The 55,665-nt window shown below is 60.4% G+C and carries 53 protein-coding genes and 2 pseudogenes (1 of these 55 only partly in view); 33 read left to right on the forward strand and 22 right to left on the reverse strand.

Annotation, left to right across the window (positions count from 1 at the left end):
• Positions 1-310: 310 nt before the first annotated feature.
• From ACGLHT_RS11480 to ACGLHT_RS11490, 3 genes are all read right to left on the reverse strand, one after another.
• A complete protein-coding gene (locus tag ACGLHT_RS11480) occupies positions 311-1,006 on the reverse strand; it encodes a glutathione S-transferase N-terminal domain-containing protein (protein WP_015271041.1) in 696 nt (231 codons plus the stop codon).
• A gap of 87 nt (positions 1,007-1,093) precedes the next feature.
• On the reverse strand, positions 1,094-1,591 hold the full coding sequence (locus tag ACGLHT_RS11485) for a PaaI family thioesterase (protein WP_137164430.1): 498 nt from the start codon (positions 1,589-1,591) through the stop codon (positions 1,094-1,096).
• 61 nt (positions 1,592-1,652) lie between these two features.
• On the reverse strand, positions 1,653-3,035 hold the full coding sequence (locus ACGLHT_RS11490) for an amino acid permease (protein ID WP_025339914.1): 1,383 nt from the start codon (positions 3,033-3,035) through the stop codon (positions 1,653-1,655).
• Between the two features lie 255 nt (positions 3,036-3,290).
• Between ACGLHT_RS11490 and gcvA the strand changes: the two genes are divergently transcribed.
• Positions 3,291-4,187, forward strand: a complete 897-nt coding sequence (gene gcvA, locus ACGLHT_RS11495; protein WP_015271044.1) for a transcriptional regulator GcvA — start codon at positions 3,291-3,293, stop codon at positions 4,185-4,187.
• Positions 4,188-4,422: 235 nt separating this feature from the next.
• Positions 4,423-5,676 carry an aspartate aminotransferase family protein gene (locus tag ACGLHT_RS11500; RefSeq protein WP_137164431.1) on the forward strand — a complete coding sequence of 418 codons (1,254 nt, stop codon included), beginning with the start codon at positions 4,423-4,425 and terminating at the stop codon, positions 5,674-5,676.
• A 13-nt stretch (positions 5,677-5,689) separates the two neighbouring features.
• Here the strand turns inward: ACGLHT_RS11500 and ACGLHT_RS11505 are convergent, their stop codons facing one another.
• Entirely contained in the window at positions 5,690-5,992 is a 303-nt protein-coding gene (locus tag ACGLHT_RS11505) for a hypothetical protein (protein WP_013973376.1), read from the reverse strand.
• 245 nt (positions 5,993-6,237) lie between these two features.
• Here ACGLHT_RS11505 and ACGLHT_RS11510 point away from each other — a divergent pair, with 245 nt between their 5' ends.
• Together ACGLHT_RS11510 and fusA are read left to right on the forward strand one after the other, a co-directional pair.
• On the forward strand, positions 6,238-6,663 hold the full coding sequence (locus tag ACGLHT_RS11510) for a hypothetical protein (protein ID WP_039613107.1): 426 nt from the start codon (positions 6,238-6,240) through the stop codon (positions 6,661-6,663).
• Positions 6,664-6,736: 73 nt separating this feature from the next.
• A complete protein-coding gene (fusA, locus tag ACGLHT_RS11515; protein WP_137164432.1) occupies positions 6,737-8,848 on the forward strand; it encodes an elongation factor G in 2,112 nt (703 codons plus the stop codon).
• 111 nt (positions 8,849-8,959) lie between these two features.
• On the opposite strand, the gene ACGLHT_RS11520 is transcribed toward fusA, so the two are convergent.
• Positions 8,960-10,402: a SulP family inorganic anion transporter gene (locus ACGLHT_RS11520; RefSeq protein ID WP_274120730.1), complete on the reverse strand. Its 1,443-nt coding sequence runs from the start codon at positions 10,400-10,402 to the stop codon at positions 8,960-8,962.
• Between the two features lie 84 nt (positions 10,403-10,486).
• The gene (locus tag ACGLHT_RS11525; protein WP_274120729.1) at positions 10,487-12,193 is read right to left on the reverse strand and encodes a S8/S53 family peptidase; all 1,707 of its coding nucleotides are present in this window, start codon (positions 12,191-12,193) and stop codon (positions 10,487-10,489) included.
• Between the two features lie 155 nt (positions 12,194-12,348).
• Between ACGLHT_RS11525 and ACGLHT_RS11530 the strand changes: the two genes are divergently transcribed.
• Positions 12,349-13,113, forward strand: a complete 765-nt coding sequence (locus ACGLHT_RS11530; RefSeq protein WP_274120728.1) for a secretin N-terminal domain-containing protein — start codon at positions 12,349-12,351, stop codon at positions 13,111-13,113.
• A gap of 489 nt (positions 13,114-13,602) precedes the next feature.
• Positions 13,603-14,928 (forward strand): isocitrate lyase, encoded by a 1,326-nt coding sequence (gene aceA / locus ACGLHT_RS11535; RefSeq protein ID WP_013973380.1) that lies wholly within the window; start codon positions 13,603-13,605, stop codon positions 14,926-14,928.
• 246 nt (positions 14,929-15,174) lie between these two features.
• On the opposite strand, the gene ACGLHT_RS11540 is transcribed toward aceA, so the two are convergent.
• Positions 15,175-15,438 (reverse strand): DUF3077 domain-containing protein, encoded by a 264-nt coding sequence (locus tag ACGLHT_RS11540; protein ID WP_274120727.1) that lies wholly within the window; start codon positions 15,436-15,438, stop codon positions 15,175-15,177.
• Between the two features lie 155 nt (positions 15,439-15,593).
• Positions 15,594-15,836, reverse strand: coding sequence for a hypothetical protein (locus ACGLHT_RS11545; RefSeq protein WP_274120726.1), 243 nt, complete (start codon positions 15,834-15,836; stop codon positions 15,594-15,596).
• A gap of 485 nt (positions 15,837-16,321) precedes the next feature.
• On the opposite strand from ACGLHT_RS11545, the gene ACGLHT_RS11550 reads away from it, so the two are divergent.
• The 14 genes from ACGLHT_RS11550 (at position 16,322) to nuoN (ending at position 32,332) form a co-directional block, all read left to right on the forward strand.
• Positions 16,322-16,984: a lysoplasmalogenase gene (locus tag ACGLHT_RS11550; RefSeq protein WP_274120725.1), complete on the forward strand. Its 663-nt coding sequence runs from the start codon at positions 16,322-16,324 to the stop codon at positions 16,982-16,984.
• A gap of 383 nt (positions 16,985-17,367) precedes the next feature.
• Entirely contained in the window at positions 17,368-17,781 is a 414-nt protein-coding gene (locus ACGLHT_RS11555; RefSeq protein ID WP_003251427.1) for an NADH-quinone oxidoreductase subunit A, read from the forward strand.
• Positions 17,782-17,790: 9 nt separating this feature from the next.
• Positions 17,791-18,468, forward strand: coding sequence for an NADH-quinone oxidoreductase subunit B family protein (locus ACGLHT_RS11560; protein ID WP_274120724.1), 678 nt, complete (start codon positions 17,791-17,793; stop codon positions 18,466-18,468).
• A 78-nt stretch (positions 18,469-18,546) separates the two neighbouring features.
• Positions 18,547-20,328, forward strand: coding sequence for an NADH-quinone oxidoreductase subunit C/D (nuoC, locus tag ACGLHT_RS11565; protein ID WP_013973384.1), 1,782 nt, complete (start codon positions 18,547-18,549; stop codon positions 20,326-20,328).
• 2 nt (positions 20,329-20,330) lie between these two features.
• Positions 20,331-20,828: an NADH-quinone oxidoreductase subunit NuoE gene (nuoE, locus tag ACGLHT_RS11570; RefSeq protein ID WP_003251433.1), complete on the forward strand. Its 498-nt coding sequence runs from the start codon at positions 20,331-20,333 to the stop codon at positions 20,826-20,828.
• A complete protein-coding gene (nuoF, locus tag ACGLHT_RS11575) occupies positions 20,825-22,189 on the forward strand; it encodes an NADH-quinone oxidoreductase subunit NuoF (protein ID WP_085602199.1) in 1,365 nt (454 codons plus the stop codon). Before nuoE ends, nuoF begins: the two co-directional genes overlap by 4 nt.
• A 132-nt stretch (positions 22,190-22,321) precedes the next feature.
• A complete protein-coding gene (gene nuoG / locus ACGLHT_RS11580) occupies positions 22,322-25,036 on the forward strand; it encodes an NADH-quinone oxidoreductase subunit NuoG (protein WP_075045810.1) in 2,715 nt (904 codons plus the stop codon).
• Complete coding sequence (nuoH, locus tag ACGLHT_RS11585; protein WP_003251440.1) at positions 25,033-26,040, forward strand: NADH-quinone oxidoreductase subunit NuoH; 1,008 nt, start codon at positions 25,033-25,035, stop codon at positions 26,038-26,040. Before nuoG ends, nuoH begins: the two co-directional genes overlap by 4 nt.
• An 11-nt stretch (positions 26,041-26,051) precedes the next feature.
• Positions 26,052-26,600 carry an NADH-quinone oxidoreductase subunit NuoI gene (gene nuoI / locus ACGLHT_RS11590; RefSeq protein ID WP_003251442.1) on the forward strand — a complete coding sequence of 183 codons (549 nt, stop codon included), beginning with the start codon at positions 26,052-26,054 and terminating at the stop codon, positions 26,598-26,600.
• A gap of 10 nt (positions 26,601-26,610) precedes the next feature.
• Positions 26,611-27,111 carry an NADH-quinone oxidoreductase subunit J gene (gene nuoJ, locus ACGLHT_RS11595; protein ID WP_003261007.1) on the forward strand — a complete coding sequence of 167 codons (501 nt, stop codon included), beginning with the start codon at positions 26,611-26,613 and terminating at the stop codon, positions 27,109-27,111.
• Positions 27,112-27,114: 3 nt separating this feature from the next.
• Positions 27,115-27,423, forward strand: a complete 309-nt coding sequence (gene nuoK / locus ACGLHT_RS11600; protein WP_003251446.1) for an NADH-quinone oxidoreductase subunit NuoK — start codon at positions 27,115-27,117, stop codon at positions 27,421-27,423.
• A complete protein-coding gene (gene nuoL / locus ACGLHT_RS11605; RefSeq protein WP_025339925.1) occupies positions 27,420-29,273 on the forward strand; it encodes an NADH-quinone oxidoreductase subunit L in 1,854 nt (617 codons plus the stop codon). Before nuoK ends, nuoL begins: the two co-directional genes overlap by 4 nt.
• A 49-nt stretch (positions 29,274-29,322) precedes the next feature.
• Positions 29,323-30,855 (forward strand): NADH-quinone oxidoreductase subunit M, encoded by a 1,533-nt coding sequence (gene nuoM / locus ACGLHT_RS11610; RefSeq protein ID WP_015271056.1) that lies wholly within the window; start codon positions 29,323-29,325, stop codon positions 30,853-30,855.
• Between the two features lie 7 nt (positions 30,856-30,862).
• Positions 30,863-32,332 carry an NADH-quinone oxidoreductase subunit NuoN gene (gene nuoN, locus ACGLHT_RS11615; RefSeq protein ID WP_025339926.1) on the forward strand — a complete coding sequence of 490 codons (1,470 nt, stop codon included), beginning with the start codon at positions 30,863-30,865 and terminating at the stop codon, positions 32,330-32,332.
• Between the two features lie 79 nt (positions 32,333-32,411).
• Here nuoN and ACGLHT_RS11620 read toward each other — a convergent pair whose 3' ends face one another.
• Entirely contained in the window at positions 32,412-32,675 is a 264-nt protein-coding gene (locus tag ACGLHT_RS11620) for an ogr/Delta-like zinc finger family protein (RefSeq protein ID WP_025339927.1), read from the reverse strand.
• A 200-nt stretch (positions 32,676-32,875) separates the two neighbouring features.
• Between ACGLHT_RS11620 and ACGLHT_RS11625 the strand changes: the two genes are divergently transcribed.
• Complete coding sequence (locus ACGLHT_RS11625; protein ID WP_137164437.1) at positions 32,876-33,268, forward strand: helix-turn-helix domain-containing protein; 393 nt, start codon at positions 32,876-32,878, stop codon at positions 33,266-33,268.
• On the opposite strand, the gene ACGLHT_RS11630 is transcribed toward ACGLHT_RS11625, so the two are convergent.
• The 3 genes from ACGLHT_RS11630 to ACGLHT_RS11640 are packed head-to-tail and all read right to left on the reverse strand — an operon-like array spanning position 33,265 to position 34,227.
• Positions 33,265-33,627, reverse strand: a complete 363-nt coding sequence (locus tag ACGLHT_RS11630; RefSeq protein WP_025339929.1) for a hypothetical protein — start codon at positions 33,625-33,627, stop codon at positions 33,265-33,267. The two genes, ACGLHT_RS11625 and ACGLHT_RS11630, sit on opposite strands and share 4 nt — an antisense overlap.
• Complete coding sequence (locus tag ACGLHT_RS11635; RefSeq protein ID WP_137164438.1) at positions 33,620-33,967, reverse strand: head completion/stabilization protein; 348 nt, start codon at positions 33,965-33,967, stop codon at positions 33,620-33,622. The genes ACGLHT_RS11630 and ACGLHT_RS11635 overlap by 8 nt, the downstream gene beginning before the upstream one ends.
• Before the next feature lie 11 nt (positions 33,968-33,978).
• Positions 33,979-34,227, reverse strand: coding sequence for a helix-turn-helix domain-containing protein (locus tag ACGLHT_RS11640; protein WP_003261017.1), 249 nt, complete (start codon positions 34,225-34,227; stop codon positions 33,979-33,981).
• 220 nt (positions 34,228-34,447) lie between these two features.
• Here ACGLHT_RS11640 and ACGLHT_RS11645 point away from each other — a divergent pair, with 220 nt between their 5' ends.
• Entirely contained in the window at positions 34,448-36,514 is a 2,067-nt protein-coding gene (locus tag ACGLHT_RS11645; RefSeq protein ID WP_274078683.1) for a TonB-dependent receptor domain-containing protein, read from the forward strand.
• 172 nt (positions 36,515-36,686) lie between these two features.
• On the opposite strand, the gene chrR is transcribed toward ACGLHT_RS11645, so the two are convergent.
• Positions 36,687-37,247, reverse strand: a complete 561-nt coding sequence (chrR, locus tag ACGLHT_RS11650; RefSeq protein WP_137164440.1) for a class I chromate reductase ChrR — start codon at positions 37,245-37,247, stop codon at positions 36,687-36,689.
• A 157-nt stretch (positions 37,248-37,404) separates the two neighbouring features.
• On the opposite strand from chrR, the gene ACGLHT_RS11655 reads away from it, so the two are divergent.
• Positions 37,405-37,623 (forward strand): hypothetical protein, encoded by a 219-nt coding sequence (locus ACGLHT_RS11655; RefSeq protein WP_003261019.1) that lies wholly within the window; start codon positions 37,405-37,407, stop codon positions 37,621-37,623.
• Here ACGLHT_RS11655 and ACGLHT_RS11660 read toward each other — a convergent pair.
• Together ACGLHT_RS11660 and dnaQ are read right to left on the reverse strand one after the other, a co-directional pair.
• Positions 37,607-39,856 (reverse strand): Orn/Lys/Arg decarboxylase N-terminal domain-containing protein, encoded by a 2,250-nt coding sequence (locus ACGLHT_RS11660; protein ID WP_274120731.1) that lies wholly within the window; start codon positions 39,854-39,856, stop codon positions 37,607-37,609. The genes ACGLHT_RS11655 and ACGLHT_RS11660 overlap by 17 nt on opposite strands.
• A gap of 266 nt (positions 39,857-40,122) precedes the next feature.
• The gene (dnaQ, locus tag ACGLHT_RS11665; RefSeq protein ID WP_274078682.1) at positions 40,123-40,875 is read right to left on the reverse strand and encodes a DNA polymerase III subunit epsilon; all 753 of its coding nucleotides are present in this window, start codon (positions 40,873-40,875) and stop codon (positions 40,123-40,125) included.
• 133 nt (positions 40,876-41,008) lie between these two features.
• On the opposite strand from dnaQ, the gene ACGLHT_RS11670 reads away from it, so the two are divergent.
• The 4 genes from ACGLHT_RS11670 to ACGLHT_RS11685 are packed head-to-tail and all read left to right on the forward strand — an operon-like array spanning position 41,009 to position 46,403.
• Positions 41,009-42,220 carry a site-specific integrase gene (locus tag ACGLHT_RS11670; RefSeq protein WP_087534959.1) on the forward strand — a complete coding sequence of 404 codons (1,212 nt, stop codon included), beginning with the start codon at positions 41,009-41,011 and terminating at the stop codon, positions 42,218-42,220.
• Positions 42,220-43,920 (forward strand): site-specific integrase, encoded by a 1,701-nt coding sequence (locus ACGLHT_RS11675; protein WP_087534958.1) that lies wholly within the window; start codon positions 42,220-42,222, stop codon positions 43,918-43,920. The genes ACGLHT_RS11670 and ACGLHT_RS11675 overlap by 1 nt, the downstream gene beginning before the upstream one ends.
• The gene (locus tag ACGLHT_RS11680; RefSeq protein ID WP_087534957.1) at positions 43,914-45,980 is read left to right on the forward strand and encodes an integrase; all 2,067 of its coding nucleotides are present in this window, start codon (positions 43,914-43,916) and stop codon (positions 45,978-45,980) included. Before ACGLHT_RS11675 ends, ACGLHT_RS11680 begins: the two co-directional genes overlap by 7 nt.
• 9 nt (positions 45,981-45,989) lie before the next feature.
• Entirely contained in the window at positions 45,990-46,403 is a 414-nt protein-coding gene (locus tag ACGLHT_RS11685) for a hypothetical protein (RefSeq protein WP_087534956.1), read from the forward strand.
• 60 nt (positions 46,404-46,463) lie between these two features.
• Here ACGLHT_RS11685 and ACGLHT_RS11690 read toward each other — a convergent pair whose 3' ends face one another.
• From ACGLHT_RS11690 to ACGLHT_RS11700, 3 genes are all read right to left on the reverse strand, one after another.
• Positions 46,464-46,694: a hypothetical protein gene (locus tag ACGLHT_RS11690; protein ID WP_087534955.1), complete on the reverse strand. Its 231-nt coding sequence runs from the start codon at positions 46,692-46,694 to the stop codon at positions 46,464-46,466.
• Positions 46,695-47,260: 566 nt separating this feature from the next.
• Positions 47,261-47,500, reverse strand: coding sequence for a hypothetical protein (locus ACGLHT_RS11695; RefSeq protein WP_087534953.1), 240 nt, complete (start codon positions 47,498-47,500; stop codon positions 47,261-47,263).
• A 243-nt stretch (positions 47,501-47,743) separates the two neighbouring features.
• The gene (locus ACGLHT_RS11700) at positions 47,744-48,298 is read right to left on the reverse strand and encodes a hypothetical protein (protein WP_087534952.1); all 555 of its coding nucleotides are present in this window, start codon (positions 48,296-48,298) and stop codon (positions 47,744-47,746) included.
• A gap of 158 nt (positions 48,299-48,456) precedes the next feature.
• Between ACGLHT_RS11700 and ACGLHT_RS11705 the strand changes: the two genes are divergently transcribed.
• From ACGLHT_RS11705 to tnpB, 3 genes and pseudogenes are all read left to right on the forward strand, one after another.
• Positions 48,457-48,927 (forward strand): helix-turn-helix domain-containing protein, encoded by a 471-nt coding sequence (locus tag ACGLHT_RS11705; protein WP_140400443.1) that lies wholly within the window; start codon positions 48,457-48,459, stop codon positions 48,925-48,927.
• 409 nt (positions 48,928-49,336) lie between these two features.
• Entirely contained in the window at positions 49,337-49,726 is a 390-nt protein-coding gene (tnpA, locus tag ACGLHT_RS11710; RefSeq protein WP_140400442.1) for an IS66-like element accessory protein TnpA, read from the forward strand.
• Positions 49,678-49,947: pseudogene (gene tnpB, locus ACGLHT_RS11715) on the forward strand (IS66 family insertion sequence element accessory protein TnpB); the annotation flags it as partial. The gene tnpA and the pseudogene tnpB, both read left to right, overlap by 49 nt.
• Positions 49,948-50,685: 738 nt before the next feature.
• Here tnpB and ACGLHT_RS11720 read toward each other — a convergent pair.
• Entirely contained in the window at positions 50,686-52,200 is a 1,515-nt protein-coding gene (locus ACGLHT_RS11720) for a zinc finger domain-containing protein (RefSeq protein WP_087534950.1), read from the reverse strand.
• A 230-nt stretch (positions 52,201-52,430) separates the two neighbouring features.
• Here ACGLHT_RS11720 and ACGLHT_RS11725 point away from each other — a divergent pair.
• The 3 genes and pseudogenes from ACGLHT_RS11725 to ACGLHT_RS11735 all read left to right on the forward strand — a co-directional run bounded on the left by ACGLHT_RS11725 (position 52,431) and on the right by ACGLHT_RS11735 (position 54,671).
• Positions 52,431-53,166, forward strand: a pseudogene (locus ACGLHT_RS11725) (NAD-dependent deacetylase).
• Between the two features lie 301 nt (positions 53,167-53,467).
• Complete coding sequence (locus ACGLHT_RS11730; protein WP_274079471.1) at positions 53,468-54,472, forward strand: hypothetical protein; 1,005 nt, start codon at positions 53,468-53,470, stop codon at positions 54,470-54,472.
• Positions 54,473-54,503: 31 nt separating this feature from the next.
• A complete protein-coding gene (locus ACGLHT_RS11735; RefSeq protein WP_274079472.1) occupies positions 54,504-54,671 on the forward strand; it encodes a hypothetical protein in 168 nt (55 codons plus the stop codon).
• A gap of 223 nt (positions 54,672-54,894) precedes the next feature.
• On the opposite strand, the gene ACGLHT_RS11740 is transcribed toward ACGLHT_RS11735, so the two are convergent.
• The 3 genes from ACGLHT_RS11740 to ACGLHT_RS11750 form a co-directional block, all read right to left on the reverse strand.
• Positions 54,895-55,104 carry a hypothetical protein gene (locus ACGLHT_RS11740; protein ID WP_274079473.1) on the reverse strand — a complete coding sequence of 70 codons (210 nt, stop codon included), beginning with the start codon at positions 55,102-55,104 and terminating at the stop codon, positions 54,895-54,897.
• A gap of 229 nt (positions 55,105-55,333) precedes the next feature.
• Positions 55,334-55,609, reverse strand: a complete 276-nt coding sequence (locus tag ACGLHT_RS11745) for a hypothetical protein (RefSeq protein ID WP_274079474.1) — start codon at positions 55,607-55,609, stop codon at positions 55,334-55,336.
• 13 nt (positions 55,610-55,622) lie between these two features.
• Positions 55,623-55,665, reverse strand: partial view of a DUF1413 domain-containing protein gene (locus ACGLHT_RS11750; RefSeq protein ID WP_274079475.1) — the final stretch only. 329 nt of this gene lie beyond the right edge of the window; only the last 43 of its 372 coding nucleotides appear in the window; its start codon lies off the right edge, out of view; it ends in the stop codon at positions 55,623-55,625.

The raw sequence follows: 55,665 nt of genomic DNA on the forward strand, positions 1-55,665 counted from the left end.
CTACAGGCCCGATGCAGTGGCCTCAATGTAAACGGCACGCTGCGAGCTCACCACGATGTTGGCCAGAAGCAAAAAGCTTCCTCGAACAGGCCTGATACATAGATGCAACCGGGTTCCTATGTTCAAAAGCAGCTAGACAGTGTGGGCGAGTCCATACATAGGAGCGGCCTTGTGTCGCGAAAGGGCTGCAAGGCAGCCCCGTCGATTTATGCATCAGTGCTGAAATCCCGGGGCCGCCTTGCGGCCCTTTCGCGATACAAGGCCGCTCCTACAATGGCCGGTGCATGCACATAAGGCCAGTGTTGCCTGATCAACCTGGGATTTTCAGGCCCCGTTGCACGGCCGGCCGCTCGAGGAACGCCGCCAGCACCCGCTGCACTTCCTTGAACTGATCGAAGCCAACCAGGTCTCGGGCGTTGTAACGCTCAACCAGGTTACGCACCCACGGGAAGATCGCGATATCGGCAATGCTGTACTCGTCGACCATCCATTCCCGGCCTTTCAGATGGCGGTCCAGAACACCGAGCAGGCGCTTGGACTCGTTGACATAACGATCCCGCGGGCGCTTGTCCTCGTATTCCTTGCCAGCAAAGAAATGAAAGAACCCGACCTGGCCAAACATCGGCCCGATGCCACCCATCTGGAACATCAGCCACTGCAAGGTCTGGTAACGCTGGGCCGGGTCCTGGCTGAGCAACTGGCCGCTCTTCTCCGCCAGGTACTGCAGGATCGCCCCCGACTCGAACAGCGGCAGCGGCCGGCCGCCAGGGCCATTGGGGTCGAGGATGGCGGGGATCTTGTTGTTGGCGCTGAGCGAGATGAACTCGGGGCTCAGCTGGTCATCGTTGTCGAAGCTGACCTTGTGCGGCTCATAGGCCAGGCCGATCTCTTCGAGCATGATCGACACCTTGACGCCGTTGGGCGTCGGCAGCGAATACAGCTGCAGGCGCTCGGGGTGTCTGGCGGGCCACTTGCGGGTAATGGGGAAAGCACTGAGATCGGTCATGATCAACCTTGCCTGGGGAATGAACCTCTCACTCTAGAGACATCCCCGGCCGCTGACCATCACCGACCACTCATCAGCACCGGCGGCTCAGGCCTGGCCGTGGGCCTTGAGCTTGAGCTTTTCGGTATCGACGCGAACGAACACCGAGTCGGCAGTCACTGTCAGCACATCGTCGGCCCAGACTTCGCAGAGCACCCGGGTCTTGCGCCCTACTTCACCTTCCACACGCGCCTTGAGCAACAATTCGACGCCCATGGGCGTGGGCTTGAGGTAGTTCAGGCCAAGGCTGCCAGTGACACAGTCGATGCGCGGCAGGCTGCCCGCTTCGCGACCTTCGTTGCGGTAGTGGTAAGCCATTGCCGTCCAGTTGGAGTGGCAGTCGACCAGCATCGCCAGCAGCCCGCCGTAGACCAGGCCGGGCCAGCCGATGAAGGTGCTGTCGGGCGCGTGCCGGCACACCAGGTGGATGCCGTCGTCGTCCCAGTGGCTTTGCAGGTGCAGGCCGCTGGGGTGGGAGCAACCGCAGCCGTAGCAAGTGCCGTCGGGTGCGGCGAGGGCCTGGAGGGAAAGGGGGTGGTCGTTCATACGCTTCCTGTGCTTATTGATATGGGGGGGCGCGTAACGCCCCCACATTAAAGCAGAAACATCAGGCCGTCTGGGCAACCACCCTGGCGCGCCGCTGGGTCAGCGAAACCAGCAGGATGAACGCGGTCACCCCGGCGGTCATCAGCGTCTCGTAGCGGTAGGCATCGCTGAACAGCATGTAGCCCAGCACCATGACGATGGTGCCGATCACCAGCCAGGTCAGCCATGGGAACAGCCACATCTTCAGCTCCAGCGGCCGCCCTTCACGCTCGGCACGGGCCCGCATGCGCAGCTGCGACACGGCAATCACCAGGTACACCAGCAAGGCGATGGCGCCGGTGGTGGACAGCAGGAAGCCGAATACCTTGCCCGGGAACACATAGTTGACGAAGCACCCGGCAAAGCCGGCCAGGGTCGAGAAGATGACCGCCACGGTCGGTACGCCAGAGCCGGAGATACGCTTGGTAACGCTCAGCGCCTGGCCACGTGCACCCAGCGAATAGAGCATGCGCGACGCGGTGTACAGGCCCGAGTTCATGCAGCTGGTCACGGCCACCAGCACCACGATATCCACCAGCAGCTTGGCGCCCGGCACGTTCAGCACTTCCAGCACGCGCTGGAACGAACCCACTGCTTTCAGGCCCGGGTCGTTCCACGCCACCAGCGATACCACCAGGAAAATCGACGCCAGGTAGAAGATGGCGATGCGGTACACCACCAGGTTGGTAGCGCGGCGGATCTTGTCTTTCGGGTTGGCGGTTTCGTCAGCGGCAATGGTGACGATTTCGGCACCGAAGAACGAGAAGATGGTGATCAGCACGCCACCGAGCACGGTGCCGAAACCGTTGGGCATGAAGCCGCCGTTGTCCCACAACCGGCTGACCCCGGACACCTCGGCCAGCGGCCAGACGCCGAACACCGCCAGGCTGCAGACCACGATGAAGGCGATGATCGCCACCACCTTGACCAGCGCGAACCAGTACTCGAAGGCACCGAAGTTCTTCACGCTGATCAGGTTGGTACCCGACAGCACCAGCATGATCAGGAAGGCGAACAGCCACGACGGCACGCCAGGGAAGTAGGCATGCAGGATGTCGGCGCCGGCAATGGCCTCGACCGGAATGATCAGTACCCAGAACCACCAGTACAACCAGCCGATGGTAAAGCCCGCCCAAGGGCCGATGGCTTCGGAGGCATAGGTGGAAAACGAGCCGCTGTTGGGGTTGGCGATGGCCATTTCGCCCAGCATGCGCATCACCAGCAGGACCAGCAGGCCGGTCATGGCGTAGGAGATGAGGATGGCCGGGCCGGCGGTGGCGATGGCGTTGGAGGAACCGATGAACAGGCCGGCACCGATGATGCCGGCGATGGAGATCATGGATACCTGACGGGACGTCAGACCGTGCTGCAGGGAGCGCTGTTTGTTGTTGTGTAGCGAAGCCATGAAGAACCCTCGAATGGGTCGGCCGCAGCGGGGCGGCTGAAGACTGGAGCAGAATTCTTATAAATTTCTGATGTTCGTTGTTGTTGTTTTGCAGATGCCGGAAGCGGGTACTGACCTCCTCTTCGCACGACCGGTTGTAATCGTTGATCCAGGTCAGTATTAATCTATAGGCCGGGGTCAACAAACGACCTTTTCGAAACACATGATTCCGTTATGGAATGAACTCCTTCCTTTTTTGCTCGGTATTTGCCCGTCATGTCCAAACGCCTGATGCCTTCGACCACCGCCCTTCAGTGCTTCGAAGCGGCCGCCCGCCACCTCAGCTTCACCCGCGCGGCCCAGGAACTGCACCTGACCCAGAGCGCCGTCAGCAAGCAGGTGGCGCAGCTCGAGGACATGCTGTCGCACTCGCTGTTCCAGCGTATTCGCCGGCGCCTGCACCTGACCCCGGCAGGCGCGCTGTACCTCACCGAAGTGAACAAGATCCTCACCCAGATCGACATTTCCAGCCGCTACATCCTCAGCTACGGCGACGAGACCGAAGTGCTGCGCATCGCCACCCAGCCCACCTTCGGCGCGCGCTGGCTGGTACCCCGGCTGAAGGGTTTTGGCGACCGCTACCCGCGCATTCACCTGGATATCCGCAATGAGCTGGAGCCGTTCGACCTGGTGCAAGCCAAGGCCGACATTGCGTTTTTCTTCGGCCAGGGCACCTGGCCCGGGGCAACCTGCATCGAACTGTTCAGCGAGGAAGTGGTGCCGGTGTGCAGCCCGCAGCTGCTGGCCAACCACCGGTTCGACAGCGCCCAGGCGCTGACCGAACACCGCCTGTTGCAGTGCGTGTCGCGCCCGGAGGCCTGGCACGAATGGTTCCTGGGGCTGGGTCTGCATAGCCAGAACAGCTACCACGGGCCCCGCTTCGACACGTTCTACCTGTGCATCCGCGCAGCCATTGCCGGCTGCGGCATCGCCCTGATTCCGCGCTACCTGGTGGCCGAAGAGCTGAGCGAGGGCAAGCTGGTGGTGGCCTGGGACCACCCGGTGGCGAGCAATGGCCGGCACTTCATCGCCCATGCCGAGCATGCGGCCGAAGTGCCCAAGGTCAGGGCCTTCGTGCAGTGGATTCGGGAGCGGGTGGCCGAGGGGGATTGATTCCTCCTGCACTGGCCCTATCGCCGGCAAGCCAGCTCCCACAAGTACTCCACAGCCATCAAGACCTGTGCCTTACCTGTGGGAGCTGGCTTGCCGGCGATAGGGCCGGAATGGCAGATACAAAAACCACCTAGTTCAAGAATCCAGGGAATGACCGCAATCGAATAATTCGTTTGCGGAATAACCTGCCAACACGCTTGGATAATAAGAAACTCGAACAAAGGTCCGCGTGCCCATGAACCAGGAAAGTATCAGCCAATCCATTGCCATCGTTCACCCGATCACACTTTCCCATGGCCGTAATGCCGAAGTCTGGGACACCGACGGCAAACGTTACATCGACTTCGTCGGCGGTATCGGTGTACTCAACCTGGGCCACTGCAACCCGGCCGTGGTCGAGGCGATCCAGGCCCAGGCCGCTCGCCTGACCCACTACGCCTTCAACGCAGCCCCCCATGGCCCATACCTGGCGCTGATGGAGCAACTGAGCCAGTTCGTACCGGTCAGCTACCCTTTGGCCGGTATGCTCACCAACAGCGGCGCGGAAGCTGCAGAAAACGCCCTGAAAGTGGCCCGTGGTGCCACCGGCAAACGCGCCATCATCGCCTTCGACGGCGGCTTCCACGGTCGCACCCTGGCCACCCTGAACCTCAACGGCAAGGTCGCCCCGTACAAGCAGCGGGTCGGTGAACTGCCGGGGCCGGTGTACCACCTGCCCTACCCCAGCGCCGACACCGGGGTTACCTGCGAACAGGCCCTCAAGGCCATGGACCGCCTGTTCAGCGTCGAGCTGGCAGTGGAGGACGTGGCGGCGTTCATTTTCGAGCCGGTGCAGGGCGAAGGCGGCTTCCTCGCCCTTGACCCAGCCTTCGCCCAGGCCCTGCGCCGCTTCTGCGACGAGCGCGGTATCCTGATCATCATCGACGAGATCCAGTCGGGCTTCGGCCGCACCGGCCAGCGCTTCGCCTTCCCGCGTCTGGGCATCGAGCCCGACCTGCTGCTGTTGGCAAAGAGCATTGCCGGCGGCATGCCGCTGGGTGCGGTGGTCGGGCGCAAGGAGTTGATGGCAGCACTGCCCAAGGGCGGCCTGGGTGGCACCTATTCAGGCAACCCGATCGCCTGCGCAGCGGCCCTGGCCAGCCTGGCGCAGATGACCGACGAGAACATCGCTACCTGGGGTGAGCGCCAGGAGCAGGCAATCGTGCGCCGCTTCGAGCATTGGAAGGTCTCGGGGCTGAGCCCGTTCATCGGCCGCCTGACCGGCGTCGGCGCCATGCGCGGGATCGAGTTCGTCAATGCCGACGGCAGCCCGGCACCGGCGCAACTGGCCAAGGTGATGGACGCGGCGCGGGCCAAGGGCCTGTTGCTGATGCCCAGCGGCAAGGCGCGGCACATCATCCGCCTGCTGGCACCGCTGACCATCGAGGCCGAAGTGCTCGAGGAGGGCCTGGATATCCTCGAGCAGTGCCTGGCGGAGCTGGGCGCCTGAGAAGAACGGGGGCTTAAAGACCCAGTTCCTGTGGGGTGAGCATGTCGGACTCGAAGGCAATCCAGCCGCCTTCGAGTTCGGCGTGGCCGTTGACGATCGGGCCGTAGTAGGTCAGGCCGTTCTCCAGGGTCACGCAGATGTGCGTGGCATTCTTTTCGGGGGCTGCGAGCGTACCGACGAAATGCACCTTCTTCAGCGTTTCGGTCACCGCTTCCAGGCCAACGCGCATGTTGGGGTTTTCCGAGGCCTCGGCGTCGCCGCCGCGGTCTTCGGCGCTGACGGTGATGGTGGCGATGTACGGGTACTTGGTGCTCAAGCGGGTTACCTCTGTGGGTGTGTAGGCGTATGGGCGCGTAGAGTACGGCAGGTGATCTCTATTGTCTCTACCGGCCTCTTCGCGGGCACGCCCGCTCCCACAGGTACTGCGCACGCCTTGGGCAATGTGCGGTCCCTGTGGGAGCGGGCGAGCCCGCGAAGAGGCCGGGCCTGCAAAAGGTGATCTGAATGCCCCGATCTGTTAGGGTGCCCGCCGATGCACGCCACACCACACGAGGATCCCGAGTGAGCGCCGAAGAACCCCTGATCGCCGACCTGTTCGAGGTCGACAAACGCCTGTCCCTCAAGCCCGTGGTGGACTTCAACAGCTACCTGCGCAACGCCTTCGGCGAAGGCCCGTGCCGTTGCCATCGTTGCACCGAAGGTGGCGACCAAGGCACCTACAGCCACGCCCACACCTTCACCTTCGACGGCCGCCAATGGCACCGCCGCTTTGCCAGCACCTCCGGCAGCGACGTCGCCCAGGCCCTGAAAAAGGCCTGGCTTTCGTACACCAAGGCCGATCTCAACCTGATCGGCGCACTGGACCTGGCCACCCTCAAGACCTTCACCGAAGCCGCCCTGCACACGCGCCTGCTGGCCCTGCTGCCTGCCAGCGGCCTGGCCCGCGAAGTGGATGGCCAGTGGCTGCTGCAAGCCCAGGCCGACTGACGGCCCGGCGGTAAAGCAGGATTCTCCCGTTCTGCTACCGTGGGAGAATCCGCTCATCCGCAGGTAGTCCGCCATGGCCCGTACAACGCCCATCGAGCTGTACCGCAATATCGGTATCGTCGCCCACGTGGACGCCGGCAAGACCACGACCACCGAGCGGATCCTGTTCTACACCGGGGTCAACCACAAGATGGGCGAAGTGCACGATGGTGCCGCGACCATGGACTGGATGGCCCAGGAGCAGGAGCGCGGCATCACCATCACCTCGGCGGCGACCACTGCCTTCTGGCAGGGCTCGACCAAGCAGTTCGCCCACAAGTACCGCTTCAACATCATCGACACCCCGGGCCACGTCGACTTCACCATCGAGGTGGAACGCTCGCTGCGCGTGCTCGATGGCGCGGTAGTGGTGTTCAGCGGCGCGGATGGGGTCGAACCGCAGTCCGAGACCGTATGGCGCCAGGCCAACAAGTACCATGTGCCGCGCCTGGCCTACATCAACAAGATGGACCGCCAGGGCGCCGACTTCCTGCGCGTGGTCAAGCAGATCGACCAGCGCCTGGGCCACCACCCGGTGCCGATCCAGCTGGCCATCGGCAGCGAAGAGAACTTCATCGGCCAGATCGACCTGGTGAAGATGAAGGCCATCTACTGGAACGATGCCGACCAGGGCACCAGCTACCGCGAAGAAGACATACCCGCCGAGCTGCAGCCGCTTGCCGACGAATGGCGCGCGCACATGGTCGAGGCCGCCGCCGAAGCCAATGACGAGCTCACCATGAAGTTTCTCGATGGCGAGGAACTGAGCATCGACGAGATCAAGGCCGCACTGCGCCAACGCACCATCGCCAATGAAATCGTGCCGACCATCCTCGGCTCGTCGTTCAAGAACAAGGGCGTGCCGCTGATGCTCGACGCGGTCATCGACTACCTGCCCGCCCCGTCGGAGATCCCGGCCATCAAGGGCACCGACCCGGATGACGAAGAAAAGCACCTGGAGCGACACGCCGACGACAGCGAGCCGTTCTCGGCCCTGGCATTCAAGATCGCCACCGACCCGTTCGTCGGCACCCTGACCTTCGCCCGGGTCTACTCCGGCGTGCTCAGCTCCGGCAACGCGGTACTCAACTCGGTAAAGGGCAAGAAGGAACGCATCGGCCGCATGGTGCAGATGCATGCCAACCAGCGGGCTGAAATCAAGGATGTGTGCGCCGGCGACATCGCCGCGCTGATCGGCATGAAGGACGTGACCACCGGCGACACCCTGTGCGACATGGACAAGCCGATCATCCTCGAACGCATGGACTTCCCCGACCCGGTTATTTCCGTGGCAGTGGAGCCGAAGACCAAGGCCGACCAGGAAAAAATGGGCATCGCCCTGGGCAAGCTGGCCCAGGAAGACCCGTCATTCCGCGTGCGCACCGACGAGGAGACCGGCCAGACCATTATCTCGGGCATGGGCGAGTTGCACCTGGATATCATCGTCGACCGCATGCGCCGCGAGTTCAACGTCGAGGCCAACATCGGCAAGCCGCAGGTGGCCTACCGCGAGAAAATCCGCAACACCTGCGAGATCGAGGGCCGCTTCGTCCGCCAGTCCGGCGGCCGAGGCCAGTACGGCCACTGCTGGATCCGCTTCGCCCCCGGCGACGAGGGCAAGGAAGGCCTGGAGTTCATCAACGAGATCGTTGGCGGCGTGGTACCACGCGAATACATCCCGGCTATCCAGAAAGGCATCGAGGAGCAGATGAAGAACGGCGTGCTGGCCGGCTACCCGCTGATCAACCTGAAGGCGGCGGTGTTCGACGGCTCGTACCACGATGTCGACTCGAACGAAATGGCCTACAAGATCGCCGCCTCGATGGCCACCAAGCAACTGTCGCAGAAAGGTGGGGCGGTGTTGCTGGAGCCGGTGATGAAGGTGGAAGTGGTGACCCCGGAGGAGTACCAGGGTGACATCCTCGGCGACCTGAGCCGGCGCCGCGGGATGATCCAGGACGGTGACGAAACGCCGGCCGGCAAGGTGATCCGTGCCGAGGTGCCGCTGGGCGAGATGTTCGGCTATGCCACCTCGATGCGCTCCATGACCCAGGGCCGGGCCAGCTTCTCGATGGAATTTACCCGTTATGCCGAGGCACCGGCGAGCATTGCCGATGCCATCGTCAAGAAGAACCGCGGGGAATAAATCCTTCTCCTGCACCGGCCTCTTCGCGGGCATGCCCGCTCCCACAAGGGTTATGCGATCCCTGTGGGAGCGGCGCGCCCGCGAAGAGGCCCGCACAGGCAACAACCCTTCTCAGTGCTGCTCCCCAGCCCGCTTCAGCAGCTTCTTGCATCGCTCGGACAGATGCACCACCCGCAACTGCTTGCCCGCCCTCGCATACCGGTCCCGCAAGGTCTTCAACGCCGCAATCGCCGAGTAATCGACAAAGCTCAAATGCCGGCAATCCAGGGTCACCTTGGCCGGGTCGTTAGCCGGGTCGAACTGGTTCAGGAACACCGTAGTCGAGGCAAAGAACAGCGTGCCATGCACCTGGTAATGCTTGCCCTCCTCTGCATCCTCATGGCTGTCGGAATACAGCTCCCGCGCATGCTGCCAGGCAAAGTTCACCGCCGCGATGACGATGCCGAACAGCACCGCCACCGCCAGGTCGGTGAGCACCGTTACCACGGTCACGGCAATGATCGCCAGCACATCGCTCAGCGGCACCTTGTGCAGCACCCGCAACGACGCCCAGGCAAAGGTCTGCTGCGCCACCACGAACATCACCCCGACCAGCGCCGCCAGCGGAATACGCTCGATCAGCGGCGACAGGAACAGCACGAACAGCAAGACCATCACCCCGGCCACCACACCCGACAGCCGGCCACGGCCATTGGAGCTGAGGTTGATCACCGTCTGGCCGATCATCGCGCAACCACCCATGCCACCGCACAGGCCGGAAACCATGTTGGCCGCGCCCAGTGCCACGCACTCGCGGTCCGGGTAGCCACGGCTCTCGGTGATTTCATCGGTCAGGTTGAGCGTAAGCAGGGTTTCCAGCAGGCCGACCATGGCCATCAGCACCGCGTAGGGGGCGATGATCTTCAGGGTCTCGAGGTTCCACGGCACGTCCGGCAGGGCCAACTGCGGCAGGCCACCGGCGATGCGCGCCATGTCGCCCAGGGTGCGCGTGGGCAGGCCGAGCAGGTACACCAGCAAACCAACGCCAAGGATCGCCACCAGCGCTGGCGGCACCGCACGGGTCAACTTCGGCAGCACGTAGACCACCGCCATGGTCAGCGCCACCAGGCCGATCATCAGGTACAGCGGCGTACCGCCGAGCCAGTGCCCGCCCTCTTTGAAGTGCTCCAATTGGGCCATGGCAATGACGATCGCCAGGCCGTTGACGAAGCCGAGCATCACCGGGTACGGCACCAACCGCACCAGCTTGCCCAGGCGCAGCAAACCGAACAGGATCATCACCACGCCGCCCAGCAAAACCGTGGCCAGCAGGTACTGCGCACCGTGCTGCACCACCAGCGCAACGATCACCACCGCCATCGAGCCGGCGGCACCGGAAATCATCCCCGGCCGACCACCGAACAGCGCCGTCAGGGTGCAGATGATGAAGGCGCCATACAGGCCCATCAGCGGGTTGAGGTGAGCCACCAGGGCAAAGGCGATGCACTCGGGCACCAGGGCGAATGAGGTGGTCAGGCCGGCGAGCACGTCGGCGCGAAGTCGGGCGGGTTTCATGGGCATCCTGTGGTGCAGTCCGGATGGACGGATCGAAAACAAGCGGGCGCGATGTTACGGAATTTGTCTGGCAGCGGCCACCGTTCAGCGCACCCGCTCCCGGCTTTGCACGGCCAGGTCCAGAGCGCGCTGCATGTCCAGGCGCGCCGAACGCCCCAGGTCGGGGTGGTTCAGTTGGCCGCCACGCTCAGACGGCAGGATCGGCGCCGTCAGGTCCTCGGCGTCCATCGCTTCGAAATCCTGCTCGGCGCCCAGGGTCAAGGCGCTGCGCCGCAACAGCATGCGCACCTGTTCGGGGGTCAGCGCCGGGTTGATCGACAGCATCGTCGCCACGGTTGCAGTCACCAGCGGCGTTGCGTACGACGTGCCACAATGCGCAGTGCCCGCACCCGGGCGAATGCAGGCCGCCGCACTGACATCCACGCGCATGTCGATGTTGGAGCTATGGCGCTTGCGCACATGGCCAGGGTGTTCGACCGCCACTGACTTGTCACTGCGCTGGTGCCCGCCCACCACCAGCAATTGTTCGGTGATGAACGAAGATGGCAGGCGATATTCATCGGTACCCGACCAGGACGCACCATTACCCGCCGAGTTGATCACCACCACATCAGGGTGCTCGGCGCGCAGCCACAGGAAGAACTCCTCGAGCAGTTCCTCATAGCCACTCATGGCCAGCCCGGAACGCACCAGCGAATCGACTTCGTCACCTTTGACATCGCGCGCCCCTACCCGATGGATGCCCCAGCTCCAGTTCAACACCCGCACCCCATCCTCGACCAGGTTCACCGATGCAGCGATGTTGGCGGTGATACCGGCATCCGAGTTGCGCTCGACAATCACCTCGAAGCCAGGACTGTGCTTGCCCAGCCTTGGCAAAAAGCCTTCATCCGGGTTCGCCAGGATACCGGCCACATGGTTGCCGTGACTGCCTGGGCGGTCACCGTCGCGCGCATACAGGCACGTCTGCGCCTGCTCGCAGCGCCCTCGATAATGGCTGAAGCCTGGCGCGTCGAAGTCCACCTCTCGCTCGATCACCCCGACCCGCACCGGTTGCACCGGCAAGCTGGAAGCGGCAATTCGCCGCTGGTAGTAGTACAGCGCGTCCATGAAGCGGTTGGCGGCCCACTCATCCGCCTGATCGATGGCCAGGGCGTCGCGCCCGCTGCCTTCCTCGCCACGCTCCGGGGCAGACTCCTCGACAATCACAGCATCCACGCTGACTTCACTGCCCATGCGCAGGATCATCGCGTCGCGCTGCACCAGGTCGCCCACCGGCAAGCGCAACTGGTAGACATTCAGCGGCGGTATGGCACCCACGACCTGGGCGCCGTACTTCCCGGCGATCCGTCGGGCTTCGCCGAGGCCATCATGTTTTTCCTCGATCAAAAGGCTTACCAGGTCCACATAGGTGGTGAGGCCATCCATGTTCTTCGCCACTTCATCAGGCCCGGCGGCCACAACATGGCTGCGCTGGCGGGTCAGCCAAACCGGGTTGCTGGTGCGCTCACCGTCCTCCAGCCACAGCGGAGCACTGCGCAGGGCTTGTTCGGCCAATTTCAGCGTAAGCCGGTCACCGTGCCGCTCGAAATCGGCTGTCGGCAGCCGCACACCACCGAGCCAGACCGTCGGCAGCTGCGCCCCGAGCCCTTCGGCGCGCAGGCACCATTGCTGCTGGCCATCGCCAAACAGGTCGCCGCAACGCTGCAGCTGTTTGATGCGCAACGAATCAGCTGCAGCCTCGGCACCAAGGCTGCAAAGCCATAACAACAGGATCAGACCACGCTTCATGCCATCAGCCCCACTCACTCCCTGTGAATGCGACTGACGGGAAAGATCAAAGGTTCAGCTATGGCGGACAGCCGTCTCGCCCCAGGTGCTTTCGTAGCCACTTCCCCATCATCGACATGATCCAGACCCGGCAGGAAGTCAGTAAATTTGCCATCATGTCCATTCCACCTGCGGAGATCATGGACATGCCGCTACGCCCCCTATTCGCCGCCTTGCTGCTGGCCGCCAGCCTCACCGCCCAGGCCGCCACCGAGGTATTGCCGCTACAACACCGGAGCAGCGCCGAACTGCTACCTGCCGCCCAGGCATTCATCGCCAAGGATGGCACGGTCAGCGCCTTCGAGAACAAGCTGATCGTCAACGCCAGCCCCGAGCGCATCGACGACCTGCGCACCCTGCTGCAACAGCTGGACACCGCACCCAAGCGCCTGCTGATCAGCGTCGACAACAACGACAGCAACTTCCAGGACAACCGTGGCAACGCACGTGTCATCCACTACGGCACCAGCAACCGTGACGGCGGCATGCAGCAGATTCAGGCCAGCGAAGGCCAGCCGGCGCTGATCCAGGTCGGCCAGAGCATCCCGATCACCAGCACCAGCACCGACGGCTACGGGCGCATCCAGAGCAATACCGAATACCGCAACGTGACCCAGGGTTTCTACGTCACGCCCAGCTTGAGTGGCGATACGGTTCGTCTGCAAATAAGCACCAATAATGATCGCATCAGCCAGGAACGTGCTGATGTAGTGAAAGTGCAAAGCACCGACACAACAATCACCGGCAAGCTCGGAGAATGGATCACCCTGGCCGGCTACAACCAGCAGAGCCAAGCCGACCGTAGCGCGTCAAGCCACAGTTACAGCACCCAACGGGGTGAAAACATGACTTTGCGTGTCAAAGTCGACCTTCTCGACTGATCCCAGGCAATTCAAGGCCTCGACCAAAGGCCTTGAAACTGACTGCCAAGTCGCATTAGACCAAAGATGTAGTAAGTGAAAAAAACCACTACAAAACATTTGACAGGGTCTTTTTCCCAAGGGCATGATGGCCTCGCTCCCGCTAATCAGGGGCCCTGGCAAGGGCCTTCGAGGCGCACTCCTCCCACCCCTGGAGGCGTCTCGTGTCTATACGGCCCACAAGGCGGTTCGACGGGATTGCGACTGCAACGAAGAAGTTGTCCCGAGGGACGGAAGCGCATCACCGCAGTACTGGCAACCGCGTAGCACCGCAGCAAGGCAACCACGAGCCAACCTGCCGGAGCACCCTTTCGCCTGGCCTGCACACCCTTCCCCTTCGAGCCTTCGCGTTCGCCGCCGCACTCCTGCGAACAGGACAGCCGCCAGCTCCTGATCTGCTCCGAGCATCAGCACAATTACCCCAAGATCGATGCGACGAGGTTTATTTCCATGGCACTGACACGCGAACAGCAAATTGCAGCCCTCGAGAAAGACTGGGCCGAGAACCCGCGCTGGAAAGGCGTGACCCGTACCTACACCGCCGCTGATGTCGTTCGCCTGCGTGGCTCCCTGCAGCCGGAGCACACCCTGGCCCGCCTGGGTGCAGAAAAACTGTGGAAGCTGGTCACCGAAGGTGCCCACCCATCCTTCCGCCCAGAAAAAGATTTCGTCAACTGCATGGGCGCCCTGACCGGTGGCCAGGCAGTGCAGCAGGTCAAGGCCGGCATCCAGGCCATCTACCTGTCCGGCTGGCAGGTTGCCGCCGACAACAACTCGGCCGAGTCCATGTACCCTGACCAGTCGCTGTACCCGGTCGACTCGGTACCGACCGTGGTCAAGCGCATCAACAACGCCTTCCGCCGCGCCGACCAGATCCAGTGGAAAGCCGGCAAGAACCCGGGCGACGATGGCTACATCGACTACTTCGCACCGATCGTGGCCGACGCCGAAGCCGGTTTCGGTGGCGTACTGAACGCCTACGAGCTGATGAAGAACATGATCGAAGCAGGCGCCGCCGGCGTGCACTTCGAAGACCAGCTGGCCTCGGTAAAAAAATGCGGCCACATGGGTGGCAAGGTGCTGGTACCAACCCAGGAAGCCGTGCAAAAGCTGGTGGCCGCGCGCCTGGCAGCTGACGTATCGGGCGTGCCGACCATCATCCTGGCCCGTACCGACGCCAACGCCGCCGACCTGCTGACCAGCGACTGCGACCCGTACGACCAGCCGTTCGTGATTGGCGAGCGCACCCGTGAAGGCTTCTACAAGGTACGCGCCGGCCTCGACCAGGCCATCGCCCGCGGCCTGGCCTACGCACCGTACGCCGACCTGATCTGGTGCGAAACCGCCAAGCCGGACCTGGACGAAGCCCGCCGCTTCGCCGAAGCGATCAAGAAGGAGTACCCGGACCAGATCCTGTCGTACAACTGCTCGCCTTCCTTCAACTGGAAGAAGAACCTGGACGACGCGACCATCGCCAAGTTCCAGCGCGAGCTGTCGGCAATGGGCTACAAGCACCAGTTCATCACCCTGGCCGGCATCCACAACATGTGGCACGGCATGTTCAACCTGGCGCACGACTACGCCCGCAACGACATGACCGCCTACGTGAAGCTGCAGGAGCAGGAGTTCGCTGACGCCAACAAAGGCTACACCTTCGTGGCGCACCAGCAGGAAGTGGGCACTGGCTACTTCGACGACATGACCACCGTGATCCAGGGTGGCGCATCGTCGGTGACTGCACTGACCGGTTCGACCGAGGAAGAGCAGTTCCACTGATAGTGGGTTGCTGTTGAAGAAAGGCCCGAGGCTTGTTGAAGCCCCGGGCCTTTCTTTTTGGTCTGTACCACACCCTTCAAGGACAACAGGTTAGCGCCGAACATGTGGGAGCGGCCTTGCGTCGCGAAAGGGCCGCAAAGCGGCCCCGGCAATCTTGCGATGATGCACAAATCCCGGGGGCGCTTCGCACCCCAATCGCGACGCAAGGCCGCTCCCACAGGAGAAATCGCGCCTGTCGGTAGCACCTCAGTGCTTCATGCCCAGCTCGGCATCATCCATCAGCGCCTTGGCCATCGCGCTCAGATAGTGGGCAGCCCAGATCATCATCGGTTTCTCATCCATCAGGCCGGTGATGGTCAGTTCGCGCACGTAACCCATCAATTCCGAAGACTGCTCGCGGGCGTCACGACAGGGAATGCCTGGTTCGATGCGGAACTGTGGGTGGGTGCCGTTTTCGCCTTGGTAGAAGGAGGTTTTGCCGACGGTGAACTGGGTGTCTTCTGTTGTCATTGATCATTCCCCTGAAAACTCTCGACTGCCAGGGCCGGCCTCTTCGCGGGCTCGCCCGCTCCCACAGGTACTGTGCAAACCTTGAAGGCTGTGGTGATCCTGTGGGAGCGGGCGTGCCCGCGAAAGGGCCGGCCCTGGCAACACATTAATCAGCCCTAGTGTGAAGTCCTGGGCTCAGCGGGCATCTGCATCTGGATCAATGCCGACTCAAGCAAAGCCCGCAGCGCCTCAAGCTCATGCATCGAGGTCATCATCAGGATCGACGCCGGTGATTTGGGCTGCAGCAGCAAGGCCTGATGCACCACGGTCGCCGCGCACAGCGCGTAGTCGGTGGCCTGGATCAGGGTGTCTTCGAGGGAATGGGGGTTGTGGGGTGGATCGGGGACAACTTTCAGCATAGCTATTTACCTTCTATGGCCGGGCACCCGCCTGCTGTCAAACAGAAGGGTGGCAGCTGTACGTGGGTTGACAGACCGGCGGAAATAGCTAAGTTCCGGCGCACGCAAGCGTGCCCGCACGCACAGCCACCATAAGGGCGAGCCGCACACTATTTACCGTCACAGCCTGTCAAAGCTGTATCGTTGATGAGCAACGACATGCCGAGACTAGAGCGCTGCCTGAGCAGCGGCAACGGAAAATGCGCGACAGGAGTATGTTTGGGAAATGGCCTACATGGAAGGGGACAAATCTGTTTTATGCCGCACTTCGGCAGCGCCTGCACCGGCCTATTCGCGGGTAAACCCGCTCCCACAGGGCCTGTGCAAGTCTTGAAGACTGCGGTGATCCTGTGGGAGCGGGCATGCCCGCGAAAGGGCCGGTACAGGAGGGAGCAAAACCCACGATCAGGTCTATGCTTGAGGCAGCACAGCCGCAAGGACCGCCCATGCTTCGTCCAAGCCATCTGATGATTCTCGCCCTGGTCGCCGCCGCCCTCTATATATATGCACTGGCCAGCGACAACACCCTGCTCGCCCTGCTGGCGAAACCGATCCCGGTACTGGCCCTGATCGCCTGGCTGCGCAGTGCTCGCGCCACACCTTATCGCCGCTGGATCACCCTCGGCCTGGCATTCTCGGTACTCGGCGACATCCTGCTGGCCATCCCCGCCGACCTGTTCGTGTTCGGCCTGGCCGCCTTCCTCTGCGCCCACCTGGCCTACCTGCGCGCCTATTGCAGCCAGACCCTGCGCCCAGCCCTGCCCGCACTGCTGCTGAGCGCCATCACCGGCATCACTTTGCTCGGCGTGCTGGCCAGCCACGGCCTCGGCCCGCTGCTGATCCCGGTCGTGCTCTATGCCTTGGCCATCAGCGCCATGCTCTGGCGCGCCCTGGCCTGCGGCGGGCTCGCCGCGCTCGGCGCCTGCCTGTTCGTGCTCTCCGACAGCCTGATCGGTATCGACCGCTTCGTCAGCCCGTTCGCCGCCGCGCCGTACCTGATCATCCTCACCTACTGGCTCGGCCAGTGGGCGATCGCTTCATCAGCCAGTCATCGCTCAATCGATAAAGTATTGACCCAGAGCGGGGCAAGCGGCATCGGAAGCTGCTAGAACAGGCGCTTTTCGCATTTGCAAGTAGGGGGAATCGCCAGATGAACTTTACAAGACGCAGAACAGGGGAAATATCAGGCATCAGGTCAAATGATATCAATTATCATTACGAAACTTGCAATTCGTTACCCGTCGCAAGAAACATAATTAACAAAACCGCACGCAATGCCCGAATCTCAAGGCTTTCAGCCAGTTACAAGCGGCTTTTGTACTTAATCCTACGAATAAATTTGCGACAGAAATTTTACTTGCACGGGGTTTACCCATAAAATCAGCGCGATTGATTCAGCTGCGACATTTGGTCACTGCATGTGCGACACCAAGTCGCCGCTCTACACTTATTTCAGACTGCAGAGCTGGGTCTCTGTATAAGGATCTCTAGCATGTCCGATTCGGCAGGACTCATCGCCCACAACTGGGGCTTTGCCATCTTCCTCCTGGGTGTCGTCGGCCTGTGCGCCTTCATGCTCGGCCTGTCCAGCCTGCTCGGTAGCAAGGCCTGGGGCCGCGCCAAGAACGAACCCTTCGAATCCGGCATGCTGCCCGTCGGCAGCGCCCGCCTGCGCCTGTCCGCCAAATTCTATCTGGTCGCGATGCTGTTCGTGATCTTCGATATCGAAGCCCTCTTTCTCTTTGCATGGTCTGTGTCCGTCCGCGAAAGCGGCTGGACCGGATTCGTCGAAGCACTCGTTTTCATAGCAATTCTGTTGGCTGGTCTTGTCTACCTATGGCGCGTCGGGGCACTTGATTGGGCTCCCGAAGGTCGCCGCAAGCGGCAAGCGAAGCTGAAACAATGAGGCTTTGGCATGCAATACAATCTCACCAGAATCGATCCGGATGCGCCCAACGAGCAGTACCCGGTCGGTGAACGGGAAACCGTCACCGATCAACTGCTGGAGGACCAGGTCCACAAGAACATCTTCATGGGCAAGCTTGAAGATGTGCTGCGTGGCGCGGTCAACTGGGGCCGCAAGAACTCCCTCTGGCCGTACAACTTCGGCCTGTCCTGCTGCTACGTGGAAATGACCACGGCCTTCACGGCACCCCACGACATCGCCCGCTTCGGCGCCGAAGTCATCCGGGCATCGCCGCGTCAGGCCGACTTCATGGTCATCGCCGGTACCTGCTTCGTCAAGATGGCGCCGATCATCCAGCGCCTGTACGAGCAGATGCTCGAGCCGAAATGGGTCATCTCCATGGGTTCGTGCGCCAACTCCGGCGGCATGTACGACATCTACTCGGTCGTTCAGGGGGTCGACAAGTTCCTCCCCGAGGACGTCTATGTGCCTGGCTGCCCGCCACGCCCTGAGGCTTTCCTGCAAGGCTTGATGCTGCTGCAGGAGTCGATCGGCCAAGAACGACGCCCGCTTTCCTGGGTTGTTGGTGATCAAGGTATTTACCGTGCCGAGATGCCAGCCCAGAAAGACCTGCGTCGTGAGCAGCGCATTGCAGTAACCAACCTGCGCAGCCCCGACGAAGTCTGATCCAGCGACCTGCCGCCCGCTCCCCTGGAGCCGGCGGCCTGGCTTCATTCTTAACGTTGACCCAAAGCGACCGAGACCATGACAGCGGACAACGCTATTTTCATTCCGCCCTACAAGGCTGACGACCAGGATGTGGTCGTCGAACTGCACAACCGTTTTGGCGCCGAAGCATTCGTCGCCCAGGAAACCCGCACCGGCATGCCCGTGCTGTGGGTCAAGCGCGAGCAGCTCAAGGAAGTGCTCAGCTTCCTGCGCGGCGTGGCCAAACCGTACAGCATGCTGTACGACCTGCACGGCGTCGACGAGCGCCTGCGCACCCAGCGCCGCGGCCTGCCAGCTGCCGACTTCAGCGTGTTCTACCACCTGCTGTCGATCGAGCGTAACAGCGATGTGATGATCAAGGTGTCGCTCAGCGAAGGCGACCTGAACCTGCCGACCGTGACCGGTATCTGGCCGAACGCCAACTGGTACGAGCGCGAAGTCTGGGACATGTTCGGCATCGACTTTGCCGGCCACCCGCACCTCAGCCGCATCATGATGCCGCCCACCTGGGAAGGCCACCCGCTGCGCAAGGACTATCCGGCCCGCGCCACCGAGTTCGACCCCTACAGCCTGACCCTGGCCAAGCAGCAGCTTGAAGAGGAATCGGCACGCTTCAACCCGGAAGCCTGGGGCATGAAGCGCCAAGGCGCCAACGAGGACTACATGTTCCTCAACCTCGGCCCCAACCACCCTTCCGCGCACGGTGCCTTCCGTATCGTCCTGCAGCTGGACGGTGAAGAGATCGTCGACTGCGTACCGGACATCGGCTACCACCACCGTGGCGCCGAGAAAATGGCCGAGCGCCAGTCCTGGCACAGCTTCATCCCCTACACCGACCGTATCGACTACCTCGGCGGGGTAATGAACAACCTGCCGTACGTGCTCGCGGTCGAAAAGCTGGCCGGCATCAAGGTGCCACAGAAGGTCGACACCATCCGCGTGATGCTGGCCGAGTTCTTCCGTATCACCAGCCACCTGCTGTTCCTGGGTACCTACATCCAGGACGTCGGCGCCATGACCCCGGTGTTCTTCACCTTCACCGACCGCCAGCGCGCGTACACCGTGATCGAAGCGATCACCGGTTTCCGCCTGCACCCGGCCTGGTACCGCATCGGTGGCGTCGCCCACGACCTGCCGCGCGGCTGGGACAAGCTGGTCAAGGACTTCGTCGAATGGCTGCCCAAGCGCCTCGACGAGTACGAAAAGGCGGCCCTGCAGAACAGCATCCTCAAGGGCCGTACCATCGGCGTTGCCGCGTACAACACCAAGGAAGCCCTGGCCTGGGGTACCACCGGTGCCGGCCTGCGTGCCACCGGTTGCGACTTCGACCTGCGTAAAGCCCGCCCCTACTCCGGCTACGAGAACTTCGAGTTCGAAGTACCGCTGGCCCACAACGGCGATGCCTACGATCGCTGCATGGTCCGTGTCGAGGAGATGCGCCAGAGTATCCGCATCATCGACCAGTGCCTGCGCAACATGCCGGAAGGCCCGTACAAGGCGGATCACCCGCTGACCACGCCGCCGCCGAAAGAGCGCACCCTGCAGCACATCGAAACCCTGATCACGCACTTCCTGCAAGTCTCGTGGGGCCCGGTCATGCCGGCCAACGAGTCGTTCCAGATGATCGAGGCGACCAAGGGCATCAACAGTTACTACCTGACGAGCGATGGCGGCACCATGAGCTACCGCACCCGGATCCGCACCCCGAGCTACCCGCACCTGCAGCAGATCCCTTCGGTGATCAAAGGCAGCATGGTCGCCGACCTCATTGCGTACCTGGGCAGTATCGACTTCGTTATGGCTGACGTGGACCGCTAAGCATGAACAGCACGCTTATCCAGACAGACCGTTTCGCCCTGAGCGAAACCGAGCGCTCGGCCATCGAGCACGAAATGCATCACTACGAGGACCCGCGCGCGGCGTCCATCGAAGCCCTGAAGATCGTCCAGAAGGAACGTGGCTGGGTGCCGGACGGCGCCATCCACGCCATCGGCGAAGTACTGGGCATCCCGGCCAGCGACGTCGAAGGTGTCGCCACCTTCTACAGCCAGATCTTCCGTCAGCCAGTCGGCCGCCACATCATCCGCGTGTGCGACAGCATGGTCTGCTACATCGGCGGCCATGAATCCGTGGTCAGCCAGATTCAAAGCGAACTGGGCATCGGCCTGGGCCAGACCACCGCCGACGGGCGCTTCACCCTGCTGCCGGTATGCTGCCTGGGCAACTGCGACAAGGCCCCGGCGCTGATGATCGACGACGACACCTTCGGTGACGTGCAGCCGGCTGGCGTTTCCAAACTGCTGGAGGGTTACGTATGACCATTACTTCCTTCGGCCCGGCCAACCGCATCGCGCGCACGGCCGAAACCCACCCGCTGACCTGGCGCCTGCGTGACGACGGCGAGCCGGTCTGGCTTGCCGAGTACGAATCGAAGAACGGCTACGCTGCCGCCCGCAAGGCGCTGGCGCAGATGTCGGCCGACGACATCGTGCAAAGCGTCAAGGACTCCGGCCTCAAGGGCCGCGGTGGTGCAGGCTTCCCCACTGGCGTGAAGTGGGGCCTGATGCCCAAAGACGAATCCATGAACATCCGCTACCTGCTGTGCAACGCGGACGAAATGGAGCCGAACACCTGGAAGGACCGCATGCTGATGGAGCAACAGCCCCATCTGCTGGTCGAGGGCATGCTGATCAGCGCCCGCGCCCTGAAGGCCTACCGTGGCTACATCTTCCTGCGTGGCGAATACACCACCGCAGCGAAAAACCTCAACCGCGCCATCGAGGAAGCCAAGGCCGCCGGCCTGCTGGGCAAGAACATCCTCGGCAGCGGTTTCGATTTCGAGCTGTTCGTGCACACCGGTGCCGGCCGCTACATCTGTGGTGAAGAAACCGCACTGATCAACTCGCTGGAAGGCCGCCGCGCCAACCCGCGCTCCAAGCCGCCCTTCCCTGCCGCCGTTGGCGTGTGGGGCAAGCCGACTTGCGTGAACAACGTCGAAACCCTGTGCAACGTCCCGGCCATCGTCGCCAACGGCAACGACTGGTACAAGTCGCTGGCCCGCGAAGGCAGCGAAGACCACGGCACCAAGCTGATGGGCTTCTCAGGCAAGGTGAAGAACCCGGGCCTGTGGGAACTGCCGTTCGGCGTCACCGCCCGCGAACTGTTCGAAGACTATGCCGGCGGCATGCGCGACGGCTTCAAGCTCAAGTGCTGGCAGCCAGGCGGCGCCGGTACCGGCTTCCTGCTGCCCGAGCACCTCGACGCGCAGATGTATGCCGGCGGCATCGCCAAGGTCGGCACCCGTATGGGTACCGGTCTGGCCATGGCGGTGGACGACAGCATCAACATGGTTTCGCTGCTGCGCAACATGGAAGAGTTCTTTGCCCGCGAGTCGTGCGGCTGGTGCACCCCATGCCGTGACGGCCTGCCGTGGAGCGTGAAGATGCTGCGCGCACTGGAAAAAGGCCAGGGCCGCGCCGAAGACATCGAGACGCTGCTGGGCCTGGTCAACTTCCTCGGCCCTGGCCGTACCTTCTGTGCTCACGCACCAGGTGCCGTCGAGCCGCTGGGCAGTGCCATCAAATACTTCCGGTCCGAGTTCGAGGCCGGTGTCGCTCCAGCTGCGGCTGGCGATGCCCTGCGCCCCAACCTGGCCAAGCCGATCGTGGTCGGCGCATAACAAGATGATTAGGCGGGTGGTCCGTGCCACTCGCCAGCTTGCCGGCAGGCCCGAGAAATCGTGGCGTGTCGCAAGCTCACCGATTTCCATTAGCCACGCCCGCTCACGCGGGCCAACGAAGAACTTTGAACAATGGCCACTATCCACGTAGACGGCAAAGCGCTCGAAGTCAACGGTGCAGACAACCTGTTACAGGCCTGTCTGTCGCTCGGCCTCGACATCCCTTATTTCTGCTGGCACCCGGCGCTTGGTAGCGTTGGCGCCTGCCGGCAGTGCGCGGTCAAGCAGTACACCGACGAGAACGACACCCGCGGTCGTATCGTCATGTCCTGCATGACCCCTGCCTCCGACGGCACCTGGATCTCCATCGACGATGAAGAGTCCAAGGCGTTCCGCGCCAGCGTCGTCGAATGGCTGATGACCAACCACCCGCACGACTGCCCGGTGTGCGAGGAAGGCGGTCACTGCCACCTGCAGGACATGACGGTAATGACCGGCCACAACGAGCGCCGCTACCGTTTCACCAAGCGTACCCACCAGAACCAGGACCTCGGCCCGTTCATCGCCCATGAGATGAACCGCTGCATCGCCTGCTACCGCTGCGTGCGCTACTACAAGGACTATGCCGGTGGTACCGACCTGGGCGTTTACGGCGCCCACGACAACGTGTACTTCGGCCGCGTCGAAGACGGCGTGCTGGAAAGCGAATTCTCCGGCAACCTGACCGAGGTCTGCCCGACCGGCGTGTTCACCGACAAGACCCACTCCGAGCGCTACAACCGCAAGTGGGACATGCAGTTTGCCCCCAGCATCTGCCACGGCTGCTCCAGCGGCTGCAACATCAGCCCGGGCGAGCGCTACGGCGAACTGCGTCGGGTGGAAAACCGCTTCAACGGTTCGGTCAACCAGTACTTCCTGTGCGACCGTGGCCGCTTCGGCTATGGCTACGTCAACCGCAAGGATCGCCCACGCCAGCCACACCTGGCCGACGGCACCAAGCTGGGCCTGGACGCTGCCCTGGACAAGGCCGCCGACCTGCTGCGCGGCCGTACCATCGTCGGTATCGGCTCGCCACGCGCCAGCCTGGAAAGCAACTACGGCCTGCGTGAGCTGGTCGGTGCCGAATACTTCTACTCGGGCATGGAAGCCGGTGAACTGGCCCGCGTACGCCTGGCCCTGAACGTGCTGAACAACAGCCCGCTGCCGGTGCCGACCCTGCGCGACATCGAAGACCACGACGCCGTGTTCGTGCTCGGTGAAGACCTGACCCAGACCGCTGCCCGCGTCGCCCTGGCCGTGCGCCAGGCCACCAAGGGCAAGGCCGAGGCCATGGCCGAAGCGATGAAGGTGCAGCCGTGGCTCGACGCCGCCGTGAAGAACATCGGCCAGCACGCGCTGTACCCGCTGTTCATCGCTTCGCTGGCTGAAACCAAGCTGGACGACGTTGCCGAAGAATGCGTGCACGCCGCCCCGGCCGACCTGGCCCGCATCGGTTTCGCCGTGGCCCACGCCATCGACCCGAGCGCCCCTGCCGTAGAAGGCCTGGACGCCGAAGCGAAAGCCCTGGCCCAGCGCATCGCCGACGCCCTGGTCGCGGCCAAGCGCCCACTGGTCGTGGCCGGTACCTCGCTGGCCGACCCGGCGCTGATCGAAGCCGCCGCCAACATCGCCAAGGCGCTGAAGCTGCGCGAGAAGAACGGCTCGCTGAGCCTGGTGGTGCCTGAAGCCAACAGCCTCGGCCTGGCCATGCTCGGTGGCGAGTCGGTCGATGCCGCGCTGGACGCGGTCATCAGCGGCAAGGCCGACGCCATCGTCGTGCTGGAAAACGACCTGTACGCCCGCGTACCGGCCGCCAAGGTCGATGCAGCCCTGGCCGCGGCCAAGGTAGTGATCGTTGCCGACCACTCGAAAACCCCGACTGTCGACCGCGCCCACCTGGTGCTGCCGGCCGCCTCGTTCGCCGAAGGCGACGGTACCCTGGTCAGCCAGGAAGGCCGTGCCCAGCGCTTCTTCCAGGTATTCGACCCGCAATACCTGGACAGCAGCATCCAGATCCACGAAGGCTGGCGCTGGATGCACGCCCTGCGTGCCACCCTGCTGAACAAGCCGGTCGACTGGACCCAGCTGGACCACGTTACCAGCGCCTGCGCCGAAGCCGCCCCGCAACTGGCCGGCATCGTCAACGCCGCGCCAAGCGCCGCGTTCCGCATCAAGGGCATGAAGCTGGCCCGTGAGCCGCTGCGCTACTCCGGCCGTACCGCCATGCGCGCCAACATCAGCGTGCACGAGCCGCGTACCCCGCAAGACAAGGACACCGCGTTCGCCTTCTCCATGGAAGGCTATTCGGGTTCGGCCGAACCGCGCCAGCAGGTGCCGTTCGCCTGGTCGCCGGGCTGGAACTCGCCGCAAGCCTGGAACAAGTTCCAGGACGAGGTCGGTGGTCACCTGCGTGCCGGTGACCCGGGCGTACGCCTGATCGAATCGCAAGGCGACCGCCTGCACTGGTTCAACGCCATTCCGGGCGCCTTCAACCCGGCCCGTGGCACCTGGACTGCCGTGCCGTTCTTCCACCTGTTCGGCAGCGAAGAAAGCTCCTCGCGCGCCGCCCCGGTACAAGAGCGCATCCCGGCAGCCTACGTGGCCCTGGCCAAGTCCGAAGCCGACCGCCTGGGCGTCAACGACGGTGCCCTGCTGAGCCTGAACGTTGCCGGTGTGGCCCTGCGCCTGCCGCTGCGTATCAATGAAGAGCTGGGCGCTGGCCTGGTCGCGTTGCCGAAAGGCCTGGCCGGCATTCCGCCTGCCATCTTCGGTGCATCCGTCGAAGGTCTGCAGGAGGCAGCACAATGAGCTGGTTCACCCCCGAAGTGATCGATGTGATCCTGACCGTACTGCGGGCCATCGTGGTCCTGCTGGCGGTGGTGGTCTGCGGCGCGCTGCTCAGCTTCGTCGAGCGCCGCCTGCTGGGCTGGTGGCAGGACCGTTACGGTCCGAACCGCGTCGGCCCGTTCGGCATGTTCCAGATCGCTGCCGACATGCTGAAGATGTTCTTCAAGGAAGACTGGAACCCGCCCTTCGTCGACCGCGTGATCTTCACCCTGGCACCGGTAGTGGCCATGAGCGCCCTGCTGATCGCTTTCGTGGTCATCCCGATCACCCCGACCTGGGGCGTCGCCGACCTGAACATCGGCCTGCTGTTCTTCTTCGCCATGGCCGGCCTGTCTGTCTACGCGGTGCTGTTCGCCGGCTGGTCGTCGAACAACAAGTACGCCCTGCTGGGCAGCTTGCGTGCCTCGGCACAGACCGTGTCGTACGAAGTGTTCCTGGGCCTGGCGCTGATGGGCGTGGTGGTGCAGGTGGGTTCGTTCAACATGCGCGACATCGTTGAATACCAGGCCCAGAACCTGTGGTTCATCATTCCGCAGTTCTTCGGCTTCTGCACCTTCTTCATCGCTGGCGTCGCCGTGACTCACCGTCACCCGTTCGACCAGCCAGAAGCGGAACAGGAACTGGCCGACGGCTACCACATCGAGTATGCCGGCATGAAATGGGGCATGTTCTTCGTCGGTGAGTACATCGGCATCATCCTCATCTCGGCGCTGCTGGTAACCCTGTTCTTCGGCGGCTGGCACGGCCCGTTCGGCATCCTGCCGCAACTGTCGTTCCTGTGGTTCGCGCTGAAGACCGCGTTCTTCATCATGCTGTTCATCCTGCTGCGCGCCTCGATCCCGCGCCCACGCTATGACCAGGTGATGGACTTCAGCTGGAAGTTCTGCCTGCCGCTGACCCTGATCAATTTGCTGGTGACCGCTGCGATCGTGCTCTACAACACACCAGCCGTCGCGGCCCAGTGAGGATTTGACCCATGTTCAAGTATATCGGCGACATCGTTAAGGGCACCGGCACCCAGCTGCGCAGCCTGGCAATGGTGTTCTCCCACGGGTTCCGCAAGCGCGACACCCTGCAGTACCCCGAAGAGCCCGTGTACCTGCCGCCGCGCTACCGCGGCCGCATCGTCCTCACCCGCGACCCCGATGGCGAGGAGCGCTGCGTAGCGTGCAACCTCTGCGCGGTGGCCTGCCCGGTCGGCTGCATCTCGCTGCAGAAGGCCGAGACCGAGGACGGCCGCTGGTACCCGGAGTTCTTCCGCATCAACTTCTCGCGCTGCATCTTCTGCGGCCTGTGTGAAGAAGCGTGCCCGACCACCGCGATCCAGCTGACTCCGGATTTCGAAATGGCCGAGTTCAAGCGTCAGGACCTGGTGTACGAGAAAGAAGATCTGCTGATCTCCGGCCCCGGCAAGAACCCTGACTACAACTTCTACCGTGTTGCCGGCATGGCAATCGCTGGCAAGCCGAAGGGCTCTGCACAGAACGAAGCCGAGCCGATCAACGTGAAGAGCTTGCTCCCATAAGGACAGAAAGATGGAATTCGCTTTCTACTTCGCATCCGGGATCGCCGTGGTCTCCACCCTTCGGGTGGTGACCGGCACCAACCCCGTGCACGCCTTGCTTTACCTGATCATTTCGCTGATTTCCGTGGCCATGATCTTCTTCGCCCTGGGTGCGCCGTTCGCCGGCGCCCTGGAAGTGATCGCCTACGCTGGCGCCATCATGGTGCTGTTCGTGTTCGTGGTGATGATGCTCAACCTCGGGCCGGCTTCGGTCGCCCAGGAACGGGGCTGGCTCAAGCCTGGTATCTGGGCCGGGCCGGTGATCCTCGCCGCCCTGCTGCTGCTGGAGCTGCTGTACGTGCTGTTCGTCACCCCGAGCGGCGCCGGCATCAGCGGTACCACCGTGGGCCCGAAAGAAGTCGGCATCAGCCTGTTCGGCCCCTACCTGCTGGTGGTCGAACTGGCTTCGATGCTGCTGCTGGCCGCGGCCGTCACCGCCTTCCACCTGGGCCGCAACGAGGCGAAGGAGTAAATCATGGGTGCTATCCCTCTCGAGCATGGTCTGGCAGTCGCCGGCATCCTGTTCTGCTTAGGTCTGGTTGGCCTGATGGTCCGCCGCAACATCCTCTTCGTGCTCATGAGCCTGGAAGTCATGATGAACGCCTCTGCCCTGGCGTTCGTCGTCGCCGGTGCCCGTTGGGTCCAGCCCGACGGCCAGGTGATGTTCATTCTGGTGATCAGCCTGGCAGCCGCCGAGGCCAGCATTGGCCTGGCCATCCTGCTGCAGCTGTATCGCCGCTTCCACACTCTCGACATCGATGCTGCCAGTGAGATGCGCGGATGAACCTTCTCTTCCTGACTTTCGTCTTCCCCCTCGTCGGCTTCCTGCTGCTGTCGTTCTCGCGCGGGCGGTTCTCGGAGAACCTGTCCGCCCTGATCGGCGTCGGCTCGGTAGGCCTTTCGGCCGCCACCGCCGCCTACGTCATCTGGCAATTCAACGTCGCCCCGCCTGAAGGCGGCGCGTACAGCCAGCTGCTGTGGCAGTGGATGTCGGTGGACGGCTTCGCGCCGAACTTCACCCTGTACCTGGACGGCCTGTCGGTCACCATGCTCGGCGTGGTCACCGGTGTCGGCTTCCTGATCCACCTGTTCGCCTCCTGGTACATGCGTGGCGAAGCCGGCTACTCGCGCTTCTTCGCGTACACCAACCTGTTCATCGCCAGCATGCTGTTCCTGGTGCTGGGCGACAACCTGCTGTTCATCTACTTCGGCTGGGAAGGCGTGGGCCTGTGCTCGTACCTGTTGATCGGTTTCTACTACAGCAACCGCAACAACGGTAACGCGGCACTCAAGGCATTCATCGTCACCCGTATCGGCGACGTGTTCATGGCCATCGGCCTGTTCATCCTGTTCGTCCAGCTGGGTACCCTGAACGTGCAGGAGCTGCTGGTGCTGGCCCCGCAGAAGTTCCAGGCTGGCGACACCTGGATGGTGCTGGCAACCCTGATGCTGCTGGGTGGTGCGGTCGGTAAATCGGCCCAGCTGCCACTGCAGACCTGGCTGGCCGACGCGATGGCCGGCCCTACTCCGGTCTCCGCGCTGATCCACGCGGCAACCATGGTGACCGCGGGCGTGTACCTGATCGCCCGTACCAACGGCCTGTTCCTGCTGGCGCCGGACATCCTGCACCTGGTAGGCGTGGTCGGTGGCGTGACCTTGGTACTGGCCGGCTTCGCCGCGCTGGTGCAGACCGACATCAAGCGTATCCTCGCCTACTCGACCATGAGCCAGATCGGCTACATGTTCCTGGCCCTGGGCGTTGGCGCCTGGGACGCGGCGATCTTCCACCTGATGACCCACGCCTTCTTCAAGGCCCTGCTGTTCCTTGCCTCCGGTGCGGTGATCGTTGCCTGCCACCACGAGCAGGACATCTTCAAGATGGGCGGCCTGTGGAAGAAACTGCCGCTGGCCTACGCCAGCTTCGTGGTCGGTGGCGCTGCCCTGGCTGCACTGCCGATCGTGACCGTGGGCTTCTACTCCAAGGACGAGATCCTCTGGGAAGCCTTCGCCAGCGGCAACACCGGCCTGCTGTACGCCGGCCTGGTCGGTGCGTTCATGACCTCGCTGTACACCTTCCGCCTGATCTTCATCGCCTTCCACGGCGAAGCCAAGACCGAAGCCCACGCTGGCCACGGCATCAGCCACTGGCTGCCGCTGGGCGTGCTGATCGTGCTGTCGACCTTCGTCGGCGCCTGGATCACCCCGCCGCTGGCAGGCGTGCTGCCTGAAAGCGCCGGCCACGCCGGTGGCGAAGCCAAGCACGCGCTGGAGCTCACTTCGGGCGCCATCGCCATCGCCGGTATCCTGCTGTCGGCCCTGCTGTTCCTGGGCAAGCGCCGCTTCGTCAGCGCCGTCGCCAACAGCGGTATCGGTCGTGTCCTGTCGGCCTGGTGGTTCGCCGCCTGGGGCTTCGACTGGATCTACGACAAGCTGTTCGTCAAACCTTACCTGCTGATCAGCCACATCCTGCGCAAGGACCCGGTTGACCGCAGCATCGGCCTGATCCCTCGCCTGGCTCGCGGCGGCCACGTCGCCATGAGCAAGACCGAGACCGGCCAGCTGCGCTGGTACACCGCTTCGATCGCCGTTGGCGCAGTGCTGGTACTCGGCGCTGTGGTAGTGGCCGCGGTATGACCATGAACCTTGTGAACCTTGCGACCCTGCAAAAGGAAACGAACCCGTCATGATTTTGCCTTGGCTGATCCTGATCCCCTTCATCGGCGGCTTCCTGTGCTGGCTGGGTGAGCGCTTCGGCGCTACCCTGCCGCGCTGGATCGCGCTGCTGACCATGTCCCTGCTGCTCGGCATCGGCCTGTGGCTGTGGGGTAACGGCGACTACACCCTGGCCCCCGCTCCGGGCGCCGAGCCTGCCTGGGCCCTGGAATACAAAGTCCAGTGGATCCAGCGCTTCGGCATCAGCATCCACCTGGCCCTCGACGGCCTGTCGCTGCTGATGATCCTGCTCACCGGCCTGCTCGGTGTGCTGTCGGTACTGTGCTCCTGGAAAGAGATCCAGCGTCACGTCGGCTTCTTCCACCTCAACCTGATGTGGATCCTCGGCGGCGTGGTCGGTGTGTTCCTGGCCCTGGACCTGTTCCTGTTCTTCTTCTTCTGGGAAATGATGCTGGTGCCGATGTACTTCCTCATCGCGCTCTGGGGTCACAGCTCGTCGGACGGCAAGAAGACCCGGATCTACGCGGCGACCAAGTTCTTCATCTTCACCCAGGCCAGCGGCCTGATCATGCTGGTGGCGATCCTCGGCCTGGTGCTGGTCAACTACACCAACACCGGCGTGATCACCTTCAACTACAGCGACCTGCTCAAGGCCGAACTGCCAGCCGGTACCGAGTACCTGCTGATGCTGGGCTTCTTCATCGCCTTCGCGGTGAAGCTGCCGGTGGTGCCGTTCCACTCCTGGCTGCCTGACGCTCACGCCCAGGCACCGACCGCAGGCTCCGTGGACCTGGCCGGTATCTTGCTGAAGACTGCGGCCTACGGCCTGCTGCGCTTCGCCCTGCCGCTGTTCCCGAACGCCTCGGCCGAGTTCGCGCCAATCGCCATGACCCTGGGCCTGATCGGTATCTTCTACGGTGCCTTCCTGGCCTTCGCGCAAACCGACATCAAGCGCCTGGTCGCCTTCTCCAGCGTCTCGCACATGGGCTTCGTGCTGATCGGTATCTACTCCGGCAGCCAGCAGGCCCTGCAAGGCGCGGTGATCCAGATGCTGGCCCACGGCCTGTCCGCTGCCGCGCTGTTCATCCTGGCCGGCCAGCTGTACGAGCGCCTGCACACCCGTGACATGCGCCAGATGGGTGGCCTGTGGCACCGCATCGCCTACCTGCCGGCCATCAGCCTGTTCTTCGCCGCCGCCTCCCTGGGCCTACCCGGTACCGGCAACTTCGTCGGCGAGTTCCTGATCCTGATCGGCAGCTTCGCCAGCGTGCCGTGGATTACCGTGATCGCCACCACTGGCCTGGTGTTCGGTTCGGTGTACTCGCTGATCATGATCCACCGCGCCTACTTCGGCCCGGCCAAGACCGACACCGTGCTGGCCGGCATGGACGGTCGCGAGCTGATCATGGTCCTGGGTCTGGCGGTACTGCTGATCCTGCTGGGCGTGTATCCGCAGCCGTTCCTCGACACCTCTGCCGCCACCATGAGTGGTGTGCAGCAGTGGCTCGGTTCCGCTTTCACTCAACTCGCTTCGGCCCGGTAAGAGCGCTATGGAATTCACCACTCAACACTTCATCGCATTGGCGCCGATGCTGATCACCACCATCACCACGGTGGTGGTGATGCTGGCGATCGCCTGGAAGCGCAACCACTCGCAGACCTTCCTGCTGTCCACCGTGGGCCTCAACCTGGCCCTGCTGTCGATCCTGCCGGCGCTGAAGGTTGCGCCGCTGGCGGTCACCCCGCTGATCACCATCGACAAGTTCGCCTGCCTGTACATGGCGATCATCCTGGTGGCGACGCTGGCCTGCGTCACCCTCGCCCACGCCTACCTCGGCGAAGGCTCGAAGGGTTTCCCGGGCAACCGTGAAGAACTGTACCTGCTGCTGCTGATGTCGGCCCTCGGTGGCCTGGTGCTGGTCAGCGCCAACCACCTGGCCGGCCTGTTCATCGGCCTGGAGCTGCTGTCGGTACCGGTCTACGGCCTGGTGGCGTATGCCTTCTTCAACAAGCGCTCGCTGGAAGCCGGCATCAAGTACATGGTGCTGTCGGCCGCTGGCTCGGCCTTCCTGCTGTTCGGCATGGCCCTGCTGTACGCCGACGCCGGCAGCCTGAGCTTCGACCAGATCGGCAAGGCCCTGGCCGCCACCAGCATGCCAAGCCTGGTGGCCCAGCTGGGCCTGGGCATGATGCTGGTCGGCCTGGCCTTCAAGCTGTCGCTGGTACCGTTCCACTTGTGGACCCCGGACGTGTACGAAGGCGCCCCGGCACCGGTCGCCGCCTTCCTGGCCACCGCCAGCAAGGTCGCGGTGTTCGCCGTGGTCGTGCGCCTGTTCATGCTCTCCCCTGCTGCCAGCAGCGGCGTGCTGAGCACCGTGCTGGCGGTGATTGCCGTGGCCTCGATCCTGATCGGCAACCTGCTGGCACTGACCCAGAGCAACCTCAAGCGCCTGCTCGGTTACTCGTCCATCGCCCACTTCGGTTACCTGGTCATCGCCCTGGTCGCCAGCAAGGGCCTGGCCCTGGAAGCCATGGGCGTGTACCTGGTCACCTACGTGATCACCAGCCTGGGCGCCTTCGGCGTCATCACCCTGATGTCCTCGCCTTACGGCGGCCGTGACGCCGATGCACTGTACGAGTACCGCGGCCTGTTCTGGCGCCGTCCGTACCTGACTGCGGTACTGACCGTGATGATGCTGTCGCTGGCGGGCATCCCGCTCACCGCCGGCTTCATCGGCAAGTTCTACATCATCGCCACTGGCGTCGAGTCGCACCTGTGGTGGCTGGTCGGTGCGCTGGTGATCGGTAGCGCCATCGGCGTCTACTACTACCTGCGCGTCATGGTCACCCTGTACCTGGTCGAGCCGAACCTGCGTCGCCACGACGCCCCGCTGAAGTGGGAACAGCGCACCGGCGGCGTCATGCTGCTGGCCATCGCCATTCTCGCCTTCGTGCTGGGTGTGTACCCGCAACCGCTGCTGGAAATGGTCCAGCAAGCCGGCCTGCAACTGATCGGCTGATCGCCCCGGCAAAACAAGACACCCCGCTCATGCGGGGTGTTTTTTTATCTGCGCGCTTTTTATCCGTGAGCATGAAGGCTCATTTACCGGGATTGTCCTGCGCGGACCCCGGCAGCGCTGCCTTGCGTAAATCACCATTGGCCGAAGGCAGGTACACTTCCGGGTTGGGCATGCCGCTGGGCGAGAGTTCATGGGTCATTTCGAACTCGGCGCGCACCGACCAGCCACATGCCTCGGTGGTGCATTGCAAATAGGCGATCCGCAGGAAAATATGACGCCCTTCACTGGTGCGTATGCGCATCCGGCTGTGGCAATGCGGGCAAACCAGCTTGTATGTACTCACGGCAAGTACCTGCAAGCATTGTTCAGGCTTACCTTCTGTGAGAATAGTCGTCCGGTTTTATCAGTATTTGCTGCATATATAGGTGTATTCTTCAGTTTGATGCTTCTCATTGCAGGAACGCTCCTTAAAACGCAGGGCTGTATTCATAACGAGTAGTTTAAGCCCATGGAATATCATTAAACCAGTCATGGATATTTGTTATGAGTACCCACGTACTTGCTTCGGTTCTGACCAGGCTGAAGCTTTTGACCGCTACGGAATCTGACGCCGAGCTGTCCAGAGCGCTTTCGATCAGCCCGCAGACATTGAGCAGCTGGAAGGTGCGCGACAGCATTCCTTATTCACTTTGCATAGACATCGCCAGGCAATACGCATGCTCATTGGACTGGCTTCTGCTGGGTGAACCCGAACGACATCGCGCAGGCCTGGACGAAGACGGCTGGGAACACGACATGCTCGCGCGTCTGCGCACCTTGTCGCTTGCCGATCGCCAGGCCGTTCTCCTGCTGGTCCAGGACAAGCAACGCATCCAGCAGCTGGAACGGCAATTGAGCGCACTGACCAGTCGCTCGCCCAATGCCGCCAGCGGCTAACCCCGGCGGCGCCAGCGCTGGATGAGTTCGCGGGGGTCCAGCGTATCCAGCCAGACCATTACCTTGAGGCTGATGGGGATCACCACCACGGCAGCCACGAACGCCGCCATGCCACGGCTCAGCAGGGGCACCAGTGACGAGACCAGCGGCTCGAACAGGTGGCCCACCCCCACGGTCACGAACACCAGCAACAGTTTCTTGCCCAGCGTCAGGCGCCTGGCCGTGTTGGTGATCAAGCGGTCGCGCGCCGCGCTCACCAGCAAAGCCCCCAGCAGCGCGGCGAACAGTACATTGCCATCCACGCCCAGCAACTCCACCAACGCCGGGGCCAGGCTGTCGAAAACAGATTCTTCAGTCATGGGCAGCCCCTCGGTGTGCGGCGGGCAGGTAGGCGGTCGAGCCCAGGCTATGCATGACCGCGGCTTCGACAAAGCGGATGTAGCACACCCGCAATGCACGCCCGTGGTCATGCCCGGCCACATCCTCGAGGCGCTTGTAGCCCCGCCCTCGCAACACCGCGCGCCAGCACGCGAATTCGCGTGCCGCGTCGATGGCCGCGCAGCGTGCGGCCACCTCCAGCGCAGCCTCACTGACAGGCCGCTGCAGGTTCAGGCGCTCACGCAACCTGCCCAGGTCCACCCGTGGCCAGAACGGGTCATGGCAGTCGGCAAAACGCGGTAACCGAGGATCGTTGCCCATGCTTCACCCCCTCACTGCTCGGCCAGCATGCCGTAGCGAATGGCCTTGATCACCGCAGCCACCCGCGTGGGCACATCGAACTTGCGCAGGATGTTCGACACATGGAAGTTCACCGTCGATTCCTTGCACTCCAGGATCTGGCCAATCTCCCACGAGCTCTTGCCGTAGGCGCACCACAACAGCACTTGCCGTTCACGTGGCGTCAGGCGAACCGGGGCGTCCGCCAGGGGTTGCTGCGAGTGTCGTGCGTTGTCAGTCATGTTTGAACTCCACGGGTGATTGAGCGAGGCATCGCTGCCGGTCTGCAATCACCTTACGAAGCGCAGGTCGCCCTGCTCCATCGCTACGGCTTGTAAAGAACTTTCGTACAAAACCGTCTGACGAAGGTTGCGCGATATTTGTCGACTTTCCTCGTGCTCCAAGCGGCATTTCGCTCGTCTCAACGCCGTTGTCCATTCGCCTTTCGCCTGGAGTCGTACAATGCGTTGCGTTTTGCCCCCACCATCCTGCCTCGGCCTGCTGGCTGCTTTCGCTGCCTCCCAGCCCGCCCTGGCGGCACCTTCGGTCGAGTTGGGCCAGGTGCTGATCACCGATGAGGAGCAGAACGACCTGACCGCCGCCAGCGAACGCCTGCACGAAGTGCCGGGCGCCAGCAACCTGGTGGACATGCAGCGTGTAGGGCAAGGCCGGGTTGCCAGCAACCAGGATGTACTGGCCTACCAGCCCGGGGTATTCGCGCAATCGGCGGGCAACGATGGCATCAAGCTGTCGATCCGCGGTTCGGGCATCAACCGCGCACCGGGGGCCCACGGTTCCGGGGTGTACACGATGTTCGACGGCCTGCCCCTGACCGGCCCGGGCGGTACGCCCTACGAGCTGTTCGAACCGCTGTGGCTGAGCCGCGCCGAAGTGCTGCGCGGCGCCAACGGCTTCGACCAGGGTTCCCTCGCCCTTGGCGGTGCAATCAACTACGTCACCCACACCGGCTACGACGCCGCGCCGCTGCAGGTGCGCTACGAAGTCGGCAGCCGCGGCTACCAGCACCGGCACATCAGCTCGGGGCAGGTGCTGGGTAACCTCGACTACTACGTGGCCCTGACCGATTCGGAATATGACGGCTACCAGGCGCACAGCAGCGGCAGCGCCAAGGGGGTTGCCGCCAACGTCGGCTACCGCTTCAACCCGAACCTGGAAACCCGCTTCTACCTGCGCTACCGGGAAACCGAGAACGAGTTGGCCGGGCGCCTGACCAAGGAGCAGATCAAGCACCACCCGCGCGCGGCCAACCCGGCCTACCTGGCCCGCGACGACAGCCGCCCGCAACCGGGCAGTACCTGGGTGGGCAACAAGACCACCTTCTACCTCGACGACGATGCGCGCCTGGAAGCTGGCCTGGTCTACCACGACTACCCGATGGACCTGCGCGAAGGCCCGATGCGCCTGAAGGTGGCCTATACCGATGTGAGCGGCACCTTGAACTACTTCCGCCGCGACACGCTGTTCGGCCACGAGAGCAAGACCACCGTCGGCTGGCGCACCACCAAGCACCTGCCCAACAGCGGTGCTTCGCAGTTCACCCGCAATGGCGACGTGTTCGGTGAGCGCACCCGCGACTTCACCTACCAGGGCTCGGACACCGTGCTGCATCTGGGCAATGACCTGGAGCTGGTACCGAACCTGTGGCTGACCACAGGCCTGGCGATGATCTATACCCGCCGTGAAAGTGATGTCACTTATCACCCTGCCGGGGGCGGCAAAGTGAGCCAGCATGACTGGGACTATGCACCACGCCTGGGGCTGCGCTATGACATCAGCCCGGACCTGCAGGTGTACGGCAACCTGAGCCGCTCGGTCGAACCACCCCATCCCTGGGCCCTGATCTGGAGTGCGCCCACAGCCAACCAACCGATCGAAATGCAAAACCAGACGGCCACCACACTGGAACTGGGCACACGCGGCGAATCGGCATTGGGGCATTGGGACCTGGCGTGGTACTACTCGCAGGTTCGCCATGAATTGCTGGCGGTGGAGATCGTGCAAGGCGCTCCGGCCAAGGAATTCAACGCCAGCGCCACCGTGCACCAAGGCGTGGAAGCCGGCCTCGACAGTACCCTGTGGGAACGTGCCGGTACTGGCAGGCTGAGCCTGCGCCAGGCCTATACCTTCAGTGACTTTCACTACCGCGATGACGACAAGTTCGGCGACAACCGCCTGCCGGGCATTCCGATGCACTACTACCAGGCCGAGCTGCGCTATGACTGGCCGAGCGGTTTCTACGCCGGGGTGAACACGCAGATGGCGTCGAAGGTGCAGGTGGACTACGCCAACAGCTACCACGCCGATGAATATGCCTTGCTCGGCGCACGCCTGGGCTGGGATTCACCGAAGCAGGACTGGCAGACCTGGCTGGACCTGCGCAACCTCACCAACAAGCGTTATGCGGCGACGATGACACCTGGCTACAACGATGCTGGAAAGGATGAGGCCCGTTCGACGCCGGGCGAAGGCTTTGGCGTGTATGCCGGGGTTTCCTACAGCTTCCGCTAATCCGCTGCGCACAGCTTTTTGTAGGAGCGGCCTTGTGTCGCGAAAGGGCTGCGCAGCAGCCCCGGCAATTTATGTTGCGAAGCTGAAATCCTGGGGCTGCTGCGCAGCCCTTTCGCGACACAAGGCCGCTCCTACAGGGTTCGTGCGCTCAGCGATGATTGCTCAAGGCAGGTCAAACCGCCCTGTTCAACTTCACCCAGGAAGCGAACTTGTCGATAAACGCCTGCAAGAACGGTCGGGTCTTGTCATTGAGCTTGCCCGAATCCTCGAACAGGCTAGCCGCGCCGCCAATGTAGGCCTCGGGCATCTGCATGCACGGCATGTCCAGAAACACCAGCGACTGGCGCACGGCATGGTTGGCACCAAAGCCACCAATGGCCCCAGGCGACACACTGACCACTGCCGCCGGCTTGCCACTCCAGGCGCTTTGCCCGTAGGGCCGCGAGCCCACATCGATGGCATTCTTCAGGCCGCCAGGTACCGAGCGGTTGTACTCCGGGGTAACGAACAGCACCGCATCACTGCGGCGGATCTCGTCGCGAAAACGCTTCCACGCTTCCGGCGGTGCTTCGGCCTCGACATCCTCGTTGTACAGCGGCAAATCGCCAATCTCGACGATTTTCAGGGCAAGGCTGGACGGCGCCAGCTCCGAGAGTGCGCGGGCGATCTTGCGGTTGTAGGAGTCCTTGCGCAAGCTACCGACGACCACTGCTACCGAATACACCTGGCTCATGGCAATTTCCAACCTCTGCTGGGTAAAGGGACGTTGTAGTTATAGATGACCGTTCCTCGGCGCTTTGGTTTTTTTTCCGCGGGGCGAAAACTTCCGACGCTGTTCCACGGTCTATGCCTGCAGACATTTCCCACGTAATTCAGAGGTTTCCACCCAAATGGCAGCAGTAATGGTCGGCCAATTCCACGCCCGTGACGCCGAAGGCCGCATCTACCCCGTGCACGAGTTCCAGGAATCGACCCTGCAAACCGACGGCAGCACGCTGGGCGCCCCCATCACCACCTATCGCCTGGCCATCGGCGACAAGGTCAACCACCTGGGTGAAAACCGCTTCGAACTGGCGCGCAGCGGCGTCGAGATCATTCGCATTCCCTGATGCAATCCACCGTGTAGCGGCCGCTTTCGTTCTGCAGGCCGTGCACGTCGGCGACGAAACCTGGGAAGCCTTGGTTGAACGCCCGGGCGAAGGCCAGGTAATCGACAATCGAGCGGGTCGCCTCGGTGAACCGCTCCCCCGGCATGATCAACGGAATACCAGGCGGGTACGGCACCAGCATCACCGCTGCCACCCGCCCCAGCAGCGCCTCGATCGGCACCGCCTCCACCTCACCGCGTACCATCTGGTCATAGGCCCAGGCCGGGCTCACGGCTACCTCCGGCAAGCGCGTGAACAGCCGCTTCAGCTGCTTGGCCGTGGCATTGGCGCGGTAGCAGCCATGCAACTGGTCGCACAGGTCGCGCAGGCCCATGCCCTGGTAGCGTGAGGCATCGGCAGCCACCACGCTCGGCAGGCAATTGCTCAGGGCGGTATTGCCGTCATAGTGGCGCTTGAACTCCAGCAACTCGGTGAGCAAGGTGCTCCACTTGCCCTTGGTGATGCCCATGGAGAACAGCACCAGGAAGCTGTACAGGCCGGTTTTCTCCACCACCAGCCCCCGCTCCCAGAGAAACTTGCTGACCACTGCCGCCGGGATGCCATGCTCGCCCAGCGCACCGCCCGCGCTCAGGCCTGGCATTACCAGGGTCACCTTCAGCGGGTCGAGCAGCACATAGTCGTCCGCCACTTCGCCAAAGCCATGCCACTCCGCCCCCGGCTGCAGCAGCCAGTCCTGCGCGGCCAGGCGGTGGATGCCTTCGGCGCTCGGCGGCTGCCAGATGCTGAACCACCAGTCGTCGGCGGCGATGTGCTCGCGCAGGTTGGCCAGCGCACGGCGAAAGCTCAGCGCCTCGTCGAACATTTCTTGCAGCAGCGAACGCCCGGCCGGCCCTTCCATCATGGTCGAGGCCACGTCCAGCGAAGCGAGAATGCTGTACTGCGGCGAGGTCGAGATGTGCATCATGAACGCTTCGTTGAAGCGGTCACGGTCCAGTTGGCGCCTGGCCCCGTCCTTCACATGAATCATCGAGGCCTGGCTGAACGCGGCCAACAGCTTGTGGGTGGAATGGGTGCTGAACACCAGCGGGCTGTCTGCCGCGCAGGCCGTGCCCATGGCATAGCGCCCGGTGAAGAACTCGTGGAACGCCGCATAGGCGAACCAGGCCTCGTCGAAGTGCAGCACCTCGACACTGGCGCCCAGGGTCTGCTTGATCAAGCCGGCGTGGTAGCACAGGCCGTCGTAGGTGGAGTTGGTCACCACCGCCAGCTTGATGCGCTGCCCGCGATCACGGGCGAGAGGGTTGGCCTGGATCTTCGCCTGGATCGCCTCGGGGCTGAACTCGCTGAGCGGGATCGGGCCGATGATCCCGAGTTCGTTGCGCTCGGGGCACAGATAGAGGGGAATGGCACCGGTCATGATGATCGCGTGCACCACCGATTTGTGGCAGTTGCGGTCCACCAGCACCAGGTCGTCGCGGCCGACCATGGCGTGCCAGACGATCTTGTTGGCCGTGGAGGTGCCATTGATGACGAAGAAGGTGTGGTCGGCGCCAAAGTTGCGCGCGGCCCTGGCTTCGGCTTCGGCCAAGGGGCCGGTGTGATCGAGCAGCGAGCCCAGCTCCGGCACGGAAACGGACAGGTCCGAGCGCAGGGTGTTTTCCCCGAAGAACTGGTGAAAGGCCTGGCCCACCGGGCTTTTGCGATAGGCCACGCCGCCACCGTGGCCCGGGGTGTGCCAGGAATAGTTGGACTGCGCGGTGTGCTGCACCAGGGCCTTGAAGAACGGCGGCAGCAGGCCGTCGAGGTAGATATGTGCGGCACGCGCCACCTGGCGCGCAAGAAACGGCACGGTGTCTTCGAACAGGTAGAGGATGCCGCGCAGCTGGTTGAGCTCGCTCATGGCTTCGGCGGGGGCGTTTTCCAGGGTCACCTGTTCGCCCAGGGCGAAAATCGGCAGGTTGGGAGCACGCAGGCGGGCCAGGCGGATCAGCTCGGCCATGTTCTGCAGCAGGTGGGTATTCTCACCGACGCCCTCGGCGGCAATCAGCATGCAGGCCAGGCCATGGTGGGTGGCGGCGACCAGGCAGGCCTCGGCATGGTCGGCGGCGGCGAGGATGGCAAAGCCGTCCTGACGCAGTTCCTCGGCGATGCCCCGCACACGCTCGCCAGCGACGCTGTCGGCCTTGATGGCGCGGTGCACGATGAGGATGGGGAACTTGAGGTCCTTGTACATCAGGTGGCTACCTCCGAAGGACATGGCGTCCATTTCAGGGTAGTAGAACCTGTGTGGTCAGGACCGGCATCGCCTCCAAGACATGCGCAGGATCTGTAGGAGCAGCCTTGTGCTGCGAAGAGGCCATTTCTGCTGAAGAAGATCTGTTGCCCTACCGGCCTCTTCGCAGCACAAGGCTGCTCCTACAGGTACATCACCTGCTTCGGAACTTGTGATGAACCTGTGGGAGCGGGTTCACCCGCGAAAGGGCCGGAGCAGGCGAAAGATCAGCCAGCAGGTGTCTCGGTCAGAGCCTGCCACATGGATGGCCCACCCGCCGACTTGGCAATGGCCGCCAGGCGCTCGGCATGCGCCTCCAGCTCCTCGGCACTGGCCATGATCACCCGCCCGGGCGCCCGCCCGGTAATACGGCGAATCTCGCTGCCACCAGCACCCGTCCCTTCATCCCCGGCTTCTGCCCCATGCCCGGCCAGCGACAGGCTGGTCTGGCCACCGGTCATTGCCAGGTAGACGTCAGCCAGCAGTTCCGAGTCGAGCAATGCGCCGTGCAGCTCACGGCCCGAGTTGTCGATGTCGTAGCGTTTACACAGCGCATCCAGGCTGTTGCGCTGCCCCGGGTGGCGCGAGCGCGCCAGCAGCAGGGTGTCGAGGATGGTGCAGTGCTGCGAAATGTCCGCGCGGTCCTGCTGGCCCAGCAAGGCAAATTCGTTGTTGATGAAGCCAACGTCGAACGCCGCGTTGTGGATGACCAGCGTGGCGCCCTGGATGAACTCGAAGAACTCCTCGGCAACATCGCCAAAGCGTGGCTTGCCGACCAGGAAGGCATCGGTGATGCCGTGGACGTTGATGGCGCCCTCGTCACTCTCGCGGTCCGGCTGCAGGTAGACGTGGAAGTGCCGCCCGGTCAGGCGCCGGCCGATGACCTCGACACAGCCGATCTCGATGATCCGGTGGCCTTCGCTGACCGGCATACCCGTGGTTTCGGTATCGAGAATAACGATACGTGGTTCGGTATTCATGTCAACCATAACTCTCTTTCCGCGTCTATTTCCAAGAAAAATAGTACCATAACCGCAAATGAGGTGCCAAGAACTCGTGATAAAAATGTAAACGAAGGTTGTCAATCCTTGATACACCGGTCAAAATGTAAACATGAAATTTCAGATCAAGAATTACATTGCCCAGAGCGGCGAGCGCTACTCATTTCTGTTCGCCCCGGAGGATGAGGGCGTACCTCTCTTCTACCCCGCTGTCTACGTATCCCGTAGCCTCAGAGAGAACCACACTCACCAGACACAGCTTGTGGCTCTTGACGCCATCCGCAGGCTGTGTGAGTGGGAGCGAGATAGAGGAATTAACCTCGAAGACCGTCTGCTCGCACAGACTCTTCTGAATGCCCAGGAGGTCGATGATCTTGCAGGGCACATGAAAGCACGTCGTTCGGGCAAGCCGGGGCAAACTATTACTCCTCGAAAGTTCAATGTGTACTGGGGGTGCGTGCGTTCCTATATTGCCTGGTTGACGGATGAACTTTTCCCGAATGTTGATGAGGCTGCTGTTCGTAAGCTGGTAGAGAAGCAGGCGGAACGGCTTCAGGCAAAAACTCTTCGTCGCGTAGGCTCCAGTGCCCGCAAAAGACATTCTCTCTTGAATGAGAAATTTACGGAGTCAGCCCGCGAACTACTTGTTGAACTCTTCGCCTCCCCGTTCCTGGGCATGTCCACTGCAACACATCGCGGTACTCGCTTGCGCAACGTAGTGATGGCCAGGATTCTTTATGAAACCGGAATGCGGCGCGGCGAGCTTCTTTCGCTAAAATTACGAAATTTTACGGAGTCGAGTGGCGGGCGATTGCCCTACCTGGAAGTTGAACGCAACCATGACGACGAACTTGATCACAGGACACATCAACCGGTAGCTAAGACCCAAGGCCGGATCTTGGCTATTTCCTACGGATTGGAAGAGCAGATAAAACAGTACCGTACCGAGTACAGGGCGGAAATCCAAAACGTCGGTTTCGGAGACGAAGATTTCCTCTTTTGCGTACACCAGTCTGGCAAAACTGTCGGCAAAGCACTCACTGTGAATGGTTTCAATACAGCAATTAACTATCTGAAAAATAAATTTCCCGCCATTGGCAGGAATTTACACCCACACGCATTCCGCCATGACTTCAACTACCGCTTCTCGCTTCATGCCGATCAAATGGGTTGGACGGAGGCCCAAGAAGCAGAAGCCCGCGAAGAAGTTAACGGATGGGCTACGGGCTCAGACATGGCCAAGGTGTACAACCTGCGCCATCGCAGAGAAAGAGCCATGGAAATTGGCGTGAAGATTGCCCGCGACACAGAGCGACCCGTGTAATGATAAAAGGAAATACCGCTGCTGCCGCCCAGCTTGATGAAGAACTAGAGGCGCTGGACATCCAGCAAGAAGATCTTGCCGTGGATCTTTACGCGACCGCTCCCCCAGAGAAACCTGGAAGGATATTTTGGGAAGAAGACCGCTATGTTCAACTTGGCTTGGGCAGTGTCGACTGCTCGCTATTCATGTCGAGACTTTCGAATGAGGATAAGGAGTCTTTCAAAAAACACATCCTCACACATGGTGAAGACCAGATACTAAGCAGCTCTAGCTTGCTACATCTGGTTCGGGCGTTTGCCTATAGCGGGAGAGAGCTCCCCCCAAAGAAGTTTGACGTTATTTGGGCAAGCAGATCTCTTGACAACATAAATTTTAGGCACACAAAATATAAAATCCGAAAATTCCTTGAGTACTGGAGCGACCGATATCCTGATGCGGTAAGCAATGACGCTTTAAATTTTCTCGCTCAAGCTGCGCCCTTTAAAAATAAATCAAACAATGTCGAATCGGACGACCCCGAAAAAAGCTGGCTTTCAGATGATGAGTATGCAGATGTCATGAAGGCCATTTGGAATTTCTATGATGAAACAAATGCACATCAGCCCACTCTGATCAGACTGTTGTCAATGCAGTATGCCAGACGCCCCGTCCAGCTTAGAAGCCTAAAGTTCTGCGACCTGAAATCAGGCACAGAGAAGATGCTTAGTCAAATCCCTGATCCGGAAATTCATTTCCCGTCAGCGAAGGAGCAAGACGCAGATGTCGACTTTCGAGGTGGAAAGTTTGAGATCCATCCGGTAGCGGATCACCTCTGGAACATGCTCACCATCCAAAAGAAGCACATCAAGGTATTGTTCTTTGAGACCATGGGGATCGAACTATCCGAAAGCCAGCTCGAGCAAGTACCAGTTTTCACTACCGCGCTCCGCATCAAAAACGCATGTGATTCGCTAAAAAACAAACTGGGCCTTAATCCTGCGCTTAATACAAGCGACTCGCTGTTTCACTTGCCTTCCGGCTTGATTGGAAAGGTTCTCAGTTATGAGGGCAATGGCGGCAGCACCGATGCGCGTAAACGCAACTATCCGGTTCATCCTCCTCTACCCATAAGCGTCAGAACTGGGCAACCAATCGTGGTGAATGCTACGCGTTTGCGACACACCCGAGTTCGCCAGCTTGCTCGGCAAGGGGTAAAGAAGTCGGTCATTTCTTATTGGCTGGGTCATAACGACGACAATGCCCTGAAGTCCTATTATCACGATCCAGCAGAAGAAGCTCGCCAGCTCGATCAGGCGATGTCCAAAGGACTGACGCCAATCGCCATGGCATTCCATGGGCGAATCATCTGCACGGATGCGGAGTCCACTCACCCTACCGATCCTAGCAAACGTGTCGAGCTTGCCAAGGGCTATCAGTTGCACTATGTGGGGCGGTGCGGGAAATATAGCTTTTGCAGTACAACATCGATTCCGATCCCTTGCTATATGTGCAAGAACTTTGAGCCTTTGATTGATGCTCCCCATCAAGAAGTCCTCGAAGCGCTCCTCTACAGGCAGCAGCAAGAGCAGGAGTTGATCCGGCCAGGAAGCATGAGGAATTTGCTCAACCCGATCGACCTATCCATGGATATCATTGCAGTCCGCCGTTGCATTCAGTTGTGCGATGCAAAACGTAAAAGTATGAACCAGCCACAATGTTAAAGCTGATCAGTTTCAACCCAAATCCTAAGGTATCCCCGTCGACTAACCTCAGAGAGTTCATAGCCTTTTGCCGTGACAAACTTACTCTTTGGAACGGCGCGGACGGTTTTACCTGGGAAGATGTTTCTTGGCCAGACAGCTATAGAAATTCGAAGGTAAGATTTACCAACTTGGATAGCACCAAGCTACATAAAACTGTGGCACCTACCGATGGCCAATTGATGCACCCAGCGTTTATGGACATTGCTAAAGCCTATCTGCGCTACAAGCATAGTACTAAGCCCCATCGCAATATGCCCCGAGAAGTGCAGGCATTGCGCGCTCTTGACCGAGCCATGGTTGAAGACATGGGAGTGCCTGACATTACAAAGATCCAGCAGTATCACTTCAACAGGGCATGTGATTTCTTAGAGAGTTACTCTGCGCGCCAAAATATTGCTAACTCGCTACAGCAGATATTGGCTCTGCTATCCGAAAAGCTGATCGTCCCGGCTGAAGTTATTCGGTGGGCCCACCCGTATGGTGGTAAAAATTCTTATGAAAAAAAACGGGGAGACCGAGCCCCAGACGAAGTCAAGGCGGCAAAGGTCGCCAACCAGGACGCCTTTTTCAGCATTGCAGACGTGTTTGCTAAGCCGGTATCTCAGCTAGACGACAGCGACATCATGGTGACGTCGATGACTGCGTTGTTTCTGAGTGCTCCAATGCGAATTGGCGAGACGCTAGGATGGCGCCCGGATTTCCTGCGATCAGACAATGATTCAGAAGGTAACCCCCAGAGCTATCTGGCGTATTACGTTCCAAAGACCCGCAGCTATACGCGCAAGGCGGTTCCTACCACCATGCGGGATGTGGCCGAGATCGCGGCTCAGCGACTCATCGAGATTACCAATGAGGGACGAAAGCTCGCTTTGTACATGGAGACTGAGCCAGTCAAGTTCTACAGACACGCCAATTGCCCCGCTATACCAGATGACCAAGTCCTTACCAGGGATCAGGTAGCCCAGGCTCTAGGTTTTTCTGAACGCAAACACTGTGAGGATTTCATACGATCGCACACAGGTAGCTATTCCCTCACCGGATTCACGCTGGATTCTCTCTGGCAGATCGTGGTGGCCGAGCACCGCAAGAAGAACCCGTTCTTCCCCTATCAAGAAAAGCCCATTGCAGGGTTAGTCCCACTCAAGATGAGTGAATCCCTGATGTGCTTCAGACGATTGCAGCTAGGTGTCCGAGCCAGTACATCCCCCGTACTTCTGGCTCCCTTCAACCCAGACTACTACCGAAAGCGGCTGGACGGTGCTATCAAAGCTGACCGAAAAAACCAGCGCCCGCTCTGTTTTTTCACCAAGCACGGCTATGACCCTAATCGATTGAATTCGCATGCACTGCGGCATTTTATGAACAGGCTGGCCAAGCAGCACGGGGTGCCGATTGAGCAGATAACTGAGTGGAGTAGCCGCGCGACGGTTCGCCAAACGCCAACCTACTTGCATGAGACGGCTGAACAGCGTCTGGTCAAGGCAGTAGCGATCGAAGACCCGGAAAAAGTGCAGCGAATACTCGATCCAGTAACCGAAGAAGAAGCGGCTGCCTATGGCCATGGGCCGTTCCATCGTAGCCGATATGGCATCTGCCGCCGTAGCTGGCGCTTAGGGCCATGCAATAAGTTTGCAGATTGCACGAACTGTTCAGAGCTGGTGGCCTGCAAGGGTGATAAAGTTGCGCTGAAAGCGGTCAAAACGGACAGAGATAACATGGCGGGCACCTATGAAGCTGCCATGCAAGCGGTTGAAGCAGGTGAGCGCTCAGCCTCGCTATGGATAGATAAAGCGCGCCCCCAGATCAGCAGACTGACCGAGTTCGTCAACGTGCTGGAGAACCCTCAAATCCCTGACGGCACACCTATTCAATTGCTGGGCACAGATTTCAGCCATGAAAAAGTAATGGTGGAACAGAAAGCTATAGAGAACGGGGTTGTGCTGCTGGATCGAGCTAAGCTCGGTGCAGAGTATGGTGAGGAACTGCTGGATATGCTGGACTTGCTGCTCCACGAATGAGGAAATTAAATGCCTAAAGTCATTACAGATCAGCAGACACGCGACATTTGCCGCATGATCAACAAGTGGGACAGCCAACATAAGTTGGACTGGAACACTATATGCCTAGGCGCTCAGGAGATTCTGGGCTGGAGCTCGCCTCCGACCCGACAAGCGCTGAATAAAAAAATAACTATCAAACTTGCTTATCAAGCGAAGAAAGACTCTCTTCGAAAAGAAGCCGAGAGAGTCACCAGGCTACCCCGGCCCAAGACGATTCAAGATGGCGCTGAAAGAATTGCACGCCTCGAAAAAGAGATTGAGCGCTTGAATCTTGTGAATTCAAAAATGGCCGAAGTCATCCGCATTATCAGTCACAATGCCAGCTCTAAGTTTAAAAGGCATGAGTTGATGAAACCAATCCCACCATCAAAACATGCCTGAGGCCCTGTCAAACCGGATCACCACTAAAGCGCCTCAAGTGACAGCAGCAGCTTTCTGATTTCAGAAAATTGGTCTGCTCCCAGGATGACCGAGCCCGCCCTCGCCGGCGAGCATGCCCTCAACGAACTCGATGGACATCTCCAGTTCGCCCTCGGCTTCCTTAAAGACCGACTCGAGAGATGGATGTGCGCCTGAGGCGCGAAGCTTTGCTATCAGATCCAGGAACTCTCGGCCTTGGGCCATGGGCATTTGAATGCTGCAGTACACGGTGTCCTTCGCGTCACGGCTCATAAGTGCCTCCATCAGAATTTGTCTTGGCCGGGCGCGCCCTCACGGGCCGGCTGTCGTGAACCGAGCCGCTCGCCACAGCGGCGTCTCGGCCCTCCGGGCGTCCATCCTCGCGCCTACGCCATCCTGGCTGCGCGCTCCGCTTGCTCATGGGAAGCATAAATCGACGCAAGGCGCGCTAGCCCTTTCGATCCCGGGCCGCTCTGTGACGCTCAAGGTGGGCCATTTCCTGCCACCACTTTGAAAGAAACTTCAACCAGTCATGCAGATAGGCGCCTTCAGCCACTCGGGTTGAACCGTAGCTTGCACACAAGAAGCGCTCACGCCATGGCTCCGGTATAGCGTCGTCCCGTACGATGGATATCCCAATCGAATGGGGCTCAGAGGCTACCTGATACGCGATCTCGTCAACGGTGGTTATCCGACCTGACCCAAGCCAAGCTTGTTCCTGCTGGTCAATCTCATCCAGCACCCTCAAAACACATAGTGCTCTTGGATCACCAGGGTCAAGATGGGCGAGCGTCCACAATGTCCTCCGCCGTCGGCTTTCACGGAGATGAAGTGAATCATCACTGGCCATTGCGTGAATTCCTAGTGAGGTTGGCCACCGAGTCCGTCGTCACCGGCAGCACGCGTTCTACAAACTCAATCGACATCTCAAGTTCGCTCTGCATCTCGTTGAATACAGATTCCAGGCCAGGGTGTTTGCCGGAGGCGCGGAGTTCGGAGATGAGTCTGTGAAGCTCGTACCCATCGGCCATTGGCATTTGGACGTTGCAGTAAACAGTGTCTTTGGTGTCTCGACTCATGCGGCCTCCGGTTTGCTTTCGGATGTTAGCTCACCTGGGTATTAAGCCGTATTGGAGGGGACTGGAGGCGCCCTTCGGGACGGCTGTCGTGCACCAAGCCGCCTGCTGGCGTCTCGGCCCTTCGGGCTTCCATCCTCGCCCCTCCCGCTACGCCTGCGCGCTCCGCTTGCCCTTAACGTTGACAACTCATTGCGTGACGGTGGTGCGCAGAGATGACGGCGAAGATCAAACCACCCTTTTCTATTACTTATGGAGTTTGCTGAATCGGGTTGCTAGAGTCGCGGGCTCTATCACCATCCAGCTTTGTGGGTCAGCCGTGCATTTTACCATCCGCCAAGCAGCATGGAGGAAAAATGCTGCCGCTAAACCGCCTTCGACTACAGCCCATTTCGTTATCTGCGATAACTCAACTCCTGTAATACCCAAGAATCTCCCGATATAAACGTTGGCGAACCACCCCAAAACAAATACGACAGCAAAAGCTATCATCGCGTAAAAAGCCAAGTGGAAAGGAACTTGCCACCGATACTTGGTAGCAAATTCCCTCACGCCTTTACTATTTTCAAATCCGTAGAGCACTCCAAAGTTTTTCTCTTTCTTTTTGGAGTTTTTGACAATGGCGTACAGCGTAACATCGTCACCTTCATTAAGCTCTTCGTAAAACTCCGTTTCCATCTGGATGTTAGGTATTTTCTGGCCGTCCAGGCTAACGGTCGCTTTAAGCCCCTTGCTCATCCGATCCGTCACCTTGACGTAATCGAGCTTTCCCGAGACTTTCGCGCAGTCGAATTTAATCACTACATATCCTATGAATTCAGCCAATCGAGGTATGTGGCTCAGCACCCACCCAGCCTAGTAAGCGAGGCTGGAAGCACCGATCCAGACTGCTCACGCAAGCCTGATCGCCCCACTAAGGGGACTATAAACCGTCGAATGGGGCATGGCAATCTGACTTCATGCTCCATTTGCTGGAGCGTTTTATGCTGCCCCGCCATGCACTCGCGGCTGTCATCCGCGCTCTCCGAGCGGTGAAGGGTGTGAGCCAGGCGGAGTTGCCTGCAGACCGCAAGCACCTCTACAAGCTCGAAGCCGGTTTTTCGAACATAAGCTTAGAGATGCTCGTCCAGCTGGCTCAAACGCTGAAGATGGAACCGTCAACGCTTATGGTTCTAGTGCAGTCGGCTGACCAAGCGGCGTCTCCAGAGTTCGTCCTGGAAAAGATTAGAGCTGAGTTGGACGAGTTTGGTCGGTTGGGCGGCTCTGCAGAATTGGCTCGGCAGCTCGAAATGGGAGGCCAGAAAGCCAGAGCCGCTGCCAGGGATAGCCGCACTGCTGAAATTCAAGCGTGCAAAGCCAAAGGTCTTACCCAGCGCGAGACTGCTGCTGAGCTCTCCCTATCAAAATCTACGGTTGCTAGGGCCTGGTAACGGCAGGCCATGCGTACCCCTCCGATGGGAGAACTTTTGTCCTCCATGTCGATTACCTCACCTAGCCTACTCCCCGATAGGCACTGGCGCTGTTGATTCAGAGGGGGCCAGGGGATAGCCAAAGGTGTAATTGCCTGGCACCAGACCCTCAGCTTTGAGGAAGTGCCCTTTTGATCAACACTTTGAATGCCCGCTGACAAAAGCCAGAGACCCCAAGCAAGAACCTAAACCGCCATGGGCGGTTTTTTTTCGCCTTCAGCTTCATCCCGCCTCGGAGAGAAATCATGACCATGCATGCAGCAGCACGCCATAAGCGTCTGGCCAAGTCACCTTCCGAACTCCGGCATTTAGGGCGATGGTGTCCGCGTATTTTTAAACGGACGCGATCACCCTTATCGCCAGGATTTCCATGCTCCAACGAAGCTCCTATCCGAAACCATTCAAAGCCCAAGTCGTTCAGGAATGCCTGCAACCTGGCGCAACGGTGTCCAGTGTCGCCATCAGCCACGGCATCAATGCCAACGTCATCCGCAAATGGCTGCTGCTCTATCGAGATCAGCCCGCAGCGGCCTTACTACCGGCATTCGTCCCACTAAAAGCCACGCCTAAACGGCCAGTCGAAGCGTTAGTGATCATCGAGTTGCCCATGGCCGGGCAAGTGATCACGGTGAAATGGCCAACCTCAGATCCCGAGGGCTGCGCGCAATTTATGCGGGCTGTTGCTCAATTATCCGCATCGATGCGATCTGGCTGGCGACCGAGCCGATGGACATGCGCGCGGGTATCGAAACCGCATTAGTCCGGGTGATCGCGGTGTTTGGTGCGGCGAAGCCGCACTGCGCTTACCTGTTCGCCAATCGCCGAGCCAACCGGATAAAAGTGCTGGTGCATGACGGTGTGGGCGTCTGGCTCGCAGCGAGACGACTGAACCAAGGCAAGTTCCACTGGCCCGGCATTCGTCATGGCAGCGAGATCGAACTCGACAGCGAACAACTTCAGGCATTGGTGCTGGGCCTGCCCTGGCAGCGCGTCGGTGCATCTCAAAGATGTGCTGTCGCGGCTGCCGAACCAGCGGGCCAGGGAGATCGGCCAACTGCTACCGCATCAGTGGGTGCCGGCCTGAATCACGCTGAGTTGGTGTGCGCTACGGAACACCCTTTCTTATCGTCTCGGGTCATACGAGTTGAGTACCGCATCCCACTGCATTTCATGGTCTTCGACCGCAACATTCCATTCGCAACCAGACACCGCGATACGAATGTCCGATAAGCACTTACACCAATGTTGTATGCCGACCCATGGTGCGTCTTCTTGGTTATCAGGGAGCTTAGTGGCGCCCGAAAACACGAGGCCCTTCTTTAGAAAACGACTTGGCTCCAGGTTGGTTGAGAAATCGAATGACTCCCAATTCAGGCCAGAGCCGAGGGAGAGGAATCGTTCGATTTGATCACCTACACAGTGGCGACGAACAATCTCCTCAATAACGGTTACCTCGTTCGAGCTGAGCGGGGCCTTTCGCCTAGCAGTGTAGTAGATGGATATTGCCAAAATGCGCCCTCAGACCCGGTAACCGTGATTGGGGTGAAGGATACCGGGCTTGCGTCCTTTCGACTACGCAAGGTGTGTTAGCCGGACACTTACCGCGCTCCATTCGAGGCACACCGACCAATTCCAGCTAATAGAGAGGAAGACAACCTATCAACTACAAGCGAGGGTGCTTCAAGGCCAACTGGTCTGCTAGCAGCTTGCCTTGTTAACTTAATAGTAGTCGTCAAATCTATCGGCAAAGCGGCGCTGAGTTTCCCCGTACCCTCCACAGCTACGACAATCATCCCCGTTTAAATGCCCTTTCCCATTGCATTTTGGGCATTTAATCACTTTAAAGCTCGCAAAATCAGTAGCGTCCGACTGCGCTTTAGTCATCTCGCCATACCCCCCGCAAGCTGGGCAATCTCCACCATTGTAAGTCGAGCTTCCCTTACAGAGGCGGCACTTACAAACATCAAAATCAGACAAATCAACATTGGCTGCGTCTTTTGCCAACAGCGTGCACTCCCCCCTGCACACTGGGCAGTCATCCCCATTGAATAAGCCCTTGCCATTACACAAGGGGCATTTAACATCTTTATAGGAACTGACATCTACTTGCCCAGCTTGCCACCTAGGAAGCTTTCTCTCCCCATGACACTCACGACAGTCATCACCCTTCCAACTCCCACGACCTTTGCATAGCGGACAATCAACTTTGTCGAAGTCTTTGAACTCCGTCATATCTGAAAAGCGACGTTCAAGTTCTCCTTCACCGTGACAAACCGGGCAGTCCTCACCTTCATGAACCCCACGTCCGTCGCACAATTGGCAGGTGATCAATTTGAAATCGACAAGATCGGGGTATACGCCCTCATCGATCGCGCCGTCCGCGTGGCAAACCGGACAGTCGTCCCCGTTGTAAGCCTTGGTTCCCTCACAAAGCGGACAGCGCTTCAGGCCACTCTTCTCTAAAAACTCATCCTCGAAAGAAACTGCATCCACCAGACGCTGAGAAATGGTCTTTGCTTTAGCCTTTTTGCCAGGCGCAATCTTCTTGGTGAGTTTTTGGAGAGTGTCGCTTACCTCTTCCACATCAGAGTAAGAGGCCAGTTTGGGCAGGAGATTCAACACTCGTCCCCCCAAGTCTTCGATCGCCCGAAGGGCAGCAGAGGACTGCGTGATACGGAGTTGCTGTTGAATGGTCTCGCAAAGAGATAAGGTCGCTGCAATCTGCCTGCTAATCTGCGCTTGCCCAAGCCACGCATGCCTGCTGAAATACTGCAAGGCCTTTTTAACAGACCGAATATCGCTGTTGTCAGCCCCCTTTGGCCCGAAGCTACCGTTATCCAACTTCGTGTGGTGATTGGCGCACAGCCAAATCAGATTGTGAGGGTGATTATTTTTGCTAATTGCCACGTCTCGAATGTGAGCCGCCTCACCCGCCTGTCCAGACGCTTTGCAGAGCGCGCACTCAAGGTTAGCTTCTTGCTTAATTTCAGACCGTATAGACTTGGGCAGATGAGGTCGCTTACCTTTATCAGCTGGCCACGGTTGCTTGAGCCAGTTATCGTAGGCAATAAGCTCGTCGGCCTCAAAATAAAAGGTGTCGCCAACTTTTTTCGCAACTACCAGCTTCCGAGAATCATCCTTCTTCACTGCGTAGGACGAAAAGTACCGCAGCAATTTCGGCGACATCCCGACCATGGCAGCTGCCTCGTATTCGTCCAGAAGTTCGCTTCCCATCGCCTAAACCGTTCCGTGAGTATGGAGTACCGGCTGCATTTTACGTCCCGGGTGCAGGCAGTGGAAGCACTCAGTCTCAGCACAAAAACTCTCGCCTGGACATGATCCGTATGCCTACCTCAAGGACGTGCTGACGCAACTGCCAACGAGATCGACGCTCTTATCCCACATCAGTGGACGCCTGCTTAACGAGCGCAAGGTGTGTTCGCGGTTCGCTTACAGCACGCCTTCTGCGCGAAGCAAAACATGTAGTGGCATTTACCGGGGCAGGAGCATCAGCGGAGAGCGGGATTCCAACGTTTAATGATGCGTTGACGGGATTGGGAGCGATTCGACCCATCAAGGTTGGCTACCCAAGAGGCTTATCATGCTAAATCTGACCTTTGCTGGGGTTGGTATGAGTGACGCCGGCGGAAGGTGGCCCAAGCTCAACCCAATCATGCCCACCTAGGAATCGTCGAGCTTGCCAAGCATGTGCCCAACGTTACTGTCGTGACCCAAAATGTGGATGATCTCCATGAGCGGGCCGGGAGCAAGGGAGTCATCCATCTGCATGGCAGCATTCGCTCGCCTCGTTGCCAAAATTGCGGGGTTGCAGACACCTCACCGCTTCCTTCTGAGGCACTACCGGAGGAAGTGGCACGGATAGAGCCGCCGAGATGCAACATGTGTGGTGGGACTGTTCGACCAGGGGTGGTTTGGCTTGGAGAGATGTTGCCGGAGGAAGCTTGGGGCAAAGCCCTTGCGGCTGCTGAGGACTGCGACTTTTTTCTATCAGTCGGAACGTCCGGGATTGTTTACCCTGCAGCAGAGCTTCCGCTTCGCGCCTTGGGCCGAGGTGCTACGGTCGTTCACGTTAACCCGAAGCGCTTTGAAATCAGTAGTCGAGAGCTCTTTTTGGAAGGTAGAGCCTCGGAAATGCTACTAGCCCTCCTCAGTGCCGCCTTTCCTAGCGCTGAGTCCTAGATCCATTCTTCTTCACGTGCGATGCTTATCAGATAGCTCCAGCCTGCATGAATATCCCCATACGCTAGTTCAGCTTGGCGTGACGTTCAACCTGTGCGATGAGCTAAGCCCCTCGGCCCACCTCTAGCGCGGTTGGGGGAACGAACCATAGGGGGCATGCAAGTACATTATTGGTTAGATGTACAGGTCAAACTCGTTATAGATTCACGGCCCAAAGCCGATATAGATAGACAAAGCTTGCTTATGCGACAAAACTCATTGATTTGCAATTGAGCTTCCTGACTACAAGGAGCGTTATCCAGTGTTAGATCTTATCTACATCATCGAAGAGCAGCTTGCATCTCCCCTTTGCAAGGATGGGGGCACTAGCTACACGCCAAACTTCACTATCCCAGGGCATGACACTGTAGCGTTGGCAGAAAAGCCAACTTATTCAGTTGCAGCTATAACTGCAGCCAGTGTCGCTAAGACGATTCTATTCCCATTAGTGCCTTTTTCCTTAATCACTGCCGCAGCGGCAGCTAACGCTGCCGGCATTAGTGCATCGTTCGCTGCCAAAGATCGCAGTGCGCCCTCAGAGGAATCTGACCTAGCCGGATCAGCAGTAACCGAAGAAGCACGCATGGTCGCTGCCTACGTACAACACCACTCGCTATCACGAAGCCAAGCAAAAGACGCAGGCTACCGTTTCCAACCAGGGCACCCAGTCGTAGGCAAGGCTTACCGCAGGCACCCGCTGTCCGACTACTCAACTCCGGACAACGGAAACCTTTACATCCCAAGCGATAGTTACGATGCAATCCTACTGGAAGAGCGCGAATCAGAGCTGATCAAGCTGTTAGTACATCTTGGGGCAACCAAAATCAGCATCACCAAGAAGGCCTCGGATAAAAACCTGAACGCAATCACTGCAGAAGCCTCTCTGAAAATGGGGCCTATGGGCGGTGGCGATGTCAGTTACACCGGTAAATCCGAACGCGACACTGATACGCTAAATACCCGGGAATTCTCGTTAACCGGCCGGCCGTGGAAGACGGATAGCAAGTTAGATCGTGAAAGCTTTTTCTGGCTTTCCTATGAGCCGTCTTGGAAAGCTGTCGTGTTTGCCCGCGAAGTGGGTGGTTGTCTGACCGCATCCCTGGAGATCAAAGAAAACACCTCGTTCTCAACAGACAAAAATTTCGAGCTTTCGGTCAAGGCTAAGCTGGCTGAGGCGGGCGCGCAGGCAGGCCTTTCAACCCTGGAAACCGAAGAGAACACTTATTTCGTGAAAGCGGAGTTTGCTCCGGTAAATCACAGCGGCTAGGCGAAAGGCCTTAGGGGACGGGACTGGCGTTATGGTACTCGACGATTCCGGAGACAGATCTCCAAGCGAGATCACGGCGCGCGAGGTTTGCCAGGTGCTGCGTGAAGTCGTGCTCGGACGCCGGGCTATGGCCAAGGTAGGCGATCAAACCTGGGATGAGGTTTACGCCTGCCATTTTGTCGTGAATGTCGAGGGCTGACCGGTTTTGGTTTGTGATTGTTTCAGGTGGTGTAGGCACGATTTATTGCTTGGGCTGGCTCTCGTAAATCGAAGCCTTGGCGTATGCCAATGTCTGGGCGGTGTGAGGTCAATCCTCCCGCCGGCGGGCTGCTCACCCACCTCATCACTAAAACTATGAGCGCCCCCCAGGCCGGCGCCCTTAGATAGGTATTGCCTGAGGTGCGAGTCGCGAACATTCGACGTCAGTGCACCGACTCACCCAAGGAGCCGTCTTTGTAAAGCTGGTAGTCAATGACCGTCTGGTAGAGATGATCGGCCTCCATCCGGAGCCGCTCAACCTCCTCTTCCGGGCGGTTTTGATCCACCGCAGCCAGGTGGGCACGGTTCGCATCAAGCGCCTGCTGCAGTAGCGGCTCTCCCGCCTCAGCCATACCAAGTATTGTTCGCTTCACGAGAACGCCTCACGTTTTTCACTCATCGATGGCGTGAGGCTAGCCGTTCGGAGAGCCCACACCAGCTCAGACCATACCGGGCCTACATCTTCTCGCCTCTGGCACATCGTGGGCCGGCGCGCTCAGCTTGCCATTTCGACCACAAGCGCTAATCACTCATCAGCGACCACTGCGCTGCTACAATCTTACGGAGTTAACAGGCGACAGATGAGTGCAACAAAAGACCCTTTCACCCAGCTAACTGTTGCTCACGTTCACTCAGCCGCTCGACAAGAACCTGAGGGTGCACGCGGTAGATCCCATCGGACACTCTCTGTGTGAATTTCTTGTACGTGGGGCTGTGAGTAGCAGTCGACATCTCAGAATTCGATAGAAACACTTTTTTATAGTTTTCGGAAAAACCTGGAAACAACGCAATAACTTCCTGGCGCGTCACTAAAAGTCCTTTCCCGAGAGTGCCGTCAAGAATGGCGTCCAAAAATGCTTCACGAAGGCTTATCGACATAAAGGTACTCCCATCAAGATTGGCGGATGTAGATAGCTTTGTTACTACTGTTACGG

This window comes from Pseudomonas sp. PsB (genome assembly GCF_043658375.1).
GTDB lineage: Bacteria > Pseudomonadota > Gammaproteobacteria > Pseudomonadales > Pseudomonadaceae > Aquipseudomonas > Aquipseudomonas putida_Z.

What these genes read in the sequence shown, in the direction of transcription:
- ACGLHT_RS11480 (WP_015271041.1), bottom strand. Translation starts at nt 1,006, where the DNA reads ATGACCGATCTCAGTGCTTTCCCCATTACCCGCAAGTGGCCCGCCAGA.
- ACGLHT_RS11485 (WP_137164430.1), bottom strand. Translation starts at nt 1,591, where the DNA reads ATGAACGACCACCCCCTTTCCCTCCAGGCCCTCGCCGCACCCGACGGC.
- ACGLHT_RS11490 (WP_025339914.1), bottom strand. Translation starts at nt 3,035, where the DNA reads ATGGCTTCGCTACACAACAACAAACAGCGCTCCCTGCAGCACGGTCTG.
- gcvA (WP_015271044.1), top strand. Translation starts at nt 3,291, where the DNA reads ATGTCCAAACGCCTGATGCCTTCGACCACCGCCCTTCAGTGCTTCGAA.
- ACGLHT_RS11500 (WP_137164431.1), top strand. Translation starts at nt 4,423, where the DNA reads ATGAACCAGGAAAGTATCAGCCAATCCATTGCCATCGTTCACCCGATC.
- fusA (WP_137164432.1), top strand. Translation starts at nt 6,737, where the DNA reads ATGGCCCGTACAACGCCCATCGAGCTGTACCGCAATATCGGTATCGTC.
- ACGLHT_RS11520 (WP_274120730.1), bottom strand. Translation starts at nt 10,402, where the DNA reads ATGAAACCCGCCCGACTTCGCGCCGACGTGCTCGCCGGCCTGACCACC.
- ACGLHT_RS11525 (WP_274120729.1), bottom strand. Translation starts at nt 12,193, where the DNA reads ATGAAGCGTGGTCTGATCCTGTTGTTATGGCTTTGCAGCCTTGGTGCC.
- ACGLHT_RS11530 (WP_274120728.1), top strand. Translation starts at nt 12,349, where the DNA reads ATGTCCATTCCACCTGCGGAGATCATGGACATGCCGCTACGCCCCCTA.
- aceA (WP_013973380.1), top strand. Translation starts at nt 13,603, where the DNA reads ATGGCACTGACACGCGAACAGCAAATTGCAGCCCTCGAGAAAGACTGG.
- ACGLHT_RS11540 (WP_274120727.1), bottom strand. Translation starts at nt 15,438, where the DNA reads ATGACAACAGAAGACACCCAGTTCACCGTCGGCAAAACCTCCTTCTAC.
- ACGLHT_RS11545 (WP_274120726.1), bottom strand. Translation starts at nt 15,836, where the DNA reads ATGCTGAAAGTTGTCCCCGATCCACCCCACAACCCCCATTCCCTCGAA.
- ACGLHT_RS11550 (WP_274120725.1), top strand. Translation starts at nt 16,322, where the DNA reads ATGCTTCGTCCAAGCCATCTGATGATTCTCGCCCTGGTCGCCGCCGCC.
- ACGLHT_RS11555 (WP_003251427.1), top strand. Translation starts at nt 17,368, where the DNA reads ATGTCCGATTCGGCAGGACTCATCGCCCACAACTGGGGCTTTGCCATC.
- ACGLHT_RS11560 (WP_274120724.1), top strand. Translation starts at nt 17,791, where the DNA reads ATGCAATACAATCTCACCAGAATCGATCCGGATGCGCCCAACGAGCAG.
- nuoC (WP_013973384.1), top strand. Translation starts at nt 18,547, where the DNA reads ATGACAGCGGACAACGCTATTTTCATTCCGCCCTACAAGGCTGACGAC.
- nuoE (WP_003251433.1), top strand. Translation starts at nt 20,331, where the DNA reads ATGAACAGCACGCTTATCCAGACAGACCGTTTCGCCCTGAGCGAAACC.
- nuoF (WP_085602199.1), top strand. Translation starts at nt 20,825, where the DNA reads ATGACCATTACTTCCTTCGGCCCGGCCAACCGCATCGCGCGCACGGCC.
- nuoG (WP_075045810.1), top strand. Translation starts at nt 22,322, where the DNA reads ATGGCCACTATCCACGTAGACGGCAAAGCGCTCGAAGTCAACGGTGCA.
- nuoH (WP_003251440.1), top strand. Translation starts at nt 25,033, where the DNA reads ATGAGCTGGTTCACCCCCGAAGTGATCGATGTGATCCTGACCGTACTG.
- nuoI (WP_003251442.1), top strand. Translation starts at nt 26,052, where the DNA reads ATGTTCAAGTATATCGGCGACATCGTTAAGGGCACCGGCACCCAGCTG.
- nuoJ (WP_003261007.1), top strand. Translation starts at nt 26,611, where the DNA reads ATGGAATTCGCTTTCTACTTCGCATCCGGGATCGCCGTGGTCTCCACC.
- nuoK (WP_003251446.1), top strand. Translation starts at nt 27,115, where the DNA reads ATGGGTGCTATCCCTCTCGAGCATGGTCTGGCAGTCGCCGGCATCCTG.
- nuoL (WP_025339925.1), top strand. Translation starts at nt 27,420, where the DNA reads ATGAACCTTCTCTTCCTGACTTTCGTCTTCCCCCTCGTCGGCTTCCTG.
- nuoM (WP_015271056.1), top strand. Translation starts at nt 29,323, where the DNA reads ATGATTTTGCCTTGGCTGATCCTGATCCCCTTCATCGGCGGCTTCCTG.
- nuoN (WP_025339926.1), top strand. Translation starts at nt 30,863, where the DNA reads ATGGAATTCACCACTCAACACTTCATCGCATTGGCGCCGATGCTGATC.
- ACGLHT_RS11625 (WP_137164437.1), top strand. Translation starts at nt 32,876, where the DNA reads ATGAGTACCCACGTACTTGCTTCGGTTCTGACCAGGCTGAAGCTTTTG.
- ACGLHT_RS11630 (WP_025339929.1), bottom strand. Translation starts at nt 33,627, where the DNA reads ATGACTGAAGAATCTGTTTTCGACAGCCTGGCCCCGGCGTTGGTGGAG.
- ACGLHT_RS11635 (WP_137164438.1), bottom strand. Translation starts at nt 33,967, where the DNA reads ATGGGCAACGATCCTCGGTTACCGCGTTTTGCCGACTGCCATGACCCG.
- ACGLHT_RS11640 (WP_003261017.1), bottom strand. Translation starts at nt 34,227, where the DNA reads ATGACTGACAACGCACGACACTCGCAGCAACCCCTGGCGGACGCCCCG.
- ACGLHT_RS11645 (WP_274078683.1), top strand. Translation starts at nt 34,448, where the DNA reads ATGCGTTGCGTTTTGCCCCCACCATCCTGCCTCGGCCTGCTGGCTGCT.
- chrR (WP_137164440.1), bottom strand. Translation starts at nt 37,247, where the DNA reads ATGAGCCAGGTGTATTCGGTAGCAGTGGTCGTCGGTAGCTTGCGCAAG.
- ACGLHT_RS11655 (WP_003261019.1), top strand. Translation starts at nt 37,405, where the DNA reads ATGGCAGCAGTAATGGTCGGCCAATTCCACGCCCGTGACGCCGAAGGC.
- ACGLHT_RS11660 (WP_274120731.1), bottom strand. Translation starts at nt 39,856, where the DNA reads ATGTACAAGGACCTCAAGTTCCCCATCCTCATCGTGCACCGCGCCATC.
- dnaQ (WP_274078682.1), bottom strand. Translation starts at nt 40,875, where the DNA reads ATGAATACCGAACCACGTATCGTTATTCTCGATACCGAAACCACGGGT.
- ACGLHT_RS11670 (WP_087534959.1), top strand. Translation starts at nt 41,009, where the DNA reads ATGAAATTTCAGATCAAGAATTACATTGCCCAGAGCGGCGAGCGCTAC.
- ACGLHT_RS11675 (WP_087534958.1), top strand. Translation starts at nt 42,220, where the DNA reads ATGATAAAAGGAAATACCGCTGCTGCCGCCCAGCTTGATGAAGAACTA.
- ACGLHT_RS11680 (WP_087534957.1), top strand. Translation starts at nt 43,914, where the DNA reads ATGTTAAAGCTGATCAGTTTCAACCCAAATCCTAAGGTATCCCCGTCG.
- ACGLHT_RS11685 (WP_087534956.1), top strand. Translation starts at nt 45,990, where the DNA reads ATGCCTAAAGTCATTACAGATCAGCAGACACGCGACATTTGCCGCATG.
- ACGLHT_RS11690 (WP_087534955.1), bottom strand. Translation starts at nt 46,694, where the DNA reads ATGAGCCGTGACGCGAAGGACACCGTGTACTGCAGCATTCAAATGCCC.
- ACGLHT_RS11695 (WP_087534953.1), bottom strand. Translation starts at nt 47,500, where the DNA reads ATGAGTCGAGACACCAAAGACACTGTTTACTGCAACGTCCAAATGCCA.
- ACGLHT_RS11705 (WP_140400443.1), top strand. Translation starts at nt 48,457, where the DNA reads ATGCTCCATTTGCTGGAGCGTTTTATGCTGCCCCGCCATGCACTCGCG.
- tnpA (WP_140400442.1), top strand. Translation starts at nt 49,337, where the DNA reads ATGCTCCAACGAAGCTCCTATCCGAAACCATTCAAAGCCCAAGTCGTT.
- ACGLHT_RS11720 (WP_087534950.1), bottom strand. Translation starts at nt 52,200, where the DNA reads ATGGGAAGCGAACTTCTGGACGAATACGAGGCAGCTGCCATGGTCGGG.
- ACGLHT_RS11735 (WP_274079472.1), top strand. Translation starts at nt 54,504, where the DNA reads ATGGTACTCGACGATTCCGGAGACAGATCTCCAAGCGAGATCACGGCG.
- ACGLHT_RS11745 (WP_274079474.1), bottom strand. Translation starts at nt 55,609, where the DNA reads ATGTCGATAAGCCTTCGTGAAGCATTTTTGGACGCCATTCTTGACGGC.